The organism is Streptomyces sp. SP18BB07 (assembly GCF_036322545.1).
GTDB classification, from domain to species: Bacteria; Actinomycetota; Actinomycetes; order Streptomycetales; family Streptomycetaceae; genus Streptomyces; species Streptomyces deccanensis.
Genome location: NZ_JAQYWT010000340.1, coordinates 402750 through 460420, shown reverse-complemented (window position 1 = coordinate 460420; position 57671 = coordinate 402750). Strand labels below are relative to the sequence as shown.

At 69.8% G+C, this 57671-nt stretch carries 47 protein-coding genes and 2 pseudogenes (2 of these 49 cut by a window edge); 24 read left to right on the top strand and 25 right to left on the bottom strand.

The genetic code is table 11. The annotated features are described in order from the left end of the window. Together PUR53_RS30155 and PUR53_RS30150 are read left to right on the top strand one after the other, a co-directional pair. On the top strand, positions 1 to 925 hold the 3' portion of the coding sequence (locus PUR53_RS30155) for an FUSC family protein (protein ID WP_329910260.1). The gene continues 1043 nt to the left of window position 1, outside the view; only the last 925 of its 1968 coding nucleotides appear in the window; its start codon lies beyond the left edge, outside the window; its stop codon occupies positions 923 to 925. A gap of 141 nt (positions 926 to 1066) precedes the next feature. Beyond that, positions 1067 to 1285, top strand: a complete 219-nt coding sequence (locus tag PUR53_RS30150; RefSeq protein WP_045558598.1) for a hypothetical protein — start codon at positions 1067 to 1069, stop codon at positions 1283 to 1285. 98 nt (positions 1286 to 1383) lie between these two features. On the opposite strand, the gene PUR53_RS30145 is transcribed toward PUR53_RS30150, so the two are convergent. Then, positions 1384 to 3465, bottom strand: coding sequence for a PhoX family protein (locus tag PUR53_RS30145; protein WP_329901735.1), 2082 nt, complete (start codon positions 3463 to 3465; stop codon positions 1384 to 1386). 252 nt (positions 3466 to 3717) lie between these two features. Between PUR53_RS30145 and PUR53_RS30140 the strand changes: the two genes are divergently transcribed. The 3 genes from PUR53_RS30140 to PUR53_RS30130 all read left to right on the top strand — a co-directional run bounded on the left by PUR53_RS30140 (position 3718) and on the right by PUR53_RS30130 (position 8178). After that, positions 3718 to 5892 carry a VWA domain-containing protein gene (locus PUR53_RS30140; protein WP_329910259.1) on the top strand — a complete coding sequence of 725 codons (2175 nt, stop codon included), beginning with the start codon at positions 3718 to 3720 and terminating at the stop codon, positions 5890 to 5892. A gap of 131 nt (positions 5893 to 6023) precedes the next feature. Continuing rightward, positions 6024 to 7754 (top strand): methionine--tRNA ligase, encoded by a 1731-nt coding sequence (gene metG, locus PUR53_RS30135; protein ID WP_329901737.1) that lies wholly within the window; start codon positions 6024 to 6026, stop codon positions 7752 to 7754. A gap of 58 nt (positions 7755 to 7812) precedes the next feature. Next, on the top strand, positions 7813 to 8178 hold the full coding sequence (locus tag PUR53_RS30130; RefSeq protein WP_329910258.1) for a PH domain-containing protein: 366 nt from the start codon (positions 7813 to 7815) through the stop codon (positions 8176 to 8178). Positions 8179 to 8305: 127 nt separating this feature from the next. Here the strand turns inward: PUR53_RS30130 and PUR53_RS30125 are convergent, their stop codons facing one another. From PUR53_RS30125 to PUR53_RS30095, 7 genes are all read right to left on the bottom strand, one after another. Beyond that, the gene (locus PUR53_RS30125) at positions 8306 to 10627 is read right to left on the bottom strand and encodes a hypothetical protein (RefSeq protein WP_329910257.1); all 2322 of its coding nucleotides are present in this window, start codon (positions 10625 to 10627) and stop codon (positions 8306 to 8308) included. Next, positions 10624 to 11727, bottom strand: coding sequence for a hypothetical protein (locus PUR53_RS30120; protein ID WP_329910255.1), 1104 nt, complete (start codon positions 11725 to 11727; stop codon positions 10624 to 10626). Before PUR53_RS30120 ends, PUR53_RS30125 begins: the two co-directional genes overlap by 4 nt. Before the next feature lie 108 nt (positions 11728 to 11835). Further along, positions 11836 to 12498, bottom strand: coding sequence for a Crp/Fnr family transcriptional regulator (locus PUR53_RS30115; RefSeq protein ID WP_329901741.1), 663 nt, complete (start codon positions 12496 to 12498; stop codon positions 11836 to 11838). Between the two features lie 109 nt (positions 12499 to 12607). Continuing rightward, entirely contained in the window at positions 12608 to 13960 is a 1353-nt protein-coding gene (locus tag PUR53_RS30110) for a pectate lyase family protein (RefSeq protein ID WP_329901742.1), read from the bottom strand. 204 nt (positions 13961 to 14164) lie between these two features. Next, on the bottom strand, positions 14165 to 14899 hold the full coding sequence (locus tag PUR53_RS30105; RefSeq protein ID WP_329910254.1) for a hypothetical protein: 735 nt from the start codon (positions 14897 to 14899) through the stop codon (positions 14165 to 14167). A gap of 165 nt (positions 14900 to 15064) precedes the next feature. Next, complete coding sequence (locus tag PUR53_RS30100; RefSeq protein WP_329910253.1) at positions 15065 to 15418, bottom strand: hypothetical protein; 354 nt, start codon at positions 15416 to 15418, stop codon at positions 15065 to 15067. Positions 15419 to 15928: 510 nt separating this feature from the next. Continuing rightward, on the bottom strand, positions 15929 to 16414 hold the full coding sequence (locus tag PUR53_RS30095; protein ID WP_329901745.1) for a hypothetical protein: 486 nt from the start codon (positions 16412 to 16414) through the stop codon (positions 15929 to 15931). Between PUR53_RS30095 and PUR53_RS30090 the strand changes: the two genes are divergently transcribed. Then, the gene (locus tag PUR53_RS30090) at positions 16398 to 16757 is read left to right on the top strand and encodes a CAP domain-containing protein (RefSeq protein ID WP_329901746.1); all 360 of its coding nucleotides are present in this window, start codon (positions 16398 to 16400) and stop codon (positions 16755 to 16757) included. The genes PUR53_RS30095 and PUR53_RS30090 overlap by 17 nt on opposite strands. A 53-nt stretch (positions 16758 to 16810) precedes the next feature. Here PUR53_RS30090 and PUR53_RS30085 read toward each other — a convergent pair whose 3' ends face one another. From PUR53_RS30085 to PUR53_RS30075, 3 genes are read right to left on the bottom strand one after another with little or no spacing between them, the layout of a single operon-like run. Further along, positions 16811 to 18718, bottom strand: a complete 1908-nt coding sequence (locus PUR53_RS30085; protein ID WP_329910252.1) for a carbohydrate-binding domain-containing protein — start codon at positions 18716 to 18718, stop codon at positions 16811 to 16813. 32 nt (positions 18719 to 18750) lie between these two features. Then, positions 18751 to 19581 (bottom strand): VTC domain-containing protein, encoded by an 831-nt coding sequence (locus PUR53_RS30080; protein WP_329901748.1) that lies wholly within the window; start codon positions 19579 to 19581, stop codon positions 18751 to 18753. Beyond that, positions 19578 to 20186, bottom strand: coding sequence for a DUF4956 domain-containing protein (locus tag PUR53_RS30075; RefSeq protein ID WP_329901749.1), 609 nt, complete (start codon positions 20184 to 20186; stop codon positions 19578 to 19580). The genes PUR53_RS30080 and PUR53_RS30075 overlap by 4 nt, the downstream gene beginning before the upstream one ends. A 324-nt stretch (positions 20187 to 20510) precedes the next feature. Between PUR53_RS30075 and PUR53_RS30070 the strand changes: the two genes are divergently transcribed. From PUR53_RS30070 to PUR53_RS30060, 3 genes are all read left to right on the top strand, one after another. After that, positions 20511 to 21104 (top strand): pathogenesis-related family 1 protein, encoded by a 594-nt coding sequence (locus PUR53_RS30070; RefSeq protein ID WP_329901750.1) that lies wholly within the window; start codon positions 20511 to 20513, stop codon positions 21102 to 21104. An 89-nt stretch (positions 21105 to 21193) separates the two neighbouring features. After that, the gene (locus PUR53_RS30065) at positions 21194 to 21922 is read left to right on the top strand and encodes a hypothetical protein (protein ID WP_329910251.1); all 729 of its coding nucleotides are present in this window, start codon (positions 21194 to 21196) and stop codon (positions 21920 to 21922) included. Beyond that, the gene (locus PUR53_RS30060; RefSeq protein ID WP_329901752.1) at positions 21919 to 22107 is read left to right on the top strand and encodes a hypothetical protein; all 189 of its coding nucleotides are present in this window, start codon (positions 21919 to 21921) and stop codon (positions 22105 to 22107) included. Before PUR53_RS30065 ends, PUR53_RS30060 begins: the two co-directional genes overlap by 4 nt. Positions 22108 to 22179: 72 nt before the next feature. On the opposite strand, the gene PUR53_RS30055 is transcribed toward PUR53_RS30060, so the two are convergent. Further along, positions 22180 to 22851 (bottom strand): GOLPH3/VPS74 family protein, encoded by a 672-nt coding sequence (locus PUR53_RS30055; protein WP_329910250.1) that lies wholly within the window; start codon positions 22849 to 22851, stop codon positions 22180 to 22182. Between the two features lie 81 nt (positions 22852 to 22932). Between PUR53_RS30055 and PUR53_RS30050 the strand changes: the two genes are divergently transcribed. Then, positions 22933 to 23538, top strand: a complete 606-nt coding sequence (locus tag PUR53_RS30050; protein ID WP_329910249.1) for an O-methyltransferase — start codon at positions 22933 to 22935, stop codon at positions 23536 to 23538. Between the two features lie 705 nt (positions 23539 to 24243). Here the strand turns inward: PUR53_RS30050 and PUR53_RS30045 are convergent. The 3 genes from PUR53_RS30045 to aspS form a co-directional block, all read right to left on the bottom strand. After that, on the bottom strand, positions 24244 to 25233 hold the full coding sequence (locus PUR53_RS30045) for an intradiol ring-cleavage dioxygenase (RefSeq protein ID WP_329910248.1): 990 nt from the start codon (positions 25231 to 25233) through the stop codon (positions 24244 to 24246). A 156-nt stretch (positions 25234 to 25389) separates the two neighbouring features. Beyond that, entirely contained in the window at positions 25390 to 26304 is a 915-nt protein-coding gene (locus PUR53_RS30040) for an intradiol ring-cleavage dioxygenase (RefSeq protein ID WP_329910247.1), read from the bottom strand. A 134-nt stretch (positions 26305 to 26438) separates the two neighbouring features. Next, the gene (gene aspS / locus PUR53_RS30035; RefSeq protein ID WP_329901757.1) at positions 26439 to 28202 is read right to left on the bottom strand and encodes an aspartate--tRNA ligase; all 1764 of its coding nucleotides are present in this window, start codon (positions 28200 to 28202) and stop codon (positions 26439 to 26441) included. Between the two features lie 395 nt (positions 28203 to 28597). Here aspS and PUR53_RS30030 point away from each other — a divergent pair, with 395 nt between their 5' ends. Next, positions 28598 to 31261: a SpoIIE family protein phosphatase gene (locus PUR53_RS30030; protein ID WP_329910246.1), complete on the top strand. Its 2664-nt coding sequence runs from the start codon at positions 28598 to 28600 to the stop codon at positions 31259 to 31261. 66 nt (positions 31262 to 31327) lie between these two features. Here PUR53_RS30030 and PUR53_RS30025 read toward each other — a convergent pair whose 3' ends face one another. Then, positions 31328 to 32722: a glycosyltransferase family 39 protein gene (locus PUR53_RS30025; RefSeq protein ID WP_329910293.1), complete on the bottom strand. Its 1395-nt coding sequence runs from the start codon at positions 32720 to 32722 to the stop codon at positions 31328 to 31330. Positions 32723 to 33180: 458 nt separating this feature from the next. Next, a pseudogene (locus PUR53_RS30020) lies at positions 33181 to 33933 on the bottom strand (pirin family protein); the annotation flags it as partial. 42 nt (positions 33934 to 33975) lie between these two features. On the opposite strand from PUR53_RS30020, the gene PUR53_RS30015 reads away from it, so the two are divergent. The 5 genes from PUR53_RS30015 to PUR53_RS29995 all read left to right on the top strand — a co-directional run bounded on the left by PUR53_RS30015 (position 33976) and on the right by PUR53_RS29995 (position 41177). Next, positions 33976 to 35754: a recombinase family protein gene (locus PUR53_RS30015; protein ID WP_329910245.1), complete on the top strand. Its 1779-nt coding sequence runs from the start codon at positions 33976 to 33978 to the stop codon at positions 35752 to 35754. 155 nt (positions 35755 to 35909) lie between these two features. Beyond that, the gene (locus PUR53_RS30010; RefSeq protein ID WP_329910244.1) at positions 35910 to 36719 is read left to right on the top strand and encodes a recombination directionality factor; all 810 of its coding nucleotides are present in this window, start codon (positions 35910 to 35912) and stop codon (positions 36717 to 36719) included. Between the two features lie 662 nt (positions 36720 to 37381). After that, positions 37382 to 38569, top strand: coding sequence for a DUF3631 domain-containing protein (locus PUR53_RS30005; RefSeq protein WP_443080375.1), 1188 nt, complete (start codon positions 37382 to 37384; stop codon positions 38567 to 38569). Between the two features lie 318 nt (positions 38570 to 38887). Beyond that, entirely contained in the window at positions 38888 to 39493 is a 606-nt protein-coding gene (locus PUR53_RS30000) for a hypothetical protein (protein ID WP_329910291.1), read from the top strand. Continuing rightward, positions 39483 to 41177 carry a relaxase/mobilization nuclease domain-containing protein gene (locus tag PUR53_RS29995; protein ID WP_329910243.1) on the top strand — a complete coding sequence of 565 codons (1695 nt, stop codon included), beginning with the start codon at positions 39483 to 39485 and terminating at the stop codon, positions 41175 to 41177. The genes PUR53_RS30000 and PUR53_RS29995 overlap by 11 nt, the downstream gene beginning before the upstream one ends. Positions 41178 to 41242: 65 nt before the next feature. Here the strand turns inward: PUR53_RS29995 and PUR53_RS29990 are convergent, their stop codons facing one another. The 4 genes from PUR53_RS29990 to PUR53_RS29975 form a co-directional block, all read right to left on the bottom strand. Further along, positions 41243 to 41821 carry an HAD domain-containing protein gene (locus tag PUR53_RS29990; protein WP_329910242.1) on the bottom strand — a complete coding sequence of 193 codons (579 nt, stop codon included), beginning with the start codon at positions 41819 to 41821 and terminating at the stop codon, positions 41243 to 41245. Positions 41822 to 41851: 30 nt separating this feature from the next. Then, a complete protein-coding gene (locus tag PUR53_RS29985) occupies positions 41852 to 42547 on the bottom strand; it encodes a class I SAM-dependent methyltransferase (protein WP_329910241.1) in 696 nt (231 codons plus the stop codon). Beyond that, the gene (locus PUR53_RS29980; protein ID WP_329910240.1) at positions 42548 to 43459 is read right to left on the bottom strand and encodes a phosphotransferase family protein; all 912 of its coding nucleotides are present in this window, start codon (positions 43457 to 43459) and stop codon (positions 42548 to 42550) included. 77 nt (positions 43460 to 43536) lie between these two features. Continuing rightward, positions 43537 to 44286: a hypothetical protein gene (locus PUR53_RS29975; RefSeq protein WP_329910239.1), complete on the bottom strand. Its 750-nt coding sequence runs from the start codon at positions 44284 to 44286 to the stop codon at positions 43537 to 43539. A 225-nt stretch (positions 44287 to 44511) separates the two neighbouring features. Here PUR53_RS29975 and PUR53_RS29970 point away from each other — a divergent pair, with 225 nt between their 5' ends. The 5 genes from PUR53_RS29970 to PUR53_RS29950 are packed head-to-tail and all read left to right on the top strand — an operon-like array spanning position 44512 to position 51162. Beyond that, positions 44512 to 45870 carry a tetratricopeptide repeat protein gene (locus PUR53_RS29970; RefSeq protein WP_329910238.1) on the top strand — a complete coding sequence of 453 codons (1359 nt, stop codon included), beginning with the start codon at positions 44512 to 44514 and terminating at the stop codon, positions 45868 to 45870. Positions 45871 to 45906: 36 nt separating this feature from the next. Beyond that, complete coding sequence (locus PUR53_RS29965) at positions 45907 to 46407, top strand: NUDIX domain-containing protein (protein WP_329910237.1); 501 nt, start codon at positions 45907 to 45909, stop codon at positions 46405 to 46407. A 49-nt stretch (positions 46408 to 46456) separates the two neighbouring features. Further along, positions 46457 to 46963 carry a hypothetical protein gene (locus tag PUR53_RS29960; protein ID WP_329910235.1) on the top strand — a complete coding sequence of 169 codons (507 nt, stop codon included), beginning with the start codon at positions 46457 to 46459 and terminating at the stop codon, positions 46961 to 46963. Continuing rightward, positions 46960 to 47388 (top strand): hypothetical protein, encoded by a 429-nt coding sequence (locus PUR53_RS29955; RefSeq protein WP_329910233.1) that lies wholly within the window; start codon positions 46960 to 46962, stop codon positions 47386 to 47388. The genes PUR53_RS29960 and PUR53_RS29955 overlap by 4 nt, the downstream gene beginning before the upstream one ends. 6 nt (positions 47389 to 47394) lie before the next feature. Continuing rightward, positions 47395 to 51162 (top strand): tetratricopeptide repeat protein, encoded by a 3768-nt coding sequence (locus PUR53_RS29950; protein ID WP_329910231.1) that lies wholly within the window; start codon positions 47395 to 47397, stop codon positions 51160 to 51162. Between the two features lie 291 nt (positions 51163 to 51453). Here the strand turns inward: PUR53_RS29950 and PUR53_RS29945 are convergent, their stop codons facing one another. The 3 genes and pseudogenes from PUR53_RS29945 to PUR53_RS29935 all read right to left on the bottom strand — a co-directional run bounded on the left by PUR53_RS29945 (position 51454) and on the right by PUR53_RS29935 (position 53530). Further along, positions 51454 to 52425, bottom strand: coding sequence for a pirin family protein (locus tag PUR53_RS29945; protein WP_329910229.1), 972 nt, complete (start codon positions 52423 to 52425; stop codon positions 51454 to 51456). Positions 52426 to 52488: 63 nt separating this feature from the next. Further along, positions 52489 to 52728 (bottom strand): annotated as a pseudogene (locus PUR53_RS29940) (pirin family protein); the annotation flags it as partial. A gap of 307 nt (positions 52729 to 53035) precedes the next feature. Next, complete coding sequence (locus PUR53_RS29935) at positions 53036 to 53530, bottom strand: SseB family protein (protein WP_060886089.1); 495 nt, start codon at positions 53528 to 53530, stop codon at positions 53036 to 53038. A 149-nt stretch (positions 53531 to 53679) separates the two neighbouring features. Between PUR53_RS29935 and PUR53_RS29930 the strand changes: the two genes are divergently transcribed. From PUR53_RS29930 to PUR53_RS29920, 3 genes are all read left to right on the top strand, one after another. Further along, a complete protein-coding gene (locus PUR53_RS29930) occupies positions 53680 to 55506 on the top strand; it encodes an acyl-CoA dehydrogenase (RefSeq protein WP_329910228.1) in 1827 nt (608 codons plus the stop codon). A gap of 143 nt (positions 55507 to 55649) precedes the next feature. Beyond that, positions 55650 to 56948, top strand: a complete 1299-nt coding sequence (locus PUR53_RS29925; RefSeq protein ID WP_329910227.1) for a M18 family aminopeptidase — start codon at positions 55650 to 55652, stop codon at positions 56946 to 56948. A 154-nt stretch (positions 56949 to 57102) separates the two neighbouring features. Continuing rightward, on the top strand, positions 57103 to 57339 hold the full coding sequence (locus PUR53_RS29920) for a DUF6458 family protein (RefSeq protein WP_060886086.1): 237 nt from the start codon (positions 57103 to 57105) through the stop codon (positions 57337 to 57339). Positions 57340 to 57498: 159 nt separating this feature from the next. Here the strand turns inward: PUR53_RS29920 and PUR53_RS29915 are convergent, their stop codons facing one another. After that, on the bottom strand, positions 57499 to 57671 hold the final stretch of the coding sequence (locus tag PUR53_RS29915; RefSeq protein ID WP_329901762.1) for a cupin domain-containing protein. The gene runs 223 nt beyond the window's last position; 173 of the gene's 396 nt are visible here — the last part of the coding sequence; the start codon falls outside the window, past its right edge — the gene reads right to left on this strand; the stop codon is at positions 57499 to 57501.

Genomic DNA, 57671 nt, shown 5'->3' with positions numbered 1-57671 from the left:
GAACGTCGCCCTCTCCGGCACCTCCTGGCGCTACGGTCTGCGCCTCGCGCTGTGCGTCGGCATCGCCCAGGCCCTGGTGTCGCTCGTGCCGGTGCCGCGCTCGTACTGGGTGGCGCTGACCATCACCTTCGTCCTGAAGCCGGACTTCGGGTCGGTGTTCTCCCGGGCGCTGCTGCGGGCGCTCGGCACGGTCGTGGGGCTGGTGGTCGCGGCCGCGATCCTCACGGAGGTGCCGCGCGGCTGGTGGGACGTGCCGGTGCTGCTGCTCCTCGCCCCGCTCATCCCCGTCTTCACGCCCCGGGGCTACGGCTATCAGACGGCCGCCATCACCCCGGTGATCCTGCTCCTCTCGGACACCCTCAACCACCAGGGCGCCGATCTACTCGTCCCCCGTCTCGTCGACTCCCTCATGGGCTGTGCGATCGCCCTGGTCGCGGGCTATCTGCTCTGGCCGGAGAGCTGGCATGCCCGGGTCGGCGACCGGCTCGCGGACGCCGTCGCCGACACGGCCACGTACGTCGAACGCGCCTTCGGGCCGAGCCCGGCGGACCCCGCCGACCGGGCCCGGACCCGCCGCCGCCTCTACCGCGACCTCTCCACCATCCGTACGGAGTTCCAGCGGGCCCTGACCGAACCGCCCCCCGTCGGCCGCCGCGCCGCCGCCTGGTGGCCCCTGGTCGTGGCGGTCGAGCGGATCGTGGACGCGACGACGGCCGCCCGGGTCCGGATCAAGCAGGGCGCGGAACCGCCGTCCGCCGCCGAGGTCGACCACGTCACCCTGCAACTGCGGGAGTTGGCGGACGGGCTACGCAAGACCGAGACCCTCTACGAGGTCCGCACCGACCTCAGCGGCCCGCCGGGCAGCGTGCTGGAGCCGCTCCGCCAGGAGGTGGCGGCGGCCCGGACGATCACCTCGCCCCACTGAGCCACGAGTTCCTCAGGTCAACCCGGCGCAGGGCGCCGAATCGTTACGTCATCCCCGCACGGGTGACTGAGGGCGAATTCGCAGCCGAAAAGCAGACATGATCAATCCTGTTCAACCGCCCTACCTATAAGGGGATTTTTCATGCGTCGCACCGCGACCGTCCTGCTCGGAACCCTCGCCCTCGCCGGCGCCATGGCACCGGCCGCCCACGCGATCCCGGACCCGGTCGGGACCGTCACGTGTCTCGCCGAGACGCCCGCCGCCGTGACGGAGCTGGCAGCCGACCCGACCGCCCTCGTCGACCCCGCCGCGCTGCTCGACCCGGCCGGCGCCCCGGCCGTGAGCTGCCTCGCCCCCTGAGTCACGCCCCGGCGCGGAAACGTGCGGGCCGCCCTCCCCGACAGGAGGGCGGCCCGCATTTTTGTGTCTGTCTGTCTCCGCGTGTCTTCCCGTGTCGGTCAGACGCCGATGTCGCAACCGTCCGCGCGCCACACGGCGACGACCGCCGGGCGGACGTACGTGCCCGGTCCGTCGGGCCAGGTGCTCTTCGGGTTCTCGACGGTCGCTCCGTCGAGCTCGCCCGGGTGCTGGACGGCGACCAGGACACGGCGGTCCTGGATGATCGGGCCGCAGGTCTCGGCGCCGCTCGGGACGGTGAGGAACTGCTTCAGCTCACCACGGCGCTCCCCCTTGGTCGCCACGCCGAACAGTCCGTCGTGCGAGCCGAGCTGGGCGCCGTCGGTGGAGATCCACAGGTTGCCGTACCGGTCGAAGGCGACGTTGTCCGGGCAGGAGATCGGGGAGACGTCGTCCTTCGGGAAGCCGGCGAAGTAGGTCGCCGGGTCGTTCGGGTCGCCCGCGACGAGGAAGAGCAGCCAGGCGAACTTGGTGCTGTCGGGCCGGTTCCAGCGCTCGGTGAGCTCCAGCACCTGGCCGTGCTTGTTGGCGTTGCGCGGGTTGGCCTCGTCCGCCTTGGGGTTGGAGCCGACGCCGCGGTTGGAGTTGTTGGTGAGGGCGACGTAGACCTTGCCGGTGACCGGGTTGGGCTCGATGTCCTCGGGCCGGTCCATCTTGGTGGCGCCGACCTTGTCTCCGGCGAGCCGGGTGAAGACGAAGACCTCGTCGGCGGTCATGCCGTCCACGTGGGAGACGGCGCCCTTGGCGGTGGCGGTGGCCAGCGGGATCCACTCGCCGCTGCCGTCGAACTCACCGTCGGCCGGCAGCTTGCCCGTGCCGTCGATCTCGATGGCGGGGGAGTCACCCGTGAGCTTGGCGACGTACAGCGTGCCCTCGTCGAGGAGCGAGAGGTTGTGCTCGCGGACGGCGCGGCTCGACCCCTTCTTCATCCGCTTGCTGCTGACGAACTTGTAGAAGTAGTCGAAGCGCTCGTCGTCACCGGAGTAGACGACGGGACGGCCGTCGGCGGTGAGCCGGATGGTCGCGGCCTCGTGCTTGAAGCGGCCGAGGGCGGTGTGCTTGCGCGGGGTGGAGGTCGGGTCGTACGGGTCGAACTCCACGACGTACCCGAAGCGGTGCGGCTCGTTCGGCTCCTGGGCCACGTCGAACCGCTTGTCGAACCGCTCCCACTTGCGCTCGGTGGCGCCGGTGCCGATGCCGTACCGCTTGTCGGTCGGACGGCTGCTGTTGGCGAAGTACTGGTTGAAGTTCTCCTCGCCGTGCAGCGTGGTGCCCCAGGGGGTGGTGCCGCCGGAGCAGTTGTTCAGGGTGCCGAGGACCTTGCGGCCGGTCGGGTCGGCGGAGGTCTTGAGCAGGTCGGAACCGGCGGCGGGGCCGGTGAGCCGGAACTCGGTCGTCGCCGTGACCCGGCGGTTGAGGTGGTGGCGGGGCACGGCGGTGAGCTTGCCGGTGCGCCGGTCCTCCTCGACCACGACGGCGGACAGCCCGTGGGCGGCCCAGGCGACCTCGACCTGGTTGCGGGTCGGGTTGGCGGCGTCGTAGCCGCGGAACATCAGCACCTCGTCGGTGTACTCGTGGTTCGCGACGAGGAGCTGGCGGCCACGCTCGCCCGGCAGCGGGAGCAGCGCGAGGAAGTCGTTGTTGTAGCCGAACTGACCGGCCTGGGCCTTGGCCGTCTGGTTCTCCGGGTCGAAGGCGGGGGCGCCGCGCAGGATGGGCTCGCCCCAGCGGATGACGACGTTCTGCTTGTACCCGTCGGGGACGGTCACGGCGTCGGCGGTGTTCGGCGCGACGGAGGTGTAGCGCAGACCGCGGGCGGCCTTGGGCCGGGTCTTGGACCCGGCGGCCCCGGCCGACCCTGCGGCGTCCGCCGACGTGGCCGCGGCGGCGGGCCGGGCGGTGCCGAGCGAGACGGCCGTACCGGCCGCGCCCGCCACGGAGACGACGGCGGCGGCCCGCATCACCGAGCGACGGCTGAGCGCGCTCGCGATCACGTCGCCCACGTACTCGTTGGTGCTGGTGTTCGGCACCTCGTGGAAGCAGGCGTCGCCACAGCGGAAGCGACAGGTCAGGGCGGAACGGCCGCCGGGATGCGAGCCGATCATGGGCAGCAGCTTGCGCACAGCGCGCTCCTCGATGCTCTTATGTGCCTTTTGGTGTGAGTGCGACGCTAGGGGGGCGTGTGTTCGAGAACGGGGACGTGAGGTGAACAGGGGGTGAACCTGCGGCAGTTGAGGCGGTGTTGACAGCGCGGGGTGGCGGGGATAGTGAAAGGCCCCTGCCCCACCCCAAGATCGCCACGCCCGGCCGCTAACCTTACGTGTCCGTCCTGGCCAGGGATTGACGGGCTACAACTCACCCGAAGGGTTGCGCACATGGGCATTCTCTCTCTCCTGCGGAATGCGTTCAGCCGCTCACGCAAGGGGCGCGACACGGTTCCTTCGCAGGAGGCGGAGCGGGATTCCGCACCGGAGGACACCTCCGCGGCGGCGGCCGAGGGGGCCGCGCCGCAGCAGGCCGCCGCCGAGCCGAGGGTCCCGGCCCCGGCGACCGAGCCCGCGGCCTCCTCCGTGGCCGACGAGCTCGTCTCGGCAGCCTTCGACAACGTGACAGTCCCGAAACCGCGCACCAACGAGACGCCCGAGAGAACGCCGGAGCCGGCGACCGAGCCGAAGGCTGAGGCTGGGGCTGGGGCTGGGGCTGGGGCTGGGGGCACGCCGAAGGAGGAGCCTCCGGCGGTGGAGCCGACAGCGGCTGCCGAGGAGAAGACCGAGGCCAGGGCTGAGCCGTCGGTCGCCGAGACCGAGGCGAAGGCCGAGACGCCGGTCGCCGAGACTGAGGCTGAGACGCCCGTGTCCGAGGACGAGGCTAAGTCGCCCGTCGCCGAGGCCGAGCCGAAGCCGGTCGCCGAGACCGAGGCGCCCGCCGAGGCCGAGGTGGAGACCAAGGCGGAGACGCCCGTGGTCGAGGCCGAGCCGGTCGCCGAGACCGCGGTGCCCGCCGAGGCCGAGGCTGAGGCCGCCGACAAGGCCGAGCCGACGGCGGCCGTCGAGGCTGCCGATGCGGTGGAGGCTGCTGCGCCGGTGGCCGAGGCGGAGCCGGAGACAGTCGTCGAGCCCGCGTCGGCCGCCGGCCCTGAGCCGACCGCTGCCGCTGAGGCCGAGGCGGAGCCCTCCGCTGCCGCCGAGGCCGAGGTGCCGGCCGAGGCCGACGTGAAGGCCCCCGCCGACGAGGAGCCCGCCACGCCGGTCGCCGAAGCCGCACCGGAGCCGGTGATCGAGGCCGAGCCTGAGGCGGCGGCCCCGGAGGCGGACGCCGAGCCCGTGGCTGCGGCCACCGAGCCGAAGCCCGACGCCGCTGCGGACACCGAGCCGGTGGCGGCGAAGGACGCCGAGCCGGAGCCCGAGGCCGCGCCCGAGGACGAGGCGTCGGCCGAGCCGGAGCCGAAGGCTGCCGCTGAGGCCACGCCGGAGCCCGAGGCGTCTCCGGAACCGGAGGTCACCCCGGCCCCGGAGGCTGTCACCGAGCCGGAAACCACCCCGGAACCGGGCGTCGCCGCCGAACCGGAAGCCACTTCTGAGCCGGCCGCGACCCCTGAGCCCGCAGCCGCCCCGGAGCCCGAAGCCACCCCGGAGCCGCAGGCCACCACCGAACCGGTCGCGGCCGAACCTGCTACCACCCCCGAACCGGTCGCGGCCGAACCTGCTACCACCCCCGAACCGGTCGCCGACGAACCCTCCGAGGCCCCGGACCTGGTCGTCGTGGCCGATGAAGCCACTCCCGAAGCCGCAGTCGCCGACGGTGGCGGTGCCCCACAGGTGGCACCCGCGGCCGACGACGAAAGCGGCACGGGTGGTGCGGGTGGGAAGACGGGCGGGGCCGACGGCGCAGCCGAGGCCGTGTCGTCCGACACCCTCCCCGGAGGGCTCCGCACCGCCTACACCGCCGCCCACGCCGTACTGGCCAAGCAGAACCTCACCCCCGCCCGGGCCAAGGTGTACCTCGTCCTCGACAGGTCCGCCTCGATGCGCGGCTACTACAAGGACGGCTCCGCCCAGGCCCTCGGCGAGCAGACCCTCGCCCTCGCCGCCCACCTCGACCCCGAGCAGCCCCCCACCGTCCCCGTCGTCTTCTTCTCCACGGAACTGGACGGCACCGGCGAGCTCACCCTCGACGCGTTCGAGAACAAGATCGACGACCTGCACGCCGGCCTCGGCCGCATGGGCCGTACCAGCTACCACGTGGCCGTCGAGGAGGTCCTCGCCCAGCACCAGAAGGCGGCCCCCGGCACCCCCGCCCTCGTCGTCTTCCAGACCGACGGCGCCCCGGACGCCAAGACCCCGGCGAACCAGGCGCTCGCGGACGCCGCGAAGAACCACCCGGACGTCCACTTCGCGTTCGTCGCGTTCGGCGACCCGGAGAACAAGGCCTTCGACTACCTCCGCAAGCTGAAGACGGACAACACGTCCCACTTCCTGGCGGGCGAGACCCCGCGCGAGCTGACGGACGCCGAGGTCTACGAGGGCATCCTGGCCACCTGGCGCCCGTAGCCACCCGTACCGCCACCCCACCCCACCCCGTGCCGCCCGCGTCCCACCCGTAAAACGGGAGGCGGGCGGCACACCCATGTCGGCTAGGATTTCAAGACTCACGAAAACGACCGACCTGGGAGCATCCCCCGATGGCTCGACACCTCATCACCAGCGCCCTTCCGTACATCAACGGGATCAAGCACCTGGGCAACATGGTGGGGTCCATGCTCCCGGCGGACGTGTACTCCCGCTACCTCCGCCAGCGCGGTCACGACGTCCTCTACATCTGCGCGACGGACGAGCACGGCACCCCGGCCGAGCTGGCCGCGAAGGAGCAGGGCCTCCCGGTGGACGCGTTCTGCGCCCAGGCGCACGACGCTCAGAAGGCGGTCTACGACGGCTTCGCCCTGGCCTTCGACTACTTCGGCCGCAGTTCCTCCCCGCAGAACGTCGAGATCACCCAGCACTTCGCGCGCCGGCTCAAGGAGAACGGCTTCATCGAGGAGCGGGCGATCCGCCAGGTGTACTCCCCGACCGACGGCCGCTTCCTCCCGGACCGCTACGTCGAGGGCACCTGCCCGCACTGCGGCTACGACAAGGCCCGCGGCGACCAGTGCGAGAACTGCACCCGCGTCCTGGACCCGACCGACCTGATCGACCCGCGCAGCGCCATCTCCGGCTCCACCGACCTGGAGGTCCGCGAGACCAAGCACCTCTTCCTCCTGCAGTCCAAGCTGCAGCACGAGGTCGAGGCCTGGGTCGCGGCGCACGAGGAGGAGTGGCCGCACCTGTCGTCCTCCATCGCCCGCAAGTGGCTGAACGAGGGCCTGCACGACCGCGCCATCACCCGTGACCTGGACTGGGGCGTCCCGGTCCCCGCCGACACCTGGCCCGAGCTGGCGGCCGAGGGCAAGGTCTTCTACGTCTGGTTCGACGCCCCGATCGAGTACATCGGCGCGACGAAGGAGTGGTCGGACGCCGCCCCGGACGGCGACACCCGGGACTGGAAGTCCTGGTGGTACGACGCCGACTCCGGCGACGCCCCCGTGCGCTACACGCAGTTCATGGCCAAGGACAACGTCCCGTTCCACACCGTGATGTTCCCGGCGACCGAGCTGGGCATCCGTGAGCCGTGGAAGAAGGTCGACTACGTCAAGTCCTTCAACTGGCTGACGTACTACGGCGGGAAGTTCTCCACGAGCCAGAAGCGCGGGGTCTTCACGGACCAGGCGCTGGAGATCCTGCCGGCCGACTACTGGCGGTACTTCCTCATCGCCAACGCCCCCGAGTCGGACGACTCGTCGTTCACCTGGGAGCACTTCACCGCCACGGTCAACAAGGACCTCGCCGACACCCTCGGCAACTTCGTCAACCGCGTGCTGTCCTTCTCGAAGAAGCGGTTCGGCGAGGAGGTCCCGGCGGGCAGCGCCCCCGGCGAGGCGGAGGCGAAGCTGGGCGAGGAGATCGCCCGCCTCCTCGCCGAGTACGAGGCGCAGATGGAGGCACTCCAGTTCCGCAAGGCGGCCGCGGCGCTGCGCGCGCTGTGGTCGGCGGGCAACTCCTACCTGGAGGAGAAGGCCCCCTGGCTGGAGATCAAGACCGACCAGGACGGCGCGGCCCTCACCCTGCGCACCGCGATGAACCTCATCCACCTCTACTCGGTGGTCTCCGAGCCCTTCATCCCGGCGTCCTCGGCCGCGATGCGCGCCGCGTTCACCCTCCAGGACGACACGGCGACCTGGGTGTCGCAGGCCGAGGCCAAGTCCCTCGACTCCGTCCCCGCCGGCACCCCCTTCACGGTCCCCCCGGTCCTCTTCGCCAAGCTGACGGACGACGACCTGGAGGCGTACAAGGAGCGCTTCGGCGGCGAACCGGCGTAACTCGCAAGCTCCCTCGCGCGGAAGCAACCCGTATGTCCGGGTGTGCGTCTGTGTGTGCATGGCACTGTTCGGAAACGCGCACACCGTCGATCCCGGCAAGGCCCAGCAGGACTACGGACGTCTGCTGGGTCACGGGGAGCAGGTTCAGGCCGCGTTCCTGCTGATCCGCGACACCATCCTGTTCACCGACCGCCGGCTGATCCTCATCGACAAGCAGGGGCTCACCGGCAAGAAGGTCGAGTACCACTCCGTCCCGTACCGCAGCATCACGCACTTCTCGGTCGAGACGGCCGGTCACTTCGACCTCGACGCCGAACTGAAGATCTGGCTGTCGGGCACCCCTGCACCGATCGAGAAGACGTTCACCAAGGGCGTGGACATCTACGAGGTGCAGGCGATCCTCACGCAGTTCGTGGCCCGATGACGCGATGACCGCCGCCCCCTCACCCGGGTTGTCGCCCATGTACCGAGCATGACGCTTCCCTGAGGAGGGAGGGTCGGCCTGTCCCCCGGGCAGGCCGACCCTCCCTCCGGTCGGGGAGGCTGTCCGACTACTCGGACAGCACCAGGGCGGGGGGCAGGGGAGGCATGGACGGCGGGCGGCCGTCGCCGTCCCGGACCGCACCGTCCGGCTGGTCCGGCTGGCCCGGCGCCGTGAACGCCTGGTACGACCGCTGGCGGCGCTGTTCGAACCAACGGCGGCCCTCGGTGGCCATGGCGGTCAGGATGCGGAAGCCGACCGAGATGCCCGACGACTCCAGCGCCAGGCGGCGGAGCTGGGCCCGGTCCTCGTGGTCGGAGTCGTACAGGTGCTCGTAGTTCTCCAGCAGCGCGGTGAGCCGTTGGCCGTTGTGCAGGACCAGGCGCATCGCCTCGTGCATGACCAGGTCGTCCTCGTCGGCGACATCACGCAGGGAGCCGTTCTCGGAGACGGAGACGATCTCCCGCAGCGAGTCACCGAAGCGGACGCCGACCGATTCCACGGTCACGGAACTGATGGCGTCGTAGCGGAAGACGGTGTCCTGGCGACCGTCGTGCTCGCCGGTGGCGAAGTCCACGTTCCAGGAGCTGACCCATACGCCGCTCGAGGTCAGGACGTACAGGGTCTGCCGGTACTCCGAGTAGCGCGGGGGGCCGTTCTTGACCTTGGCGCGGACACAGCCCGGAACGCCCTCCACGAGGGAGAAGCTGAAGAGGATGTCGCGGTGCTCCATACGGTGTTCCGCCAGGACCTCGCGGCGCAGATACCGCTGGTCGAGGTCGTACCAGCGGGCCATCTGGTCGTCGTCCGGGCGGCTTCCCCCGAGGTCGTCCAGCCACTGCCGCCGCGCCCGCATGTCGTTCTCGTACTGCTCCCGGGCGCGCTGGTGCGCGGTGCGCTTGGCGAAGTCCACGGCGGCGAGCCACACAAGGACCCCGGCGCCCGTCAGGGAGAAGCAGGCCATGATGCCCTGTCCGCTGTCCTCGTCGTTGGGGATGACCTGCACGACGGCGGTGGCGAGCAGGATGACCCCGAGGAGCGTGCTGAGGAGACCCAGACGGCTCAGTGCCCGTTCGAGCCTCATCTGCGGAGGGTCGACGTGCTGTCCCCCGATCTCCTTGGCGCGCAGTTGGATCAGCCAGTCGAGGGCACCGGGGGCGACGGTGCGCCAGTGGCGGTGGGTGAGGTCGTCGATCAGCTCGCCACGGCGACGCTCGGTGTACTTCCGCCACATCTTCGCCGCGTCGGAGCCCTTCGGTTCGTAGTCCAGGAAGCGGTCCTGCACCAGGGCCTCGACGGTCCGGCGGAAGGCCGCCTTCTTGGTCTTCTGCTGCTCCTTGGCCCGGCGTTCGCGGTCCTCGTGCCACTGCTTCGGGCTGGTCAGCAGTACCGCCAGCCGCGATTTCGACCGGCGGAAGGGGTTCCGCTCCTGCTCGGTCAGACCTTTGCCGTCGGGGTCGGCCCGCCACTCGGCGTGCAGGCTGTACCGGGCGATCGACCTCACCCGACCGGGCATACCGAACGCCAGCGCCACGACCGCCACCACGAGCAGGGTCCAGGCCCTGTTCCGGTCACTGTCGGGGAGATCGTCCGGTATCTGGTCGACGAGCAGCATGACTCCCAGGACGGCGAGACACACGGCGACGATGACGCGAACCGTCGGATCGAGCATCGGCTCCTTGGGTGGTCTCGGCAGGTGCAGCTCGGGATCCGGGGTGAAGAAGAGTGGTGCCCTCTCCGCCCGCCTCTTGGCGAGCCGTTCGCCGAGCTCGCCCTCCTCCTCGGCGTCCAGTGCGTCCCGTTCGATCCCGCGGAGGACGTACCGGAGATGGTCCATGAGTTCGGTGCGGACCTCGTCGTCCAGGAGGCCGTCGAGAAGCAGGGCGGCGTCGACGGTGCCGCTCTGTGTGCCGGACGGGGCGTCGGCTTGGTCGCTCCGCGCGCCGGAGCGGGCGGCGGGACGGAGGGAGGCATACATCAGGTCGCGCAGGACCCGCCCCGCCGTCCCGTACTCCGCCGCCGACTCACCGGGCAGGGCCTCGAGCCGGTCGAGGGTGTGGCGCAGCTTGTGCCAGTCCTCGTCGGTGAGGTTCTCCGGGGAGCGGCGGCTGACGATGGACAGGGCCAGGTAGTACAGCGCCTGCGGTGCGGGGGTGTCGCTGAGCCCGACCACGTCATCGATCATCTGTTCGGCGCGGTCGCGCATGCCCGCCCGGAGGGTGCGGATGCCCTGCTGGAGGCGTTCCTCGGGGGAGGCTCCCTCGCGGACGACGTACTGGTTGACCTGTCCGTGGTTGACGCCGACGCCGTGGACGCTGACGTCGAAGGCCTGGATGCCCTGGTTGTTCTGGTTGTTCTGGTTGTTCTGGTTGTTCTGGTTGCCGGGTGTCATGCCTGGCCTTTCACGTGCTGGATGAGCTGGGTGACGGTCGCGATGAGACCGGCGAGGGCGGCGGCGTTCGGAATGAGCCGCTCGATCTTCATCAGCGCGTGCAGAAGGCGACCGCGGCCCTCCTCGTCCTGGGCCCGGGCATGCTGCTCGGCCGTCTCCAATTCCTCGCCGGTGGCCCGGAAGGTGAAGTCGTCGATCGCCTCCCGCTGCCGGGCTTGCGTCAACTCGGCTCGCAGCCGCGTCAGTTCGGCGGGGATGTCGGCGGTGCCGGCGGCTGGGCCCGTGGCGATCGGGCCGGTCCAGGACTGGGTGACGGTGCCGTGGTTGACGCCCACGCCGGTGACGGACACCTCGGCGGCACTGATGCCGTAGTTGGCGGGGGCGAGGGGTGCGGGCGGCGCCGGGCGCACGGTGACGGACGGGCCAGGGGTGCGCGGGCCGGGGGCGCGCAGGCCGGGGGGCCACGGATGGCCGGGAACGCGGATCCACACCGTCTCGTCGCGGATCTCCTTGGCGGACAGCACCGCTGGGGCGAACTCGGCGGCCTCCAGGCCCGGATGCCCGTGCCGTACGACACCCTGGTGCAGGACATGGGACACGGCGAGGGAGAGGACCGCGCCGGGCGCCCCGGCCAGGGCCCGCCGCAGCGGCTCCATGTCGGCCATGCGGAAGGCGGTGTTGAGGTCCGCGCCGACCCAGCCGGCGCCGTGGCGGGCGACCTCACCCGCGTGGACGGCGACCCGCAGCCGCATCTCGCGGTCACCGGTGTGGTTCCGGGCGTGCTCGCGCAACTCGCGGACGAGAGCGCGGACGAAGCCGCCGAGGAGATCGGTCTTGGGCACGGTGCCGGGGACGAGCAGGACGAGCGCGTCGCCCCGGTCCTCCGACGCGGGCTCCGGGATACCGGCGGTTTCGATCGCGCGGGCCACCACGGCCCGCAACCGGTCACGGAGCCATACCTGGTCCGGATCGGTGCGTCGGCCGAAGCCCTCGATGTCCAGGATGACGATCAGGACGTACTGGGCGGGGTCGTACTGTGCCGGGTCGTACTGTGCGGGGTCGTGCTGCGCGCGGGATCGCGGCGCTGTGGAACTCACCATGGCGCACAGAGATATCGCACAACTGACCTACGTACAGTGTCAGTTGACACTCTCGTGATACTTCTGCGGCGGCTGTTCGCGGCTGCGCCGTACCGCCTTCACAGGCCGTCAGTCGCCGGTCCAGCGCCGCAGTGCCCCCGGGTCCGGTACGACGGTGGCCCCCCGGGCGGTGCTGACGAGTCCCGCGGCCTGCAGCTGACGCATCGTGCGCGCCACGGACTCGCGGGAGGTGCCGGCGGCGCCCGCGAGCTCCTGTTGGTTGATGAGCACGACCACGGCGTTCGACAGCGGATCGGACACGGGCTCGCCGTGGCACAGCGCGAGGTCGGCGAGGACACGGGCGATCCGGGCCGCGGCCGGGTAGGCACCGTGTTCGGCTCGTAGCCGGTCCGACTGCCGCAGCCGCCCGCTGACGCCGCGCAGGACCGCGAGGGCCAACGGCCCGTGATCCGCCAGGAGTCGACGGAAGCGTTCGGCCCCTACCGTCACGCCCCGGCCGGCGCGGATCGCGGTGACGGTCCCCGAGCGGACGCCACCGTCGACGCAGGCCAGCTCGCCCAGCAGTTCACCCGGGCCCCGCACCGCGAGCACGCTGGAGTAGCCGTTGGCGGTGTCCGCGGTGACCTTCACCAGGCCGGTCTCGACGAGAAGGACGTCCTCGGCTCCGGAACCCTCCCGCATCAACCGTTCCCCGCGTTCCCAGTCGCGCCGCCCGCCCGCGCCCCGGATGAGATTCAGCTCGTCCTCGGTGAAGGGACTGCGATCCGTCACGCCCACCTCCGTAGCCGTTGGTGGCTCCGGACCCTAGCGACGGTGACGCCGTCCGGCCACCGGAGAAGGGTGGCCGGACGGCGTCACGTTCGGTGCGGAGCGGGGGCCGCTAGGAGAGCGTGCCCGCGCCCGTCGTGCCGGTCAGGTCGGTGAGGAGGTTGGTGACCGTGGTCTGGAGACCGGCGGTGAGGGCCGGGGTCCAGTTGACGGTCGTCTTCAGCTTCTTGGAGCTCGCGGCGTTGTACGCGGCGACGATGTCGGTGGCCTTGCCGTTGACGATGTTGCCGGTGCCGGCGAGCGAGCCCGTGCCGTCGCCGCTCAGCAGCTTGGCGACCTTCGCGTCGGCGGGGATCTTCCAGACGTTGCGCTCGGCGACGACCTGGGCCTTGGCGCGGGAGTCGATGCTGTACTTGGGGGCGTAGCCGTTGACCGTGGTGGTGTCGTAGACGTTGTTGTAGAGGTGGATCTGGCCGATGCGGGCCAGGGGAGCCCGCTGCACGATCCCCTTCCACAGGTTGTGGTGGATCGTCACGCGCAGCTTGCCCGTGCTGTCGGTGTCGCTGGAGCCGATCAGCATCGTCTTGTCGTGGTTGAGGAACTGGTTGCGCTCGACGGTCACCAGGTCGGAGCCGTTGGTGATGTCCAACGCGCCGTCGTGGACCTGGTACTTGCGGCCGAAGTGGGTCGCCTCGGTCTTGTCGAAGGTCGGCGCGTCGGTGAACGTGTTGTGGTCCGCCCAGACGTTGGTCGCGCCGCGCAGCGTGACGGAGTCGTAGTTGGAGTTCCACTCGCCGGCCGAGCCGTCGGTCGGGTCCCACTGCGGGAAGCAGTCCTGGGTGTCCGCGAAGGTCAGGTTGCGGATGATGACGTTCTTGACGTTCTGGACCAGGACGCTGCCGCCGAGGATGCCGGCCTTGGTGCCGGGGACGCCCACGATGGTGGTGTTGGAGGGGACCCTGAGGACGATGTTCTTCTTCTGCTTGTCCTGAGCCGCCTTGCGGGCGGTCTCCTGGGTGCCCGACGGGACCTTCTTGCCGTACTTCGCGGGGTCGAACGCCTTCAGGTACGCGGAGAGCGAGTAGCCGGTGCCGGCGGCGTAGTCCGCGCAGGTCAGCTTCTTGCCGGAGTCGTTGGTGTTGGCGTCGATCGTGCCCTTGACCTTGATGATGCGGGGCGTGGTGTCGGTGGCGGAGCCCAGCGCCTTCACCAGTTCCGCGCGGGTCGACACCGTGAAGGTGTGCGCCGCGTCGGCCTTCGCGCCGCCGGTCGTACCGGAACCGGACGCCGCCCAGCCGTCCTTGGCGGGCAGCACCTGGTGGTACAGGTCGGTGGGGCTGGCGCTGGCGTTCATCACGAGGACGCCGGCGCCGACCGCGGCGGCCACGGCTGCGGCGGAGACCACGAGGGTCCGCCGCTTGCGGAGGGACCGGCGGTGGGACGGGCGCGGGGAGGCAGAGGCCACGGATGAGTCCTTACGTAACGTACGTGGTTCGGGAGAACACGTGGTTCGTGTGGAGCCCCCGTGAAGGGGGTTCCGACTCATGTGTGGTCGCAGGTTTCTGAAAGGTTGCCGCCCCGATTCCAGGAATTTTGAAAGGAGTTGGCGGCCGCCCTGTGCAAGCGACGGCCGCCGTTCAAGGACGGGGTCCCTGGGGTGCCGGAGGCTTTACGGGTTCGGCGGGAGCGGCAGCGCTGCTTCCAACGGGGTCCAGCCCTCGTCCCACACGAAGTTGTTGCCACTCGTGTCGCCGTGCGTCTCCCAGATGGCGCCTGCCGTGGTCACCACCTTGACCCAGGTGTCGCGGCCCTGGGACGAGATGGAGATGGCGCAGGCGGTCGCGGGGAAATTGACGGCCACACCGGGGGGCAGGTCGTTGTCCGTGAGGTCTTCCCACACGTAGGCACCCGGCGGCAACGGGTTGACCGACCGCTGCCCCACATACGCCCGCCCGCCGGTGAGCACGGCGGTGAACTCCTCCGAGCCCGCGGGGAGGTAGCTGTCGATGTCGGAGCACGGCCCGGGGTCACCCTGAGGACCCTGCTCACCAGGGTCGCCCTTCGGTCCGGGCGGTCCGGGCGGTCCGGGCGGTCCGGGGGGCCCGGGCGGACCCGTCGGGCCGACCTTGCACTTGTCGAGGTGGACGGCGCTGCCCGTCTCAGCCCCGGCCTCGGCCTTGGGGTGCGGCTTCGGCTTGCGGCAGGGGTCACCCGCCGGCGCACCCGCGAGCGAGGCGGTGCCCGCCTCCGTGCCGGCGGCACGCGGCGTCGCGGCAGCGGGGTTCGCGGCACCTCCGACGAGGAGGGCGAAGGCGGCGAGGGCGAGGGTGCTGCCGACAAACCGGGCACCACGCACCGGGAACGGGCCCCCCAGTGCGGCCCGCCTTCTGGGTTTAGAGCTCATGCACTGCTCCTTGATCGATCAGTTCGACGATGTCGGGAAGCGGTCGAAGCTTCCCTGGACGGCATCGGATCAGGAAGGCAGCGTCTTGAGGCCCCAGCGGCATGATTAACGGATCAGCCCAACACCGTTACGCCGATGGCCGCGTACACACGGGCGAATCGTGGGCTACTTGATGTGGTCCATCACCTCCTGGAACTCCTTCGTCGGGGAGAACTCGACGAGCTCGACGTCCTCCAGGGCTTCGGGTGCGTGGCCGGGGGACCAGTAGTAGGCCTGACCCGCCTCGTAGTAGTCCTCGCCTTCCTTGGTGCGCATCCTCAGTCGGCCGCTGACGACCTGGCCCCAGTGGGGGCACTGGCACAGGTCGTCGGGGAGGCCCTTGAGCGCCGGGGACATGTCGGTGCCCTGGGGGAGCTTGATGAAGGCGACGGACATACCGCCGCCGATCTCCTGGATGCGTACCTCAAGACCGTCGCCCTCGATCACCACGGGGGCTCCCGTCCGCGTGACTGCCGTCATGATTCCTCCACGACCGGATCACCGCGGGGTCTGTGCGATCTCCGCTTCTCCATCCAGTCTGCGCCCCTCACGCACACACCTCGAATCGGGGTGACATGCGTCACGACCGAATTGCACCCGATGGAACCGATCAATCCGTTTCAGCAAAGCGACAAATGGCGCCCCTCGAAGCCTCATCCGGCATTTGTCGCACAGGCGGCGAATCCAACTGATCGTCCGGAGCGACGACTCCTGTTCCGACGCCGTCGGAGCAACGGCTTTCTGCCTGGTCCCAGGGCGGGTTCGGGCACTCGGGGGCACGCGGCGGCCCGCCGGACGCGTACGCCCCGGCTCCCTCGGCAGGCCTCGTCGACGCGTCCCGGGGGCAGCACACGTGTTCGTTGCCCGGTGCGGCGAGGGGTCCCCATAATGACCGGGCTCACCAGGGCCACGGCCTGCCAAGGGGTCGATTGCGTCGAAGTCGGACCATTCAGTGAGGCCACGTATGACACGCACGAGACGAACGAACAGTCACCGCCGTAGGACGAAACGGTCGGCGGCGCGGCAGCCCAGGACGACACGCCGGAAGATAGCCGTCGCCACCGCCTTCGTGGTGGCCGTGGGCGCCGTGGGCATCCCCACGGCCGCGTGGGCCGGCGGGGTCGGGCTGGGCGACTGGAGCAACGTGGCCTCCTCCTGGTGGGGAGGGGAGAAGCGGGAGCCGGCTCCGGCCACGCCGTCGCGCACACCCTCCGCGTCCGCGACGCCCTCCACCGAGAGCGCCCCGGAGACTCCGGAGAGCTCTCCGAGCCCGTCGCGTTCCAAGGCCAAGGCGAGCGCGTCCCCCTCCAAGTCCGCCGAGCCGAAGCCCAAGCCCACCCCCGAGGCCGCCGACACCCCGGCCAGGACCACGCCGCCGCCGAGCGCCCCGAAGGCCACCCAGGCGGAACGCGCCCCCGCGACCTCCGCCGGCAGCGCGGCCTCCGGTCCCACGGCCCAGGTGCTGAGCCTGGTCAACGCCGAACGCGAGAAGGCCGGTTGCTCGCCGGTGACCGTGGACGCCAAGCTGACCAAGGCCGCCCAGGACCACAGCCAGGACATGGCCGACCACCGGAACATGTCCCACACCGGCTCCGACGGCTCGGACATGAGTGAGCGGCTCTCCCGTGTCGGGTACGCCTTCCGTTCGGCGGGCGAGAACGTCGCCGCCGGGTACGGCACCGCCGAGAGCGTCATGGACGGCTGGATGAACAGCCCCGGCCACAAGGCGAACATCCTCAACTGCGGTTTCAAGGAGATCGGCATCGGCCTGGCCCAGCCGGGCAACTACTGGACCCAGAACTTCGGGACACCCGCGTAGTCACCGAGGCAGGAGCGGCACCGTCCCGGCAACCGGGTCACCCGACGGTGCCGCTACCGGCCCCGGTCGCCGCCCCCGCCCGGACCGCCCCCGAAGCCGCCCTCCGGGGCCTCGCCCGCCGTGGCCGTGGCGATCTTCTCCGCCGAGCCGAGCGTGCCGGAGCCGGCCAGGCCGCCGGTGTCCGAGCCGGAGGTGGAGCCGCCGGAGTACACGCTGTACTCCTCGCCGCTCTTGATCCCGGCGCCCGCGTACACGACGTTCTGGATGGTCTTCGAGGTGACGTACGACGCCACGACCTCACCGTCCGCGTCGACGATGTGCAGGGTGGTGCCCGCCTCGACCGACGCGTCCAGGGTCGCCGACAGCCAGCCCTGTTCCGACTCCTCGTCCGGTGCGACGACCATGCCCGCGCTGCCGGCCGCGAGCAGTGTGCCGCCGCTGACGGTGAAGCTGCCGTTGACGTCGAGCGCCCCGTTGCCGCCCGTCTCGGGGCCGTTGACGACGATCGTGCCGCCCGTGATCTCGGCGGTTCCGTTGGAGTCGAAGCCGTCGCCCTGGGAGTTGAGGACGAGCGTGCCGCCGGTGACCTTGGCGGTGTAGTCGCCGACCTCCATGCCACCGCCCCCGCCACCGGGACCACCGCCCCGGCCGCCCTGCGCGTTCGCGTCCTCCTCGGACGTCGCCTCGCTGCCCGACGCGTTGACCCCGTCGTCGTTGGACGTGACGTTCGACGTACCACCCCTGACCAGGATGTCCTTGCCCTCCAGGCCCTCGTTGGAGCCGGTGATGTCCAGGGTGCCCCCGCTGATGACCAGGTCGCCCTCGGCGTGGATGCCGTCGTCGCCGGCCGCGAGGGTGACCTCGGCGCCGTTGAGGTGGACGGCCGCGTCGCCGTGCAGCGCGTCGGCGGAGGCGTCCACGTCGACCGTGCCGCCCTCCAGCACGGTGATCACTCCCGACTTCAGACCGTGCGCCGAGGTGTCGTCGGAGGCCTCGGCCTTCACCGTCAGCTCACCGCCGGTGACGACGAGGTCGGTCGCGGCGTCCACGGCGTCACCGTGCGCGGTGACGGAGACCGTGCCGCCGTCGACGACGATGTAACCGGCGTCCGCCTCGTCCGCGTTGTCGGACTTCAGCCCGTCGCCCTTCGCCGTCACGGTGACCGTGCCGCCGTTCACGACCAGGTAGTCCTTGCCCCGGATGCCGTCGTCGGCGGCCTCGACGGTGATGTTCCCGCCCTCGACGACCAGACCGTCCTTGCCGGCGATGGCGTCGTTGCCGTTCCCCCGCACGGTCAGCGCGCCGTCGCCGCCGATCGTCAGGTCGCCCGCGCTGTACAGGGCGGCGTTCGCCTCGGCGTCCTCGGCGTAGGAGTCGGTGTCGCTCAGCTTGTTCTCGCTGCCGTCCGCGAGGACGACGACCAGCCGTTCGGCCTCGGTCGCGGCGATGGCCGCCCCGGAGGAGCTGGAGATGTCGACGCCGTCGAGGACCAGCTTCACGGTCGCCTCGGGGGCGGTGACGACGATCTGCCCGTCGTCGAGGGACCCGCTCAGCACATAGGTCCCGGCGGCGGTGATGGTGACGGTGGACCCGTCGACATCCACGCCCTTGCCGTCGGCGGAGGCCGAGTCGCCCTTCAGTTCGATGGCGACAGCCGCCGACTCCTCGGCCTTCCCGTACTCGGTGTCGCCGTCCTCGGCGTGCGTCTCCTCGTTGTCGGCGAGGACGGCCGCCGCGTTCCGCGTGCCGTCCACGGCGGCCGCCGCACTCGCGCTCGCGCTCGTCGAGGAGTCGGACGACGCCGAGCCGGAGTCGCTCCCGGCGGAGCACCCGGCCAGCGCGGCGGTCGCAAGGACGAGGGAGGCGAGGGCGCCCGCGGTCTTCGTACGCAGCCCGCGTGCCCTTCTGCGCCACGCGGTCCACGAGTTCCTCGCATTGCTCGAGTTCCTCCCGTTGCTCATGTTCCTTGCGTTCCATGAGTGCCTACGGATGTTCATGCGGGGCTCCCGTTCAGTGCCGGTGCGGTGGGGAAGTGGCGCCGCAGAACGGGCAGCCAGCGGTTGGCGGGCAGGTCGGGCCGCAGCGCGGCGAGCCCGGTGCCGTACTTGGAGACCGGACAGGGCCGGTGCCTGAGCGACCACAGCAGCCGGTCCGCGCTCGATCCGGCGCGGCCCGCCTTGGTCTCGACGATGGTCCGCTCGGGGGTGCGCAGTGCGGTCCCGTCGGGCAACGCCCAGGTCAGGTCGGTGTCGAGGGTGACCCGGCTGCCGCTGCCCGGCAGGAAGAGGGTGGTGCGGAGGTAGCGGGTGGTCAGCGCCGGCACCAGGCGGAAGCCGTGGGAGTCGATGCCCGCCGCGCGGAGCACGTCGTCGACGTACGCCCGCGCCTCGGGGCCCAGCCGCCCCGGCTCCCCGTCGTACGGGACCCGCTGCTTGACGGTGGTGCCGCGCGGACCGCGCGTCTTGACCTCCAGGAAGTGCTGCCCGGAGGCGAGGTAGGTCCGTATCCGCAGCTTGAAGCGGCGTCGGCGGCGGTGGGCGGCGGCCAGATAGCCGGCCATGTCCGGGGTGTCGAAGTACACGGACCGGTACGCGAACCGCCGCTCACCGTCGACCTCCAGGACCTGCACTCCCCCGGTCTCGACTTCGCTCGACCGGGAGGGGCCCCCACCGTCCAGTCCGCCGACCACGAGGGGCAGGTCGGTGAGGGGCAGCATGTACTTGCGGTCCAGCCGGGTCAGCAGTTCGGCGCGGTCGACGAGTTCGTCGAGGCCGATGGGGCGCAGCGCCCCGACCACGGGGGCGACGGAGTCCAGGGCCGTCATGCCCGGACCCCCTCTGCCCGCTCGACCCGGCCGCCGGCCTCTCGCGGTGCGCGCGAGCCCCCACCGGTGACGACGTACCGGACGTCGACCAGCGTCATGTCGTTGACCAGGTCGACGCTCTGCACGGAGAGGTTCACCACCCGCCCGCCGAGCAGTACTTCGAGGTGGGCGCGCAGGGCGTCCTCGTCGGTGTAGGCGGCGTCGAGGCGGAGACTGCGCTGCCGGTAGCGGCCGAACAGCCGGGGGTGGTCGCCGACGTACATCGTGGCGACGATCAGTGCCATGAGCAGCATCGACAGGACGTTGACCTGCTCGGGCAGCCCGGCCAGCAGACCGAGGGCGAGCGCGGAGAAGTAGTACGCGATCTCGTGCTGGGCGATCTCGTTGGACCGCAGCCGGATGATCGACAGGACGCCGAACAGCCCCATGCCGAGGCCGATGCCGACCGACGACGAGCTGAGCGTCATCGCCACCGCGAGCACGCCGACGTTGACGCCGAGGAAGGCGGCGATGAGGTCCCGGCGGTGGTGGCGCGGGAAGTAGACCGCGAAGGTCAGCACGGAGATGGCGGCCAGATCGGCGACCACGAGAAGGGTCTGGTCCATGTCAAAAGACAATCGGGGGTCGACCTTTGAGGACCCTTTGCCTTCCCTTAACTGAACTTGAGAAGTTCCACCGGCCAACGGAGGGTGAACCCGGCACCCGGCGGTGTGCCCCACGCTCGCCCCCTCCGAACAGTCCCTCTCGACGGGCGCCCACCTGCACGTCACGGTGCAATGGCTGCCGAAACCCGGACGCGCTCCGAATCCCCCGATGGGGTGGCAGAAGATCCCCTGACCCCCGGCCGGTCCTCGCCCTGTCCTACAAGTAGCTGCGCCGGTAAGGCAGTTGGAGCGGTTGGAGATTCGGAGCAGAAGGAGGCACGAGTGGTGCGACGGGACAGGGCGCGGACGATGGCCGCGGCGACCGCGGCGGCGACGCTGGCGCTCGCTCCGGGGGCGGCTCAGGCAGCCGGCCCCCGGCCCACGGTCGTGGAGACGGTCACGGCGACGGCGGCGGCCACGGCGACGGGGGTGACCGGTGCCGGGTCGGTGTCGGCCGCATCGAAACCGGAGGTCAGAGGCTTCCTGACGGTCGTCAACCAGGCACGGGCGGAGGTCGGCGTCCCCCCGCTGGTCTGGGACGAGTCCGTCGCCGCGCAGGCCCGCTCCTGGACGAGGCTGCGGGTCGCCGACTGCGAGCTCGTCCACTCGAACAGCCGGTACGGCGAGAACCTGGCCAAGGGGTCCAGCCCCCGCTACTCGCTGGCGGACGCGGCCCGCCTGTGGCTCGACGAGAAGTCCGACTACGACCGCCCCTCCAACTCCTGCGTCAACGACCGGGAATGCCTCCACTACACCCAGCTGGTCTGGCGCGGCTCGACACGGGTCGGCGCGGCCAAGGCGAGGTGCGGGAACGGCTGGACCTACGTGGTGGCCAACTTCGACCCGCCGGGGAACTGGGTGGGCCGACGGCCGTACTGACCGGGGAATGACCGCCGGGGCCGTGATAATCCCCTCATGGCCCCACCCCCCAGCCCACCCCCGCCCCCACCTCTGCACGAGGCCCGCGCGTGAGTGATCCCCCCGAGCAGCTTCGCGACCTTCCCGAGCAGCTGCGCCATCTCCTCGACGACGTGCTGGCCGTCGGCGCCCCCTACGGCCTCGCTCTCACCGGTGATCACGCGGCGCAGGCGCACGGTCTGGTCGAGGCGCGGCCGCCCGGCCGGGACCTGGAGACGGCGACGGAACACGCGGCGCCGATGGAGCGGATCGCGGCCACGGCCCGGGCGGGTCTGGCGGAACGCGGCTGGCTGGTGCGCGCGGTGGAGACGACCCCGCTCTCCGCCCGTCTCATCGTCACCGACCCCACCACGGCCGAGGAACGCACCCTGGACCTCCTGAAGGAGACCCTCTGGCACCCGCCGGTGGAGACGCCTCTCGGCCTCACCCTCTCCCTGGAGGACGTGGTCGGCACGAAGGTCCGGGCGGTGGCCGACCGGGGCACGGCCCGCGACCTGATCGCCGTGCACGCGGCCACCGCCCACTGGACCGCCGTCGAGTTGGAGGAGCTGGCCCGACGCCACACCTCCGCCACGTCCACCGCCTTCGACCTCGCCGACCTCCAGTCCCGGCTGGAGGGCACCGAGTGGCTCGACGACCGGGAATTCGCTCGCCACGGCCTGGACGGGGACGCCATTCTGGGACTGCGTCGCTGGGCCCAGACCTGGGCCGACGACATCGCGGAACGCCTCCTGGAGGAGGAGGCGTTGGCGTCCCCACCGGAGGAGGAACCCGAGTGAGCAGGAGACGGTACGTCGCCCGGGGCGTCCCCGGCGGCTACCGCATCTACGACAACCGCCGCCGCGGCTGGTGGGGCGACCTCTACGAACACTGCCCGGACGACCTCCTCACCGAACTGAACGGCAAGAAGGACCCGGGCCGCCTGGGCCTCCTCCAAAAACGCTACCGAACCCTGAAACGCTAGCTCCGACTTCGGCCCGGCCCTGAACCCGGCTTCGGCCCTGCCCGCCACCTCGGCCCCGGCCCCGGCCCGGCCTCAGGTCACCGCCGTGATCACCACGACCGTCGTCACCATCGTCGCCGCCGTGAGGGCCGCCGCCGTGGCCGCCGCGGTCTCGGCCATCCGGCGGAGTGCGGGGTCGGCCCAGTGGCGGTCGGCGATCTCCGCCATGCGCCGCCGGGCCGGGGAATCCTCGCAGTCGGCGTCAGAGAAGACGAGGGTCTGCAGGTCACCGTGGTGCAGGAGGCTGATCAGGGCGGCGGTGCGCGGGTCGGGATCGGCACCTTCCAGCACCACCTCCGTCAGGCGCCCCCGCAGGGCGGACTCCACCGTGCCGTCGGCCTCCGGATAACGCGTGGTGCGGAAGACGAGCAGGACCCGGCGCTTCTCCTTCCGGATCAGCCCCTTGTCCAGGACGCCCCGCAGAGCGGCCTCGTACTCCGCCGTGCTGTGCGCGTGGATCCACTTCCCGATGTCGTCCGGCAGAGCCACCTCACCCGAACCACCGGCTCCCTCGGCCCTGTCGGCCCCGTCGCCCGCCCCGGACAGCGCCCGCTCCAGCAGGGCCGCCGCCGCGATCGCGTAGGGCGTCCGCAAGGGCAGCCGGGCCTCACCCGTGGTGTCGTCGAGCGAGAGGAGGAGGATCTCCTCCCCGAGTGTCGTGGGGACAGGCGCCGAGGCGGGAGTGGAGTCGATCGACATGCTCATGATCGATACGACGCTCACGCCAGCCCGGGAGTTCCAACAATCGGGTTGAGGTCGACGCCCCCGCCCGCCCAGAATCCCCTCATGGACGACTTCCCCAGGCTCAGCCAACTCCCCTCCGCCCTGCCCGAGTTGCAGGAGGCGGCCCGTTCCGCCGGGTTCACCATGTCGTGCGAACCCCGCACCGGCAGCCTGCTCGCCACGCTCGCCGCCACCCGCCCCGGCGGCCGGATCCTCGAACTCGGAACAGGTGTGGGCGAGGGCACCGCATGGCTCCTCGGCGGAATGGACGAGACGGCGACGCTGGTCACCGTCGAACTCGATGACTCCGTGCAGGCCGTCGCCCGTGACCGGTTCGGCGCGGACGGAAGGATCAGCTTCGTCACGGAGGACGGTGGTCCCTGGCTGGAGCGGTACGACGGCGCCCCCTTCGATCTCGTCTTCGCGGACACCTGGCCCGGCAAGTTCACCCACCTCGACGCCGCGCTGGCGCTGGTGGCGCCCGGCGGCGCGTACGTCGTCGACGATCTGACGCCCGTGCCCGGTTGGCCGGAGGGTCACGGGGCGGCGGTGACCGACCTGCTCGCGGCTCTGGAGGGCCGCTCGGACTTCCGCACGACCCGGCTGACCTGGTCGAGCGGCATACTGATCGCCGTACGGATCGACGCCGCGACCGGCACCTCACCCTGACCGCCGCCGTCCGGCGCACCCGGCCCCGCGCTCGAGCCCGCGCCCCCGGCCGGCCCCGCACCCGTGCCCGCGCTCGTGCCCGTGTCCGTCCCCAACGCCGCACGGGCCTCCCGCACATGGCGCAGCCCCTCGACCGCCGTCCGCGTGACCCGCGCGTACTCGTCCGGTGTGCGGGCCCCGGTCAGCTGGGCGCGGGCGGTGCGGAGGCGTTCGGTGGCCTCGGTCAGGGACTCGGCCGCGCGGCCGCCCGCCCGGGCCTGCGCCCGTACGTCGATCCCGGCCAGGCTGCCGCCCAGCCGTACGACCCAGCGGTTGGCCTCGGCCTCCGCGTCCAGGTCGGACGGCGGACGCGGGTCCTCCACGGACCGCCGCCGCGCGACGGTCGCGACCACCGCCCCGACGATCAGCAACACTGCCACCAGCACGGCCAGCTTCATGGCCTCCTCCAGCATTCGACGTTCCGTCCCGTACAGGGCGTACATCCCGTACGGGTTCCTCATCCCGTACGTCCCATCACATCCCCTCCCCCTGTGATCGCCCATCGAGAAACCTGTGCGCCTCCTGATGACTTCCCCAGCGCGTACCCGTCCCCGGATCGCGCACACGGCGAAGGCCCGGAACCCAGGGGGAGGGGGTTCCGGGCCTGCGCCGTGCGCCGGGTCGTACGCCCGTCGGCCGCTCAGGGACGGTGTACGCGGGTCGGGGTCAGCTCGCCGAGGCGGACTCCGACGTCGTCTCCGACGCGCCCGGCTGGACGGAGTCGTCCGTGCCGGTGTTCGTGGCCTCCGGATCGACACCGAGCGTGAGAGAGCCGACGACACCCTTGGCGATGTCGCCCTTCTTGTACTTCAGCTTGAGCAGACCTCCCTGGGTGCCGCTGCCGTCGTAGATGGTGTCGTCGTCGAGGGTGGTGCGCTCCGTCGTGGAGGTCGAGTACGGCTCGACCTCGGCGGACGCGAGGACGGACTCCTCGTCGAAGAAGAACTGCCCGGTGTGGCAGGTGTTCCCGCCCTCGTAACCGGCGTCCGTCCACTCACCGTTGACGTGCACCTTGGTGTGGATGTGCACACACCGGCCCCGGTACCAGCCCGGGAAGATCGTCGTGAAGGTGACGAGGCCCTGCTTGTCGGTCTTCCAGGTGCCGCGCAGATAGCGGGTGTCACTGGTCGGCTCCTCGTGCCCGCCGCCCCCACCGCCGGCCGGAGGCTCACCGGTCGGCGGCTCACCCGTCGGCTCGCCCGAGGGCGCGCCGGTGGGGGCGGTGCCGCCGCCCTCGGAGAAGCTCTCGTAGCCCGAGTAGAGCCCGAGCGCGTCGCAGTGCCAGATGTCGACGGCCGCGTCGCGGATCGGCTCGCAGGTCCCGGAGTCGATCACCTTGAGGCGCAGGGTGAGGGGGATGCCCTCCTTGTCCTCGGTGATGTCCCGGCGGAGCTTGTCCGCGTCGATGTAGTAGGGACCCTCGGTGGTCTCCGAGGTGAGCTGGTAGCACTCCTCCCCGGCGCTCGCGCTCGTGGAGGCGAGGGGCTTGGCGCTGCCCTTCGTGGTGGTGCCCGCGCTCGCGGTCGCGACGACCGCTCCGCCCACGCCCACGGCGGCCACGGCGCCCGCGCCCGCCACGACGACCTTGCGGCGCGTCAGGTCCCGCTTGTGCTTCGGCCCCTGGGCCTTCTCGTTTCCGGTCTGGTTTCCCGTCATGGCCAGGAAATTAGGGAGCCCGACTGTCAGAGCGATAAGAAGGGGCTGTGGTTTGTCCCGCATTCCCGAGCGAAGGGAAAAGGGGCTCGAAATCGCCGTCCCTTTCGAGCCCCTTCCCGGCAGAAAATCTGGATATACCTTGCTCTACCTCACGCGCTACCCCTCGTTGGTAGCCTCCGGGTCCACGCCCACCGTGAGCGAGGCCCGCACGCCCTTCGCGATGTCCCCGCGGTCGTAGCGGAGTCTCAGCAGTCCGCCCCGGGCGCCGTTGCCGTCGTAGATGAAGTCCTCGTCGAGCGTCGTGCGCTCCGCCGTGTTCGACGCGTACGGCTCGACCTCGGCGGACGCGAGGACGGACTCCTCGTCGAAGTAGAGCTGCCCGGTGTGGCAGGTGTTCCCGCCCCCGTAACCCGCGTCCGTCCACTCACCGTTGACGTGCACCTTGAGGTGGATGTGCACGCACCGGCCCCGGTACCAGCCCGGGAAGACGGTCCTGAACGTGACGAAGCCCTGCCGGTCCGTCCGCCAGGTGCCGCGCAGATAGCGGGTGTCGTCCGTCGGCTCCTGGTGGCCGCCGCCCGGGGGCGGACCGGAGGGATCACCGCTCGGCGGCGGGGCGGTGGGGGCCGGGCCGCCTCCGTCACCGTCACCGTTGCCCATGTCCTCGTAGCCGGAGTAGACACCCACCGCGTCGCAGTGCCAGATGTCCACGGCCGCGTCGCGGACCGGCCGGCACGTCTCGGAGTCGATCACCTTGAGGCGCAGGGTGAGGGGGATGCCCTCCTTGTCCTCGGTGACGTCCTGGCGGATCTTGTCCGCGTCGATGTAGTACGGGCCCTCCATGGCCTCGGAGGTCAGCCGGTAGCACTCCTCCGAGGGACGGGGTAAGGGCGCGGAGCCCTCGCCCGCGCTCCCTCTCCGCTCTCCCGCGAAGGCGTTCGCCGCCATGGCGCCGCCGAGTCCCACCACCGCGACGGCCCCCGCCCCGGCCACGACGACCTTGCGACGCGTCACATCCCTCTGATCCGGCTGATCGGGCTGATCCGGCTGATTCTGTTGATTGGCTGCCATGCGCCGGGAAGTTAGATAAGAAACCTGTCAACGAGCTGAGAAAAGGTCCTCTTTTCCCCGGCCACACGAAAGGGACCTGAAATCGACGGACGATTTCAGGTCCCTTCCCGGAAAAACTCTTATAAAGGCTTGCCTTACTTCGGCTGCGGCTTGCGCACCGAAAGGTGCAGCTCACGCAGCCGCGCCTCCTCCAGCTCCGTCGGCGCGCCCATCATCAGGTCCTGGGCGTTGCCGTTGAGCGGGAAGGCGATGGTCTCGCGGATGTTGGGCTCGTCCGCGAGGAGCATGACGATACGGTCGACACCCGGCGCGATGCCGCCGTGCGGCGGGGCGCCGAAGCGGAACGCGCGCAGCATGCCGGCGAACTGCTCCTCGACGGTGTCACGGTCGTAGCCCGCGATCTCGAAGGCCTTGAGCATGATGTCGGGCTCGTGGTTCCGGATCGCGCCGGAGGACAGCTCGACGCCGTTGCACACGATGTCGTACTGCCAGCCGAGGATGTCCAGCGGGTCCTGGGTCTCCAGGGCCTCAAGACCGCCCTGCGGCATCGAGAAGGGGTTGTGCGAGAAGTCGATCTTGCCGGTCTCCTCGTCCTTCTCGTACATCGGGAAGTCGACGATCCAGCAGAACCGGAAGACGCCCTCCTCGAAGTGCCCGGCACGCTTGGCGGCCTCGACCCGCACCGCGCCCATGATCTTCGAGACCTCGTCGAACTCGCCCGCACCGAAGAAGACCGCGTGACCGGCGGCCAGCGACAGACGCTTGGTCAGCTCGGCGACGTTGTCCTCGGTGAGGAACTTGGCGATCGGGCCGGACAGCGAACCGTCCTCGGCGACCCGCACCCAGGCCAGCCCCTTGGCGCCCTGCTCGATCGCGTACTCGCCGAGCTGGTCGAAGAACTTGCGCGGCTGGGCCGAGACGTCCGGCACGGCGAGCGCGCGCACGTGCTTGCCGGCGAAGGCCTTGAACTCCGAGCCCTCGAAGACATCGGTGATGTCGACCAGCTCCAGCTGGGCACGCAGGTCCGGCTTGTCGGAGCCGTACTTGAGCATCGCCTCGCGGAACGGGATGCGCGGGAACGGCGAGGTGACGTGCCGGCCGCCGCCGAACTCCTCGAAGAGCTCGGTCATGAGCTTCTCGATGGGCTGGAAGACGTCCTCCTGCTCGACGAAGGACATCTCCACGTCGAGCTGGTAGAACTCGCCCGGCGAACGGTCCGCGCGCGCGTCCTCGTCACGGAAGCAGGGCGCGATCTGGAAGTACCGGTCGAAGCCCGAGATCATCAGCAGCTGCTTGAACTGCTGCGGGGCCTGGGGGAGGGCGTAGAACTTGCCCGGGTTCAGGCGCGACGGCACGACGAAGTCGCGGGCGCCCTCGGGGGAGGTGGCGGACAGGATCGGCGTCGCCATCTCGTTGAAGCCGAGCGCCGTCATCTTGTGACGGATGGCGCTGATCACGGCCGTACGCAGCATGATGTTGCGGTGCATGCGCTCGCGGCGCAGGTCCAGGAAGCGGTACTCCAGGCGCCGCTCCTCGTTGACCCCGTCCTCGGTGTTGATGGTGAAGGGGAGCGGGGCGGCCGCGCCGAGCAGCTCGACCTCGCCGACCTCGACCTCGATCTCGCCGGAGGGCAGGTCCGGGTTGATGTTCTCGGTGCCGCGCGAGACGACCTTGCCGTCGACGCGGACCGTCGACTCCTTGGAGATCTTGTCCAGCGCCTCGTAGGCCGGGGTGCCCGGGCGGGCCACCAGCTGCGTGATGCCGTAGTGATCGCGGAGATCGATGAAGAGGATGCCGCCCAGGTCGCGCCGATTGTGCAGCCAGCCGCTCAGCCGGACGTCGGTGCCGACGTCAGAGGCGCGGAGCTCGCCGCAGGTGTGGGACCTGTACCGATGCATCGTCGTTCATCCAGCCTTCGCTGATCGGGGATCTGGGTGGTGCCTCACGGCCGGTGTCTCACAGCCGATGTTTCACGTGAAACAAGCCCAAGGGTACCGGGCACCCCGAGATCACCTCCCCACCATTTAAGAGCGGCGGGCACCGTGGAGCGGCTCCCGGTCTCCGCGACGGGCACCGTGGAGCAGGCTCCCCGTCTCCGCGACGGCCGCCCCGCTGACCGGATACGCACGGTCATAGCCATGGGCAGGACCGTAAGCGGTTACTGTCGCTAGCGTCGATTGCCGTCACCTCCGTCGCCGCCGGTCGTGGTCGCTTGCCGTGCGCCCCCGGTCCCGATCGGAGCCCGGCGCAGCGCCGGTGGCACGGTCCGATCAGCTGTTCTTAGAGTGGGTCAATGCGCACTGGTGAGCCCCCGCCCACCGTGGGGGACGTCCTGTCCGCCCTCGCGACGGGACTGTGGACCTGGGACAGCGCTGCCGGAACCGTCACGTTGGACGCCGAGGCCGCCCGGCTCATGGGGCTGCCCGCCGAGCCGACGACCCTCACCCAGGCCGGGGCGCGCTCACGTCTGCACCCCGTCGACTGGAACGAGATCGTCTCGGTCGTGCAGCTCGCCGTCGTCGAGGACACCCTCGCCGAGGTGCGGATCCGGGTCATGGACGAGCGGGGTCGGGTGCTCCGTACGATCCGCAGCCGTTCCAAGCCGACCTTCGACCCGGTGCGCAAGTCCTTCGAGCTGATCGGCACCATCCAGGAGGTCACCGAGCCCTCCCCGGCGACCGCCGTCCGGGCCCCGTCCGTCACCGGCGACTGGCGGCGTTCACGCGAGGCGTTCCTGCTGGACGCGGGCCGGGCGCTGGCCGAGGCGCGGTCCACGGCCGAGGTGCTGCGGGTCGCGGCAGGCCTGGCGATGCCCGGCTTCTCGCCGGACGGACTCGCGGTCTTCGGCGTGGAGGCCGACCGCCTCACCGTCATCGGCCACCACGGGCACAACGAGGGCGACGAAGGACCCTTCACCCACATGCCGCTGGAGACGGACTACCCGGCCGCCGAGGTGGTCCGCACCGGCCGCGCGGTCTATCTCTCCTCCCCCGAGGACTACAAGGCGCGCTACCCCACGGCCTGGCCGCTCGCCGCACAGTTCGGCCGCCAGTCCTGGGCGTTCCTGCCGCTGACCGTCGCCGGCCGCACGATGGGCGCGTGGATGGCGGGCTTCACCCACCCCGTCACCTTCACCCCCGACGAGCGCTCGGTCCTGACCACCGTCGCGCGCATGCTCGCCCAGGCCCTCTCCCGCGCCGGCGCGGCCGAGACGGAGCGCGAACTGACCGACGGTCTGCAGCGCACTATGCTGCCCACGCTGGGCCCCGAGATACCCGGCATGAGCGTCGCCGCGCGGTACGTCCCCACCGGGGGCGGACTCCAGGTCGGCGGCGACTGGTACGACATGATCGCCCTGCCGAGCGGACGGTTCGCCCTGGTCATCGGCGATGTCCAGGGTCATGACGTACGCGCCGCCGGTCTCATGGGCCAGCTCCGCATAGCCCTGCGCGCCTACGCCTCCGAGGGCCACCGCCCCGACGCCGTCCTCTCCCGCGCCTCGCGCTTCCTGCACGGCATCACCGACTCCGCCGCCGACACGTACGCCGACCTGCGCTTCGCGACCTGCCTCTACGTCGAGGTCGACCCGGCGTCCGGCTGTCTCGACATCGCCCGTGCGGGGCACCCTGACCCGGTGGTCCGCATGGCCGACGGAACGGTCCTCGTCCGGCCCACCCCGGGCGGCCTCCCCCTCGGCATCGACCCCGACGCCGACTACCCCACCACCCGGCTGGTGCTGGAGCCGGGCGAGACGATGCTCCTGTGCACCGACGGCCTCATCGAAACCGGCGGCCACGACCTCGACACGGGCTGGCGCCGCATCCGCACGATTTTGGAGTCCTTCGACAGAAAGCCGGAGGAGGCCGAGGGGGGATTGGGGACCGAGGGGTCCTTCGAGGCCGAGGCTGCCGGGGAGCGGGCGGCACAAGAGCGGGGGGCGTCCTCGCCCGGGGCGCAAGACCGGGGGGCGCCCTCTCCCGGGACGGATCAGCTCGGGCCTTACCGCCCGGAGGACGAGGAACGGACAGTCGCCGCGCTGAGACCGGGCGGGCCGGAGGCGGACGGCGGTCCGGCACGGAACCAGTCGCCCGACCACGTCGAACCACCTCGCATGCCGGCACCCACGCGCACGGCGACCACCCGGGACCAGGACTCCCGAGCGCCTGGCGCGCCGAACACCGGCGAGCCCTCACCAGACCGCACCCAGCCCCCCGGCCGCACACCGGACCGCACCCAACCCGTCGGCCTCACCAGTCCTGTGGAAGCGAGCCCCCAGCCGGGCCCCCTCACCCCAGCCGCCCCCGCCGCCCTCGTCCCCGACCGGCCGGAGGCGATCGGGCTGGCGCCGGGGCGGCTGGAGGCGTTGGCCGACGCGCTGGTGCAAGGGGTGCACGGTCCCTCCTCGCACCACACGCCCGGCCCGCTCGCCGACCGGCGCGAGGACGACATAGCGATGCTGCTGCTGTGCCGGAAGAGCCAGGGCCGAGGCCGGGGCGACACCACCGCCGTACCGGCTCCCACCCGCCGCACCGCCCTGACCATCGCCCAGGCGGAGCCGGAACGCATCGCCGGCGCCCGCCAGCAGGTACGCGAACTCCTCCACGACTGGACCTGTGCCGACCAGGTCGACTCCGCCGTGCTCCTCGTCTCCGAGATGCTCACCAACGTCCTCGTCCACACCGACGCCGACGCCCTCCTCGTCGCCGAGATGACCGGCGACGGCGGCAAGCGCCGTATGCGCGTCGAGGTCACCGACGCCAGCGACGACCTGCCCCACAAGCGCCACCCCGGCGAACTCGCCTCCTCCGGACGCGGCCTCGTCCTCATGGACATGCTCGCCGACGCCTGGGGCGTGGACCCACGCGGCGACGGCAAGAGCATCTGGTTCGAGCTGTACGAGACGGCCCCACCGGAAGGCCCGCATCGCGCAGCCCCGAACCCCCTCACCCACCCATGACCGGCGGCACCACCCTCCCGTGACGGAGACGCAGCACCCGCCCCTGAACACCGAGCCGCCGACCGATCAGCGCCGCTCGTACACGATCACCCGCCGCCCCCGCGCCGCCTCGTCCGCGACCACGGTGAAGTGCTCCGCCAGCACGGCCGCCTTCGTCCGGTCCCGTCCCCCCGACAGCGGCCGGGCCGCCCCGGGCGCGTCGGTGACCAGCAGGATCCGTCGCTGCGCGAGCATCGCGGTCCGTATCCGGGCCGGGTCCGCCTCCACCCCCTTGAGCGTCCCGGACGCCGCGGGGCTCCGGGTCAGCGCGATGTCCCGCAGTCCCGCGAAGTCGCCGGGGGAGACGAGCGCGGTGTCGCGCCGCGCGGACGGGGCGAAGAGCACCGCGTCCCCTGGCTGCTTCAGGTGCCGTACGTTCACGGCCGTCGCCAGGACGTCGTCGACCCGGCTGGCGGGGGACCGCTTGGCCAGCGAATGCGGCAGCAGTGCCACCATCGCGACGGCGACCAGCACCGGGACGAGCCACGACGCCGATCTGGGGAACCCCGGCCGGACGGCCCGTACCGCCGCGCTCAGGGCCGCCCCGATCAGCAGCGCCAGGCCCAGCATGCTGAACAGGACATAGCGGTCCAGGAACAGGGGACGGATCAGGCACAGGCCGAGCAGTCCCACCTGCGGCACCGCCAGTAGCGGCAGCGCGACCGCCGCCAGCGACAGCCGCCCCACCCGCGGCCGGTCCAGCAGCGCACCCAGACCGCCGATCGTCAGCAGGACCGCGGGGCCGATCAGCATGTGCCAGGTCAGCGGCGGTATCCAGGACACCTGCTCGGCCTGGCGCCTGCTGTAAAGGATCAGCGGCAGGACCCCCACCACGGCGACCGCCGAGGCCGTCGCCCAGCGCGCCCAGGTCACGCGCGGCGCCCGCGTCCACGCCAGGGTCGCCGCATGCGCGGGCACGATCAGCAAGGAGAGCCAGTTCAGCAGCCCGCACGCCAGGATCACGCCCCCGTACGCCACCCAGCACGCCCCCGTGCCGGCCCGCCCCCGCTGGAGCGCGGTCACCAGCAGCAACGTCGAGAGGCCCGCCCCGGCCGCTATCAGCGCGTACGGGCGGCCCTCCTGGAGGTGGAACTGCACGGCCGGCAGTAACCCGAACACCAGTCCGCCACCGAGGCCTGCCCAGGGCCCGGCCAGCCGACGGCCGATGACCGTGACACAGGCCGCCGCCCCCGCCATGGCCAGCACCGAAGGCAGCCGCAGGGTCGTCGTGCCGGGTCCGAAGCAGTTGAAGAGGGCGTGCATCAGCAGGTAGTAGGCCCCGTGCACGACGTCGACCTGCCCCAGCATGTGCCAGATCTCGGCGGTCGACCGCCGCGCCACCTGCCAGGTCGCGGCCTCGTCCCGCCACACGCTGTGCTGCCGGGACAGCCCCCACAGACCGAGCGCGAGCGTCCACAGCACCGGAGCCGACCAGACCGGCAGCCGCCGTAACGCCGTCGCGGCCGCCGAACGAGCCGCCGTGACGGTCGCGCACCCCCTCAGGAACGACAGCGCGGGCGCGCTCAAGCGAGCGGAGAAGGGCCGGACGGACGTCGGGATCCTCGGGATCCATCGTCGTGGAACAGCCTGCGCATGGTGTCTCTCCCCGTTCCCCTGCGTATGCGGCGGGGGAACGGGCAGAACTGAGCCCGCCCCGGCCGATGGCCGGGGCGGAACCGCGTGGTGCTCTCTCCCCCATGAGAGCCACCCGCTCCGGAGGTCAGCCGAAGGGGTGGACATGCCAGAACCTACGCGGTGGAGACAGTGCTCATCCAGGCGTCGACCGGGTGTGCATGATCACCCGGCGCAGAGTGAACCCGGACGACGCCGGTGGCCCGATTGGCGAGGACGAGCCGCTTTTGCCCTGCGATGAGCCCTTGCTACAGCCCCTCGGGGGTCATCCCGTGAACCGCCGGGATCGTCCCCAGCCGGCCCTTCTGGAAGTCCTCGAACGCCTGCTGGAGTTCCTCGCGGGTGTTCATGACGAACGGGCCGTAGTGGGCCATCGGCTCACGGATCGGCTGTCCGCCGAGGAGCACGATCTCCAGGTCGGGCGCGTGGGAGTCCTGCTGCTCGTCCGCGCGGAAGGTGATCGAGGAGCCCGCGCCGAAGACGGCCGTCTGACCGATGTGGATCGGCCGCCGGTCCGCACCGACGCTGCCACGCCCGGCGAGGACGTAGGCGAGCGCGTTGAAGTCCTCGCGCCACGGCAGGGTGATCTCCGCACCCGGCGCGACGGTCGCGTGGAGCAGGGTGATCGGGGTGTGGGTGATGCCCGGCCCCTGGTGGCCGTCCAGCTCACCGGCGATGACGCGGAGGAGCGCGCCGCCGTCGGGGGTGGTGAGCAGCTGCACCTGGCCACCGCGGATGTCCTGGTACTTGGGGGACATCATCTTGTCCCGGGCCGGGAGGTTCACCCACAGCTGGATGCCGTGGAACAGGCCGCCGGACATGACGAGGGACTCCGGCGGCGCCTCGATGTGGAGGAGGCCGGAGCCGGCCGTCATCCACTGGGTGTCGCCGTTGGTGATGGTGCCGCCACCGCCGTGGCTGTCCTGGTGGTCGAAGATCCCGTCGATGATGTAGGTGACGGTCTCGAAGCCGCGGTGGAGGTGCCAGGGGGTGCCCTTGGGTGAAACCAGTTGGGGGGTCAAAAAATCGGCTAGAGTCCCCCCATGATCAGACCAGGGGTGGTGACCGGCATGGACATCCATGCAGGTGTCTATGGGCGTCAGTCCGTGGGGCGCGCCAACAAGTCCGAGGTCAGCACGGTCACGCAGCGCGCGGCGGGTGTGGCCGAGGCAAAGCGTCGCGGGGCCGTCAGCATCACCGAGTACGAGGACCTCGGCATATCCGCGTTCACGGGCGACGGCCGCCCGGACTTCGACCGGTTGATCAAGGACTGCCAGGACGGCCGGATCAACCTGATCATCGTCTACTACATCAGCCGCCTGTCGCGGATGGATCCGCTCGACGCCATCCCCATCGTCACGGAACTGCTCAACCTCGGCGTGACGATCGTGAGCCTCACCGAGGGCGAGTTCCGCAAGGGCAACCTGATGGACCTGATCCATCTGATCCTGCGGCTCGACGCGGCTCACAGCGAGAGCAAGAACAAGAGCGACGCGGTGCGGGGCGCGAAGAAGACGGCTCGCGAACTCGGTGGCTATGTGGGCGGCAAGCCTCCGTACGGCTTCCGCATGGTGCCCGCAACGCGAACGACGCCCGACGGCAGGCCCGTCGTGGTCCATGTCCTGGAGCACGATCCCGACGAGGTGCCCGTGATCCAGGACATGTGGGCGCGGATCAAGGAGCACAAGGACATGCCCTACCAACCGGGAGGTGGGCGCCGACACCCGGGCTCTCTCACGGGCATCTGCGCCCAGATGACCGCCGACGGAGTCCCGACGAAGGGGCAGCGGGTCGGCAAGAAGACGAAGGACAGCGTCTGGGATCCGAAGACGGCTATGCGCATCCTGCGCGACCCTCGCATCGCGGGCTATGCGGCGACCCCGGTGTACAAGCGCCGGGAGGACGGCAAGCTGACGAGCACCATCGAGAGCTACCGCATCGAGCGCGACCCCGAGGCCATGAAGCCGGTCCAGGCGTACCCGCCGATCATTTCGCCGGACGATTGGCATGAGCTGCAGAAGTGGCTCGATGGCAGAGGCCAGGGCAAGGGCCTGTCGCGCGGCCACGCCGTCCTCTCCGCCATGGACGTCCTGTTCTGCGACTGCGGCGCGGTGATGACATCGCACCGGGCCACCACCCCCAACAAGGCTGCGTACCGCTGCCGCCGACGGAGGGCGCTGCCGGGCCAGCACGAGGGCGAGTGCACCATCAGCATGCAGACCCTGGACCTGTACGTGGCACGGCGCATCTTCGCCCTCATCCAGACCGCCGAGGACGACCCCGAGACGGCGGTCATTCTCGCCGAGGCTGCCCGTCGGTACACGGCCCAGACAGAGCAGCCCGAGATCGTGGGCGAACGCCGCAGTCTCGTCACCGAACGCGCTGATGCCAAGCACGCGCTGGAAGAGCTATACGACCGGGAAGAGGCTGGCGACTACGACGACCCCGTCGGACGGCGCCGTTTCCGGGAGCGCAGGGAACGGCTCCTCGGTCGCATGGAGAGGGCGGAGGCCCGTCTCGCCGAGTTGGAGGAGGCGGCGACGCCGACGCTCCCGATCCACCTGTGGCTGCCCTTGGGCGCGGGAGACGTCGATCCGGTGGGCGAGGGGTCGTGGTGGGAGGCCGCGACGACCCAGGAGCGCCGGGACTTCGTCAAGTTGTTCGTGCGCCGGGTCACGGTCACCAAGGCGTCCGGTGCGGGAAGGTCGACGCCTGTCGAGAAGCGAGCAACGGTCGAGTTCGTACGGCCGGAACAGGCCGAGGGCGATGGTGCAGAGGCCAACGAATCGCGGCAGAGGGAGGCGTTGGCAGAAGCGGTCTGACCTGCTGCTGACCCGAGACGAGCGGGGGAGAGTACACCCACATCGCCGGTTAGGAAAACCGGCGATTCTCCGGAGCATTGACGGTGTCCTCGGGGGCGCCGGGCAGCCGCGTCGCTGCTCCGGCGCTCCTGCCCCCATCCATCAGGAGCCGTCTCTTGCACAACCCCTCGCCCAGCCCTTCCGCCACTTCGCCGACCGACGGTGATTGTTCCGGCCAGGGTCGCCGGCACCGCAAAACCGCGACAAGTGAGTGCATCCACCCGCGCACCGCTCGCCGCCAGCGACTCGACACCCCTCGTACGTGCTCGCTGGCCAGGGCTTCCGAGCCCGTCGTCGGCGACTGCGACTTCGGCCGCGTCGTCGACGGCAAGCTGCTCGCCCAGCCGGTCTGGCGCCTGCTCACGGTGTCACCCCAGGCGGCGGAAAGCATCGCAAGCGTGCTCGGAGCCGAGCCGCAGCGGCGATTGGCCAACAGCTCCGAGCAGTTCGAAGTCATAGCCGAAAAGGCCAGTCTCCGAGTCGTCATCGAGAATCCAGGCAGGCTTACGGCGCAGATGAAGCTGTGGGACTCCCGCGGCCTGGCGCACCACTGCGACGGGCGTGTGTTCCTGGCCCCAGAAGCTGGTGCAGGTCACCCCTGCGGGTGCCCGCCCGACATGGCTGAGCGCAGGGCACGGGCCAGGCACGGCCAGGGGCCGCAGCCGGTCACGACTCTTCTGTTCCGCCTGGCCGGATGTCCTGGCCTCGGCTCGTTCCGCTTCAGGTCCTCCTCCTGGCGCTTCGCCGAAACGGTGGAAGGAATACGCACTCAACTGACCGCGGTAGGTAACCCTGTACTTTGCGAACTCGCGATCCGAACAGTCGAGTTCACCACCCAAAACGGCCGCCGCGTCTGCTACCACAAGCCCGTCGTGAAAGTGCTCGGCCCCTGGGTGTCCAGCACTGCGGTGGGCCTCGCCGCCTGAGTCGCGTATCCGGACGAATCCAACCCTCGTAGCGGGCCCCTGCCTGTGCGCAACCCAGGAGCGCTATGGAAGAGATCTTCCCCAACCTGCAGAACACCACGAAGGCCACTTGGCCGCCGGTCGCCATTCCCGGCCAGACGACGCTGTCGCTCGGATCGAACCCAGACGGAGACCCCGCCGGTCCCCAGGGCGGGGACGGCGCTGCTGGACCTGCCGGTCCCCACGACTCCGGTCCCGGGGACCGGGCCACCACGGTTGATCCGCTGCCTAGCTCAGCGAGCCATGGCGGTCCCCTATCCGGCCTGGGGACCGCACGCGGCCCCGAAACAACGGACGCCAGGGACCGGTACCCGGAACAGACGGGGACCGCACCCTCGACGATCACCCCCGCCCGGGCTGAGGATCTGCAGGTCAGCGCCCTGCTGAACGGTCCCGGCAGCGCAGACCCAGCTGGTACGGACGGACCGGAAGTCGGGGACCGGGCGGAGACTTTCGGTCAGCCGAGCCCCAGATCCGGTCCCCGAGTTCCGGTCGCGCGAACCACGAATGGGGATCACCGTGGGGACGGTCCCCACGGCACTTCGGGGACCGAGATCCGCGACGACGGGTCGGGTAGCGGGGACCGCGCCTGTGCCAGCGGTGAGGCAGGCGACGAAGGCGCCGTGCTCCTGGACGAGTTGCGGGCGGCGATCGGCAAGTACGTGGTGCTGCCCAGCGAGGAGGCGCTGACCGCGGCCACCCTGTGGGTGGCGGCCACGCACACTCAGACGGCTCTGCAGCATGCGCCGCGTCTGGCGGTGGTGAGCCCGACGAAGGGCTGCGGCAAGTCCCGGGTTCTGGACGTGCTCCACGAGACCGTGCACCAGCCGATGATGACGGTGAACACCTCCCCGGCGGTCATCTTCCGGGTCATCGGCAAGAACCCTCCCACCCTGCTGGTGGACGAGGCGGACACCATATTCGGCCCCAAGGCGAGCGGTGACAGTGAGATCCTGCGCGGCCTGCTGAATGCCGGGCACCAGCGCAACCGGCCCGCCTGGCGGATCTCCGGTCCGGACCACAAACCGACCCCGTTCCCCACCTTCGCCATGGCTGCCATCGCAGGGATCGGCGACCTGCCGGACACGGTCATGGACCGGGCGGTCGTGCTGCGGATGCAGAAGCGCAAGCCGGGCGAGAAGGTCGCCCCTTTTCGCTCCCGGTATTCGGTGCCCAAACTCAACGCGCTGCGTGACCGGCTGGCCGCCTGGCTGGTTCCGCTGCGCGGGCAGGCCGCCCGCATGGTGCCGCAGATGCCGGTGGAGGATCGGGCGGCGGACACCTGGGAGCCGCTGGTCATCATCGCCGACCTGGCTGGCGGCCAGTGGCCCGCCCAGGCTCGGGCTGCCTGCCTGGCCATGACCCGCCACGAGGCGGTCCAGGACGAGCAGAGCAGTCTGAAGACGCGGCTGCTGCGCGACATCCACCGCATCTTCGCGCAGGCGGACAACCCCGAGGCTCTGGCCACCCAGGATCTGGTCGCCGCACTTCTCCAGGACGCCGAGGCCCCGTGGGCGGAGCACGGCACCAAAGGACTGAACGCCTACCACCTGAGCAACCTGCTGCGGGACTTCAACATCAGCCCGGCCAACTACCGGTTCGGCAAGGGGAGGCAGGCCAAGGCGTACATGCGCAACCGGTTCCTGGACGCCTGGGCCCGCAACTGCCCGGACCTCGTCGAGGCGGCACCCGAGCCCGAACGCGGCGCCTCCCCTGCCCGCGTAGCCCAGGGCAGGCTGCCCGCCGCCCCGGCGGGGACGCTGCCTGTCGGCCCGCCCGGTGGCCCCGCCGGGCCGAAGCGCGCTCTCTGATCCCACGGGGGTCTGTATCACTTCGTCGCATCCGTCCCCGCGCAGGTCAGCGCGGGGACGGACTCCGTCGCCGGGACGGAGTTCTCCGTACCTGCCCGCGTGTCCGTACCTGTGCTGACCAGGCATGCGACGGATGCGACGGACGTGACACAGCCCCATCCCCCTCTCCTTCGGAGCACCACCATGCACACCGAGAACGACACGAACCCCATTTCTTCCCGCCGCTGGGGTTGGTTCGGGCGGGACCGACGAACAGCAGCAAGCTGGAGCGAACGAGCCCCTAAAGAGGCTTCGTCCGCGCTTGCCCCCGCCCATGGGGTGGCGGAGGGAGAGGGGGCCGGGCGCCAGCGGGCGCCAGAGCCTGAGGAGGGGGTGAACGACCCCCGCACCGCGTCTCCCGCCGACAGCGCCGAGCAGCCCGTCACCGACTCCAACACCCCACTCGCCGAGCCGTCTGCCCGTCAACCGCCCGCCACCGTTGAGCAGCCCTCGTGGCGTGAGCCCGACGCCCCCACACTGCCTGCACGAATGAACCGCAAACGCACCACCGAGAAACGCGACCAGGAGAAGAAGATCCGCTTCACGCCGACCGCAGTCCGCCTCATCGACGCCGAGGCCAAGCGGCGCCACCAGAAGTTCGCAGGCTTTGTCGGCGACGCCGCCCTCGCCGTCGCGCTCGGCAAGGCGGGCATGGTCGGCAGCCCAGAGGACGACCCCATCCGCCCGCTTGTGGAAGCCATCGAAGCGCACACCAAGGCGCTGAACCGGATCGGCACCAACCTCAACCAGGTCACGACAGCCATCCACTCCGGCGCGATACCCGAGCGCGCCGAGGCCGTCCTCGACCGCATCGAGCAGGCCGCCCAGGCCAGTTACGCACTCATGGACCGGCTCCTGGCGGAAGGAGCCGGTCATGGTGCCTGACGTCTCCACCGGCTCCAGCACCCTCGGCCTGATCAACTACCTCTTCGGAAAGGGGCGGCGCGACGAGCACACCGACCCCCACATCGTGGCCGCCTGGGACATGGCCGGCGCCCCCGACCCCGGCCGCGACCCCGAGGTCACCTACACCCAGCTCGCCCGGCGCCTGGACCACCACGTCGACCTCCGCACCCGGGAGCTCGGCGGAAAGCAGCCGCCGCAGCATGTGTGGCACTGTCCAGTGCGCACCGCGCCCGGCGACCGCTACCTCACCGACGCCGAGTGGGCCGAAGTCGCCCGCCGCGTCGTCGCCGCAACGGGCATCGCCCCCGAGGGCGACGAGAAGGCGTGCCGGTGGATCGCGGTCCGGCACGCCGACGACCACATCCACATCATGGCCACCACCATCCGCGCCGACGGCCGCCGCCCCCGTACGAACCGGGACGGCTGGCGGGCACAGCGCGAATGCCGCAAGATCGAGGCTGAGTTCGGGCTGCGCCGCCTGAAGTCCGGCGACCTCACCGCCCCGCGCACGCCCACCGGCGCCGAGCGCGCGAAGGCCGAGCGCCAGGGCCAGGACGAGACCGCACGGGAGTGGCTGCGTGAGCAGGCGTACGCGGTCGCCGCCGCCGTACGCAATATCGACGAGTACTTCACCGTGCTGCGCTCCCTCGGCATCCAGGTCAGGCCGCGTATCGGCCCCGAGACCGGCGAGGTGACCGGCTACAGCCTGGCCGCGCCCGGCGATACCGCCCAGGGCGAGCCGGTCTGGTACGGCGGCTCAAAGCTCGCCCCCGACCTGTCCTACAACCGCCTCTGCGAACGGCTCCCCACCCAGGACCTGACCGACCGCCCTCAGCAAGTGGTGGACCCGGCCGAACCGTGGCACCGCGCCGAAACCGCCATCCGTGACGCCCGCGCCGTCCTCGACTCAGGCGACGACGCCGTGGCCCAGGGCCACCTGAATGCCTTCGGCGACACCCTCCACAACCTCGCCCTCGCCACCAACGGCGAGCACCGGGCCGAACTGCAAGCCGCCGCAAGGGCGTTCAACCGCGCCCGCCGCTCGGCGATCCGGGCCGACCACCAGGCCGCCACCGCCCTGCGGGAAGCCGCCAGGGAACTCGCCTACGCCACACACGATCCGGGCGGACTCGCCATCGCCCTGATCTTCGCCGCGCTCCACGTGGCGCGCGCCGCCGCCAAGTGGCATGAGCAGCGCGGCCACGAGCAGCAGGCCGCAGCGGCCGAAGAAGCATTCCGGCACCTGCAGGCCAGTTACCAGCAGGCCGCCCAGCCAGTCTTGGCGGACCTCGCCCGTCGCGCACCGCGCACCACAACCGCCAGCCGCTTCGAGCAGGATCTGCGCGCAGTCCTCCCCGACCACGCCGACCGCGTCCTAGCCGATCCCGCATGGCCGGCCCTGACCACGACACTCGCCCGCGCCGAGACCGCCGGCCACAACCCCCGGCGCCTCCTGTCCGAGGTCGGAGCCCTGCGGGAACTCGATAGTGCCGAGCATCCCGCCGAGGTCCTTACCTGGCGCATCACCGTTCAACCGAACAGGCGCGCTCAGGCAGCACGTAGGCAAAGCACCATCAGCGGCACGACGTCCATGTCCGCCGCCCCACGTCCTCCGGCCACACCCGTGAGCATGACGCCCGAAGAACGTGGTCGGCATCGCTGAACCCGGTCGGATGCCCTCGCCATACGGCGCGGCGGGGGCATCGACTGTTCTGCCACGGCTTCGCGTCAGGCTGCTTCGGTTCCGCTCGGAGCAGCGGGTGCACCAGTCCGCACGGCGAGCAGCTGCCCGGACCACGCGCGGGCTTCGGCCAGGTGTTCAGCCTGCAGCCCGGCACGGGGATCAGGCTGTACCAGCAGGGTCGCCGCGCCACGGGCGGTGCGCTCCGCGGCCCAGGAGTGGTCGAGATCAGTGAAGTCGTCGTCGATCCACACAGCGGGGGCGTCGGCCAGCCACGCGTCGACGTAGTCGCGCTTCCACAGGTAGCCATTGGGGTGGCTTGTTGTGATCTTGGGGCGCGGGAGATCAACGTGGGGCAGGGGTGGGAGACCGAGGAGCGGTCCGATCAGAGTGGCGGCGTCCCGGCGCCAGCTGGTGCACCAGACAGGCGTGACCATGCCGGTACGGATCACTTCCATGAGCAGGGGGCCATGGGCGGGATTGAGCCAGATGGTGACCGGGTCGTCGGCGCTGCGGCAAGCGGGGACGACGTCGTGGCGGGCGTGGGTGGCTGGGGTCGAGCCCTCCGCGTCGGGGAAGGGTATGAGGACGCCGTCGATGTCGAGGAGCAGGTAGGGCGGACGCATCGGATTCTCCCAGGGGAGCCGGAGTGAGGGTCAGAGTTTGCGCGCGGTGATCAGCAGAGTGGTGGGCCAACGGCCTCCGTGGCGGGCGTCGTGGAACTCCTGAGCCGAGGTAAGCCACAGGCCGGCGCGATCGAGGTGTTTCTCCCAGCGGTCGGCGTCGAAGTCCCAGCGGGCGATGGGTAGTCGGGTGCGGTCAGGGAGGGTGACGTAGTCGCGGCGCGGTCGGTCGTCGGTGGCCGGGCGGAGGCCGCCGCGTGCCGGGTGGGGTACGGAGAAGGCGAGAGTGCGCCCGGGTTTGAGGTGCTGGGCGATGGCCGGGAGCAGGACTTCGGGGGCGACGAGCCCGATGGCGCCGAAGACGGAGTAAACCGCGTCGAACTGCTCGTCTGAGGCTTGCAGGTAGTGAAGGGCATGGCCCGCCACGAAGGTGAGGCTGTTCAGCCGGCCGTAGTGCGAGCGGGCTCGGCGGACTTGGAGGCCGACGAGGTCGACGCCGGTGACCTGGGCACCGTAGCGGGTGGCGAGGTGGGCGGCGTTGTGGCCGGGGCCGCAACCAAGTTCCAGCACCCGCTTGCGGCGCAGATCCTGCCCGAGGATCTCGGCGCCGGGCCCGGTGCCCGGCCGGGTGGTCCACTCCATCCGCGCGGGGACCGAGAGTGGCTCGGCAGGATTTGCCGTGGTGCGTTGAAGGGCGTGGACGTACCAGGGGGAAGCGTGGGCGAGCACCTACACCTCCAGGAGGTGAAGGACGTCGGTGAGGTGGCGGCGTACGGCCTCGATGTAGGCGGGGTCGGTGTCCGGGTCGTTGATCCAGCGGATCGACTGCTCCATGAACCACTCCACGGCCCACATGCGATGCCAGCCCAACGCCCAGTTCTGGGCGGAGAGCCCGCCGCGCGGAGTGAGGGCGTCGGGGGTGCCGCCGACGGTGACGTATTGCTCCAGGAAGACGCGCAGGCGTACGGGGTCGGGGGTGTCGAGGGTGCCGTGCCAGCTGGCGAGGTCGAGCAGGCCGGGGCCGGTGAAGGCGCGGGCGAAGTCCAGCAGCCGCCAGCCGTGTCGGCTGATGTGGAGGCTGGTGGGGTGGAACTCGGAGTGCACCCAGCCGAACGGAGCCACCGTCGTACCAGCCGAGCGTGTCTCGGCGGCCTGGGCGATCCGATCGAGCGCGTCCTCAACGTCGTCCGCCTCGTGCCACCGGTCGGCCTTGCGGAGTCGGGCGAAGTGCTCCAGGGCCCGGCCCGGCAGCTTGCGGAGGCGGGCCTGGTCGAGGACGGGTAGGGCGGGTGCCGTGCGGGTGCCGTGCAGGACTACGGCCGCGGCGGTGCCGTCGAGGTCGTCGGCGTCGCGGACAGCGGGGTCGAGATCCTCCATGAGCATGCCGAGCCAGCCGTCCAGGACGGCGGAGGCACGGACCTGCGGGACGGGAACGCCGAGCGCGTGCGCCAGACGGAGGGCTTGATCCTCGCTGTCGAAGGGCCGCTTCGCGTACTTGAAGATCGCGGTGGTGGCGTCGGGGAAGGTCAGGCGCTCGACACCGGACATTGACCACACGCGCACCTCCTCGCGCACGGCGGTGGGGCGGCCGGCAATGGTTAGCAGGCTGTCGAGGAGTTCGGCGCTGGGGTTCGCGGTCACGTGGGGGCTCCAGAGAGGTCGGGGGCATCCGGGGCGGACGAGAGGTGCTGGCCCGCCCCGGAGCCTGGTGTGCGGTGTTACGCGGCTGGGCTCACGCGGTGGGCGTAGACCTGCTCGATCCATCCGGCCTTGAAGGCCGCGAGGTCGTCACGGAAGGCGGCCATCGACGCACCGTAGGGCGCGACGACGCCACCGGTCTGGTCCGGCACGGACTGGCAGCCGTGCACGAGCCGGCCGCCGAGGGCGGCGTGGGCCTTGATGGACTCGATGCGGCGGTGCTCGTTGAACCAGCCGCCGTGGTAGACCTCGTCGAGCATGCCGCCCATCTCGTCGTCCAGGTCGAAGACGACGGAGGTGGCGGCCGGGAAGAACCAGCACGGGCCGACGTTCGAGATGTGCCCGTCCAGCTCCACCTTGTTCAGCGCCATCAGCGTGGCTGCCTCGCGCAGCATCCGCAGGTGCTCGGCGGTGATCTGCGGCAGGCCAAGGCCGGCGAGGTGTTCGTCGCGGAAGAGGTAGGCGTACACCTCGTAGGCGGTGGACAGCACGCGAGCGGCGTCCGAGGTGGACTCGGCGTGAGCCTTGATGAAGTCCAGCGCGAGCTGCTCGACCGCGCTCTCGGTGGTCTCCTGCACCTCCAGGAGCTGGGATTTGACCAGCTCCCAGTCGGCGACAAGCCAACTGTTGGACTCGAAGCGGAAGAAGTACTCGGCCGGGTCGATGGTGACGCGCCGGCCGTCGACGTGGATGCCGGGCAGGCGGTTCCAGCGCTCGTCGAACGCCTCGGGCAGTACGACCGTGATGGCTGTGGTGTCGATGGTGGTCACCGTGTCTCCGTCTCTGATCGGCCAGGCACAGGCATAGGAATGCCCGAACCCGGTGTAGGCGTACGGAACTTCGGGTGCCGCCCGGCCGAAGGGGGGAGCCTGGTCGCGGTGTCGGACCGGGGCCGGGCGGCTGATGTTTAGTGAACCCTCCGTCACGCACAGTGGGTACGGTGAGAGGCAGTTGAAGCGGTATACGCGGTTTACAGCTCCTGAGCGGAGGCGATCGTGGCAGCAGCGCCGAGGGGTCCCAACTCCCGTCTGCGTGACGTCATCGAGGCGATCGGCTGCACGTACGAGGCGCTGGCGAAGGACATCCGGCGTATCGCGGCCGAGAACGGCGAGATCCTCCAGACCAACAAGTCGGCCGTCTCGCACTGGGCGAACGGCACACGTCGGCCGACCGGACGGACCGGCCAGTACCTTGCTGAGGCGCTGTCCCGACGAGCAGGCCGCACCATCACCTTGGCCGAGATCGGCCTTCATACACCGGAAGCAGCGGTGGCTGAGGAGCGCGATCCGGTTCTGGCCGCCACCGACCTGGGCCGTGCCGACGTCGAGCGCCGCCGTTTTCTTGCCGTGGCGGCCTTCACTACGGCCGGCGTGGCTATGCCGCTCTTCTACGATCACGAGGCCACCGCCCGCATGTTGCGGGCCCGCACCGGCAGCTCCCTGGTCGGGATGGAGGACGTGGAGGTCGTACGGCAGATCACCGCAGCCTTCAGTGCGGCTGACGAACGCCTCGGCGGCGGCCATGGCCTGACCACCGTCACCGCCTACCTCGCCGACACCGCTGCTCCCATGCTCCGCGGTCGATTCCCGAACGAAGCCCTACGGCAAGCGGCCTTCGGTGCGGTCGCTGAACTCGCCTACCTCGCTGGGTGGAAGCACCACGACCTGGGCCAGGAAGGCGCCGCCCAGCGCTACTACCAGGTCGGCTACCAGCTCGCCTGCGAAGCCGACCCGTGCGGTCACGCCGCCTGGATGATGCGCGCCCTCGCCCATCAGTCCCTCAGCCTCAAACAGCCCCACCACTGCGTCGACCTCGTCGAAGGTGCCCTCACCCGCGGCCTGGGCCACGTCGACGGCCAGACCGAAGCGCTGCTGCACATCACCCACGCCCGCGCCTACGCTGCGGTCGGCGAGAAGCCCGCAGCGACCCGCGCCCTGCTCGCCGCCGAAGACGCCCTGCTGCGCGACGACGGACCCCAGCCCAGCTACTCCCGCGTCAGCGGCCCGGCAGCTGGCACCGTCGCCAGCCACACCGCTCGTACCCTGACCGACCTCGCCGACCACGTCGGCACCGAACAACAACACCGAGACGCCCTGGTGCGCTGGGACCCCGAGAAGTACAAGCGCGTCCACGCCCTCACCTACGCCGACCTCGGCGACAGCCTCGCTGCCCAGGCCCGCGCCGACGAGGCCGTAGCCGCCTGGTCCCAGGCCCTGACCCTGATGGAGGGCATGACCTCCGACCGCACCCGCAAGGCCATCACCTCGCTCCGCTCCACCCTCTCCATCTACCAGCGCCGCAAAGTGCCCGGAGCCGCCGAACTCGCCCGCCGCGCACGCGAAGCGCTGGCCTAAGCTGCCCATCAACCGGCCGACGAAGGGACACAAGCCGTGGCTCAGCGGACAACCGACGACCAGCCCAAAGCCCTGCCGCCCGCGCTCGAATCCATGACCCTGCTGGTCGCCGCCGTCATCGTCCACGACAAAGCCACCGGCCGCGTCGTCCTCCTTCAACGCAGCCAGAACGCCAAGTTCGCACAGGGCATGTGGGACCTCCCTGTGGGCAAGAGCGAGCCCGGCGAGCCCATCACCGAAACCGCAGTGCGCGAGCTGTACGAGGAAACCGGGCTGACCGTGAAGCCGGAATCCCTGAAGATCGCCCACATCATCCACGGCGCCTGGGGCGTCGAAGCGCCCAACGGCTTCCTCACCGTCGTCTTCGCCGCCCACGAATGGACCGGCGAACCCGAAAACCGCGAACCTCGCAAACATGCCCAGGTCCGCTGGGTCGACACCGACGCAATCCCCAAGGAGTTCGTGGACACCACGGCCAGCGCCCTTCGTCGCTACCTAGCTAATGGGCAGCAAGTCACCCTTGACGGTTGGAGCTAGTCGTCATACATCCGCCGTACACCAGCCGTGGACTGTCCATAAACGGCGCATGCCCGCTGCAGCAGCGGTAGCCTCCAGGATCACGACGACCATCCAGCCAGGGGGAACCAAAGACATGCTCGATCCCGAACTTGTCTCGGTGGCAACCGGCGCAGCGGGAACGATCGTTGCGTCCATGCTCACAGGTGGAGCCATAGCTATCCGCCCAAGGATCGTGCAGCTCTTTCGCAGGGGCACACAGGACGAACAGGCCCTGGCCCTCAATGCCCACGACAACGACGCCCGGACGCTTGCAGAGTGGGTTCGCGCGGCAGCCTCCGATCCCTCGGCAGTAGGCGAACTGGCACGTGCCCGAGAGCAGCTCACACATGAGTGGGCTCAGCGTCTAGCCGAGTACGTAGACAGATATCAGGAAGCGCGCCCCGATCTTGATTCCATCGCCGAGGTCGGTGCCACCTCCAATACCGGGAGCCAGCACAACTCCGGGTCAGGTACTTTCGTCAACGGAACGGTTATCGGAGGAATTCACAACACCTACAGCGGTGGTTCTCAGTGACCGCGGCAACTGGAAGTTCGGCGTTCGATCCTCGCTCGCAGCAGAACACCGGACCAGGGACATTCGTGGGGCGTGACGTTCACGGCGGAGTCCACAACCACTTCGAGCAGCTCAGCGAAGAGACCAAGGAACACCTGAAGGTCATCGCCAAAACATCGCCCAAGCTGGCACAATTACTCGCTGGCACCGCGATCCACAGCGCACAGAATGCGCAGGCTGCCGAGTTGATCGCTATCACCGCGAATCGATTCGACATCGCCGACTCCGCGGAATTACTTGCGAGCGCTGCAGCAACCCTCCAACGAATCACTCTCCCTGACTCCGCACAATTACTCTCAACCGCAGCAAACAAACTTGAAAAGGTACTGCCGAGACTCCTCGACGCAGCAGACGCTTTGAACTCCAACCGCCAGGGGCGGATGTGATGAGCGTTGTCTGACGAGCAACCGCGTGAACAGCGCAACGAAGGTCAGGGAACCTTCGTAAGCGGCAGCCTCCATGGCGGCGTGTGGAATATCTTCGTCAACCACGTGTCTCAGAATGAGAGACAGCCCCCTTCTGCCCAAGAGATGCTCGCACTTGGCTCAGTAGAGGCTCCCTTCGGCAGGCTCCCGCACGCCGTGCTAGGCCGTGATGGCATCCTCACAGCCCTCACCCAGCGCATGGACGATCCGCGTATCCAAGTCCTTTCCGGGATGGGTGGAGTAGGAAAGACCACAGTCGCCCTGAGCTCGGCTGAGCGGGCCAAGCAGGCTGGAGCCGAAGTCTTCTGGATCCAGGCCGGATCCGCTGCCGCCGTGGCCGACGGGATGCGGCGCGCAGCCCTCCTCGCGGGCGCCCCGGCCGAGCACGTAGCCCACGCCTGGGAAAAGGGCGGACGACCGGCGGCCGACCTGGTCTGGCGCCACCTGGCGAACATGGATCGCCCGTGGCTGCTCGTCTTCGACGATGCCGACGATCTCGACGTTGTCTCTTGCCCAGGTGCCGCTTTGGCCGACGCTACGGGCTGGGTCAGGCCCCCTGTCGGTAAGTCGTACGGCGTTCTGGTCACCACGCGTGACGGTAACAAGCGGTCTTGGGGCGACAGAATTGCACGATTCCACCAACTTGATGTCTTGGAGACCAAATTCGCAGGCCAGGTCCTCCAGGAACTCGCTCCTGAAGCGGGGGGTACGGACTCCGCTCGGTCTCTGGCTGACCGGCTGGGCTCCCTACCGCTCGCACTGCATCTGGCCGGCACATACTTAGCGATGGCTCACGGCGATCCATTGGCCGAAGCCCAGACCTTCACCCAGTATCTCCGTGTCCTCGACGACTCCCCGCTGTTCCTCGACGACGCGGCAGAGGGCATGCACGGGGATCTACGCAGTGAAGAGGAACGAGCTCGCCGGACCATTGCCGGTACCTGGGAGCTATCCCTCGCCCTCCTGGAACGGCAAGGCACTGAGCATGCCCGTGGCCTGCTTCAGCTGCTGTCTTGTTTCGCCCCAGCTGCCTCCCTACCCGCTTCCCTGCTCAGCCCGTCCACGATTGCTGAACTGGGGATGTGGCCAAAGGACCTGGCACCGCGCGCAATCAGAACGGCCCTGGGTGGCCTGCGTAGGTTCGGGCTCATCGGGGTCGACACGCTGTCGGAAGAACCCGTTTACCAGATCCATCGACTTGTGGCGGAGGTGTCGGTCGCCCCACTCCTCGCTGAGCCATCGGAATACCGAGCGGTATGGGACTCAGCAGCCGATCTGCTCGTGGCGGCCACCCCATACCGTGAGAATCCGCGGGATCCAAGTTCGTGGCCAGCCTGGCAGGGCCTCATCCCGCACTGGACGGTCATGATGCGCCGCCTGCCGCGATGGAGCACACCTGCCGATGACCGTCTCAACGGCGTGTTGATCGGCGCCGGGGTCGCCGTGTCATACCTGCACTTCCGGAGCGACTACACCACGTCCTGCGCTCTGGCAGACGAAGCCCTGGAGCGTGCCGACTCCGCGGAGGCCGCCCCATGGATTGGGCTCAACATCCGCAGACATCGAGCCGTCGCAATCGAGATGATGGGCGATCTGAGGACGGCTGAGTCCGAGCTCGCTTACATCGTTGAGGAATGCGCCAAGCAGTTCGGCGCAGCCGACCCCACCACGCTGGCCGTGCGCTTCCAACAAGCGCGGGTGACGTGTCAGCGAGGAAAGCTCCAAGAGGCGGAATGCGAGTACGACGAGGTGATCCGCCATGAAACCCGGCTGTTCGGCGCGACAGCAGCCACGACGCTGCGTTCACGCCACGCCCGCGCGATCTGCATCAGAAGTATGGGGCGCCTGGATGAGGCAGCAGCTGAGGGAAGGCAGGTACTGGATGGGCTGCGCGAGGAGTTGGGAGAGAAGCACCCGGATGTTCTCGAGGCTCATCACGAATTCGCCATCTCGCTGCGCGATCAAGGGGAGAACGAGCGGGCCGAAGAGGTCTTCCGTCAGGTTCTTGAGCTGGAAGAAGAGATCCTCGGGATCGAACACCCATCCACATTAATCACTCGGGCAAACTTGGCCAGCACACTCATATTGCGGCAGGAGTTCACCGAGGCGGAAACCGAGATCCGGGCCGTGCTGGATGCGCGCACCCGAATCCTCGGACCCAATCACCCAGAGACGCTCGACGCACGCCATACCCTGGCCGTATTGCTCACGCAGCAAGGGGAACTCGATGCGAATAGCGCCGCGGCCGTCTTCGCCGAATTGACCGATGCGCAGAAGAGGCAACTCGTTGATGATCATCCCAACGTGCTGGCAGGTCGCAAGAGTCACGCCGCGGCACTGCGATCTCTAGGCGAGCTAGTTCATTCGGAATCGGAGTACAAGGCGATTCTTGACGCGGCAACAACATGCCATGGGGAGCATCACCCTGTCGCTCTGAATGCCCGCTTCGAATGGGCAAAGTCTCTGGGACATGTTGGGCGAACGGACGACGCCGTATTGGAGATGCGCAACGTCCTGGCTCTCCAAGAGGATGTGCTCGGCAAGTCACACCGAAACGTGGCCAGTGTCCGAGCGTCGCTCGGAGCTCTCCTATTGCAACAGGGAAGACTCGCCGAGGCTGAGGGGCAACTGCGGCAGGCACTGAACGCCCTGCCAGAGGACGACGGTACCCGCCTAGATGTCCGGCACGATCTCGTGGCGGTGCTGCACGCACGCGGCAGGCTGCGGGAGGCCATCCACCAGCTGCAGGAGATCGCTGATCAGGAGCGGCGGAGCTTGGGGCCTGCACACCCCAACACGATCAATGCCCACAACAGTCTCGGGGTCGCGCTGAAGGACTTCGGAAGGCTCGACGAGGCTGTTGCCATCTATCGCGAGGCACTCAGGGACGCGGCCTGCAAACACTCGGCCGATCAACCGTTGGTGCTGACATTACGCCACAACCTCGCCGTCGCTGTCCGCATCCAAGGAAATCTCGATGAAGCGGAGAAGGAACACTCGGCGATCCTGAAGATCCAGGAACGCAGGCATGGCCCTGAGCATTCCGAGACGCTTTCCGCTCGACTCTCTCTCGCTCGTATCCTGGAAGACAGAGGTGCCGTCGCAGAAGCCGAGTCTGCATATCGGGAAATCCTGTCAGCGTGCACCCGTCGCCTGGGACGCGATCACCGCCAGACCCTGTCCGTCTGGGGAAACCTAGCCTTCCTGCTAGCAGATCAGGAACGATTCATCGAATCGGAAACGGAGTACCGAGAAGCGCTGATTGCATGCCAGGAGGCGCTCGGGGACGACCACCCCAAAACTCTGACGATGAACCACAATTTAGCCATGGTGTTGGGGCACCAAGGGAATTTCACCGAGGCCGTTTCTCGACTCAGCGACGTCGTAGAGCGTCGGGAACGCACGCTGGGACGTGACCACCCAGAGACTCTGACAACACGTGAGAACCTCGGCGAAGGCTTGAGCCGGGTAGGAAGACCAGCAGCAAGCGCCGATCAGTTCAAGGAACTGGCAGAGGGATGGGCACGAATTCGCGGTGAGGACGACGACTCGGTCTGGGACGCACGCTATCGACGAGCGCAGCTGCTATGGGAAGCCGACCAACCACGAGCTGCACAGAACGAGCTGGAAGCCCTGCTGAACGAAGCCTTGGAAGCCAGAGCGGATGGAGATCCCCGTATCACCGCTCTTCAACGGGTGCTGATGGCCGTACGCGCCGACGACGGCAATTCCTAGCATCGCCTGCATACACAATCAACTTGGGTCATTCCACCTCAGCCAGCGAAGCACCGAGGGCCGTGATACCGAGAGGCGCGGCAGTCCGCACACAGTCCGCAAGACACCCGCTCAAGACCGTCGCACCCCATCGCCACCAATCGCCAAAAGGCCAGGTCAGCAACCCACAGGAAAGATCCCGGCAGGTCACCGACCTGGCCTATTACTAGGAGACCAAGAAGGCGGCAGCAACCGCGGAACGAGCCCTTCCCTGTCCGGGCTGGGCTCGTCCGCATATAGCTTCAGCAAGCCCTACAGTCCGCCCTCAGACATCCCGTGCACGGCCGGGATCGTCCCCAGCCGCCCCTTCTGGAAGTCCTCGAACGCCTGCTGAAGCTCCTCGCGGGTGTTCATCACGAAGGGGCCGTAGTGAGCCATCGGCTCGCGGATCGGCTGCCCACCGAGGAGGACGACCTCCAGGTCCGGCGTATGGGAGTCCTGCTTCTCGTCCGCGCGGACGGTCAGCGAACCGCCGGCGCCGAAGACCCCGGTCTGGCCGAGGTGGATCGGACGGCGCTCGGCACCGACCGAGCCCTTGCCCGCCAGCACGTACGCCAGACCGTTGAAGTCCTCACGCCACGGCAGCGTGACCTCCGCACCCGGCGCCACCGTCGCGTGGATCATCGTGATCGGCGTGTGCGTGATGCCGGGACCGGCGTGCCCGTCCAGCTCACCGGCGATCACGCGCAGCAGCGCGCCGCCGTCGGGCGTGGTCAGCAGCTGGACGTTGCCGCCGCGGATGTCCTGGTAGCGCGGAGGCATCATCTTGTCCTTGGCAGGCAGGTTCACCCACAGCTGGAGCCCGTGGAAGAGACCGCCGGACATGACCAGGTGCTCCGGCGGCGCCTCGATGTGCAGCAGGCCCGCGCCCGCCGTCATCCACTGGGTGTCACCGTTGGTGATGGTGCCGCCACCGCCGTTGGAGTCCTGGTGGTCGAAGATCCCGTCGATGATGTACGTGACGGTCTCGAAGCCGCGGTGGGGATGCCACGGGGTCCCTTTCGGCTCCCCCGGCTGATACTCAACCTCACCCATCTGATCCATCATGATGAACGGATCCAGGTGACGGTAGTTGATCCCCGCGAACGCCCGCCGGACGGGGAAACCCTCACCTTCAAAGCCACTCGGCGCGGTCGTCACAGCCAGCACGGGGCGAGCCACGGCATCCGCCGACGCGGCCACGCGCGGCAGGGTCAGGGGGTTCTCGACAGTTACAGCAGGCATGAGTCCGACTCTCCTCTGGGTGGAAGTTTCCGCAGGTCAGCGAGCATCCGTCGGGATACTCCCCCAACTGGTAGAGTCCTTCGGCTCTCCCGGCGCGTAATCCACCTCGCCCATCTGGTCCATCATGATGAACGGGTCGAGGTGCTGGTAGTTGATCCCGGCGAAGGCGCGGCGGACCGGGAAGCCCTCGCCCTCGAAACCACTGGGCGCGGTCGTCACGGCGAGCACCGGGCGGGCCACCGCGTCGGTCGGTGCGGCGACACGGGGCAGGATCAGCGGGTTCTCGACGGTCACTGCGGGCATGTCGGTACCTCCTTGTGCGCTCAGTTTAGTTGATTATTGAACTTCCTGCCAGACCCAACAGCGCACGGACCCCGTCGCATTCCCGCGCGACCCCGCACAGCAGAACGCCGTCGGCCCCAGCGGACCAACGGCGAGAAGACGATCCCGGTCACCGGCGAACAGTAGAGGAGCCGGAACCCCGGAAGAAACGATTCAGCGCGGCCCCGCAAGGGGCGCGGGGAACTGCGCGACCAACCCCCACAGCCCCGCACCCCGCAACGAAACGCACCCACCACCCCGAACCCGGCACCCGGCCCGCCCAGCGGAGCTACCCGTACATCCGCCGCATAGCGAACTCCACCATCTGCTCCACCGCCTTCGCGTCGAACACCATCCGGTGCTCCCCCTCCATGTCGAGGACGAAGCCGTACCCGGTCGGCAGCAGATCGATCACCTCCGCACCGGTGATCACGAAGTACTTGGACTCCTTGCCGGCGTACCGGCGAAGCTCCTTGAGCGAGGTGAACATCGGGATCACCGGCTGCTGGGTGTTGTGCAGCGCCAGGAACCCGGGGTTGTCGCCGCGCGGGCAGTACACCTTCGACGACGCGAAGACCTGCTGGAAGTCCTCCGCCGCCAGCTGCCCGGTGGTGAAGGCCCGCACCGCGTCCGCGAGGGAGGGCGGGGACGGCTCGGGGTACAGGGGTGGTTGCTGCCCGTAGCCGCCCCCCATCTGGCCGCCGGGCATCTGCCCGGGCATCTGCTGCTGCGGCGGCGGGGCGTACTGCTGCTGAGGGCCGGCGCTCTGGTCGTAGCCGTACATGCGGCAAAGCGTAACGAGTCACAGATGACCCGATCGGGGTTGCTTCTTATTACTGATGGGTAGCATCATCGACACACAAGCTACTAGTTGGTACGTGAACCAGCGCGAGGATCCAGTGCCTCGCCGATCTCTCTTACGGAGCCGTCGCCATGGGGCACTACAAGTCGAATCTCCGCGACATCGAGTTCAACCTCTTCGAGGTCCTCGGGCGCGACAAGCTGTACGGCACCGGCCCGTTCGCGGAGATGGACACGGACACCGCCAAGAGCATCCTGGAGGAGCTGACCCGCCTCGCCGAGAACGAGCTGGCGGAGTCCTTCACCGATGCCGACCGCAACCCCCCGGTCTTCGACCCGGAGACCAACACCGCCCCGGTACCGGCGTCCTTCAAGAAGAGCTACAAGGCCTTCATGGACTCCGAGTACTGGCGGCTCGGCCTCCCCGAGGAGATCGGCGGCACCACCGCCCCGCGCTCCCTGATCTGGTCCTACGCGGAGCTGCTGCTTGGCGCGAACCCGGCCGTGTGGATGTACTCCTCCGGCCCGGCGTTCGCCGGCATCCTCTACGACGAGGGCAACGACGTACAGAAGAAGATCGCCCAGATCGCGGTCGACCGGACCTGGGGCTCCACCATGGTGCTCACCGAGCCGGACGCGGGCTCGGACGTCGGCGCCGGCCGCACCAAGGCGGTCCAGCAGGAGGACGGCTCCTGGCACATCGAGGGCGTCAAGCGCTTCATCACCTCCGGTGAGCACGACATGGAGGAGAACATCCTCCACTACGTCCTCGCCCGCCCCGAGGGCCACGGCCCCGGCACCAAGGGCCTGTCCCTCTTCCTCGTCCCGAAGTACCTCTTCGACTTCGAGACCGGCGAGCTGGGCGAGCGCAACGGCGTCTACGCGACGAACGTCGAGCACAAGATGGGCCTCAAGGCCTCCAACACCTGCGAGATGACCTTCGGCGACCGCCACCCCGCCAAGGGCTGGCTGATCGGCGACAAGCACGACGGCATCCGCCAGATGTTCCGCATCATCGAGTTCGCCCGCATGATGGTCGGCACGAAGGCGATCTCCACGCTCTCCACGGGCTACCTGAACGCGCTGGAGTACGCCAAGGAGCGCGTCCAGGGCCCCGACCTGGCGAACTTCATGGACAAGACCGCGCCCAAGGTCACCATCACCCACCACCCCGACGTCCGCCGCTCGCTGATGACGCAGAAGGCGTACGCGGAGGGCATGCGCGCCCTCGTCCTCTACACGGCCTCCATCCAGGACGAGATCCAGGTCAAGGAGGCGGCCGGCGAGGACTTCTCCGCCCTGGAGGCCCTGAACGACCTGCTGCTGCCCATCGTCAAGGGCTACGGCTCCGAGAAGGGCTACGAGCAGCTCGCCCAGTCGCTGCAGACCTTCGGCGGCTCCGGGTTCCTCCAGGAGTACCCGATCGAGCAGTACATCCGCGACGCCAAGATCGACACTCTCTACGAGGGCACCACCGCGATCCAGGGCCAGGACTTCTTCTTCCGGAAGATCGTCCGCAACCAGGGCGCCGCGCTCAACTCCCTCGCCGAGGAGATCAAGAAGTTCCTGGCCCTCGGAGAGGGCGGCGAGCAGCTGGAGGGGGCCCGCGAGCACCTCGCCAAGGCCGCCGTCGAGCTGGAGGCCATCGTCGGCCTCCTGCTCACCGACCTCGCCGCCACCGAGCAGGACGTCAAGAACATCTACAAGGTGGGCCTCAACACCACCCGCCTGCTGATGGCCTCCGGTGACGTCGTCGTCGGCTACCTGCTCCTCAAGGGCGCCGCCGTCGCCGCCGAGAAGCTGGAGACGGCCTCCGCCAAGGACAAGCCCTTCTACACCGGCAAGATCGCGGCGGCGAAGTTCTTCGCGGCCAACGTCCTCCCGGGCGTCACCCTCGCCCGCAAGATCTCCGAGGGTGTCGACCTGGACCTGATGGAGCTGGACGAGGCGGCGTTCTAGACAGCCGCCCTTCGGCCGCACCCGGTCGTGGCGCCGGACGGACCCTGCCCGTCCGTCCGGCGCCCCCTCCTCCGCACGCTCACCACGAGGGCCCGCTCCCGTCCCCAGGGAGCGGGCCCTCGTACGTCGTTAAGGTGAACCCCATGCGCACACCCCCACGCTTCGATCGCGGCCACACCGACGACCTCATGACCTTCCTGGCGAGCAGCCCGACCCCGTACCACGCGGTGGCGAGCGCCGCGGAACGGCTGGAGAAGGCAGGCTTCCGACAGGTCTCGGAGACCGACGCGTGGGACGGCTCGCTGGGCGGCCGGTACGTGCTGCGCGGGGGCGCGATCATCGCCTGGTACGTCCCGAAGGGCGCCCACCCCCACACCCCCTTCCGCATCATCGGTGCCCATACCGACTCCCCCAATCTGCGGGTCAAACCGCGCCCCGACAGCGGCGCCCACGGCTGGCGCCAGGTCGCCGTCGAGATCTACGGCGGCCCGCTGATGAACTCCTGGCTCGACCGCGACCTCGGCATCGCCGGCCGGCTCTCCCTGCGCGACGGCACCAGCCGCCTCGTCAACGTCGACAGACCTCTCCTGCGCGTCCCCCAACTCGCCATCCACCTCGACCGGACGGTCACCTCGGAGGGCCTCAAGCTCGACAAGCAGCGTCACCTCCAGCCCGTCTGGGGCCTCGGCGACGACGTCCGCGACGGCGACCTGATCGCCTTCCTGGAGGAGGAGGCGGGTCTGCCCGCGGGCGAGGTCACCGGCTGGGACCTGATGACCCACTCCGTCGAACCGCCCGCCTACCTGGGCCGCGACAACGAACTGCTCGCCGGTCCCCGCATGGACAACCTCCTCTCCGTGCACGCCGGTACGGCCGCACTCGCCGCACTCGCCGGCGCGGGCGACGACCTCCCCTGCATCCCCGTCCTCGCCGCCTTCGACCACGAGGAGAACGGCTCCCAGTCCGACACCGGTGCCGACGGCCCGTTGCTCGGCGGGGTGCTGGAGCGCTCGGTCCTCGCCCGCGGCGGCTCCCTCGAGGACCGGGCACGGGCCTTCGCCGGCTCCGTCTGTCTCTCCTCCGACACCGGCCACGCCGTCCACCCCAACTACGCGGAGCGCCACGACCCGACGCACCACCCCCGCGCGGACGCCGGCCCGATCCTGAAGGTCAACGTCAACAACCGCTACGCCACCGACGGTTCGGGCCGCGCCGTCTTCGCCGCCGCCTGCGAGAAGGCCGGTGTGCCGTTCCAGACGTTCGTCTCCAACAACTCCATGCCCTGCGGCACCACGATCGGCCCCATCACCGCCGCCCGGCACGGCATCCGCACCGTCGACATCGGCGTCGCCATCCTCTCGATGCACAGCGTCCGCGAGCTGTGCGGCGCGAAGGACCCCTACCTCCTGGCGAACGCCCTGACAGCCTTCCTGGAGGGCTGACTCCTCGCCCCGGCACCCGCCCCGGCCCCGTCCCGGCCCCGTCCCGCCCCCAACGGCTGTTACTGAGCGGCCTGTCCGGGTACCCGATGTCAACCGGTAGGACCGAACGACCGGAACGACCGGCCGACCCAACCGGACACAGGGAGGAACACTCATGGGCCTGGGCGGGTGCATCATTCTGATCGCGGTGGGGGCCATCCTCACGTTCGCCACCGACTGGGACATGCAAGGGGTCAACCTCGACCTGGTCGGCGTCATCTTCATGATCGTCGGACTCATCGGGGTCGCGACGTTCAGCAGCATCGCCAAGCGGAGGCGCGTGGTGGTACCGCCCTCGACTCCGGTCATCGACGAAGGCCGGCACAGCCGCGACGGATACGGCGGCGTGTGACCTTCCCGGCGAGCAGCGGGGGCGGCGGCCCCGACGGACACTCCATCGCCGCCCTCGTCCATCCCCATCGGCACCAGCGGCAGCCGGTCCGCCCCACCCTCCGTGAGCCGGACCGGCACGCCCGAGTCCTGCTGGTGGGCGTCTCAGCCGGACGGACGGTCAGCTCAGCGCATGCCCCGTGGTCACATCCACATGGTCCGGGATCTCGTCGTGCCGGTCGCCGACGGTACTCGTACCGCTCGGTTCGATGACGAGGATGGAGGCGGGGGACGGGGCGTACGGCTTGTGCTCGACCCCTCGTGGGACGGTGAAGACCGAGCCCCGAGGCAGGA

Coding starts and splice junctions, on each gene's coding strand:
- PUR53_RS30040 (WP_329910247.1), bottom strand. CDS start 26,304: ATGGCAGCCAATCAACAGAATCAGCCGGATCAGCCCGATCAGCCGGAT.
- PUR53_RS29935 (WP_060886089.1), bottom strand. CDS start 53,530: ATGTACGGCTACGACCAGAGCGCCGGCCCTCAGCAGCAGTACGCCCCG.
- PUR53_RS30045 (WP_329910248.1), bottom strand. CDS start 25,233: ATGACGGGAAACCAGACCGGAAACGAGAAGGCCCAGGGGCCGAAGCAC.
- PUR53_RS30125 (WP_329910257.1), bottom strand. CDS start 10,627: ATGACACCCGGCAACCAGAACAACCAGAACAACCAGAACAACCAGAAC.
- aspS (WP_329901757.1), bottom strand. CDS start 28,202: ATGCATCGGTACAGGTCCCACACCTGCGGCGAGCTCCGCGCCTCTGAC.
- PUR53_RS29960 (WP_329910235.1), top strand. CDS start 46,457: ATGCCCGCTGCAGCAGCGGTAGCCTCCAGGATCACGACGACCATCCAG.
- PUR53_RS30075 (WP_329901749.1), bottom strand. CDS start 20,186: ATGGACCAGACCCTTCTCGTGGTCGCCGATCTGGCCGCCATCTCCGTG.
- PUR53_RS30150 (WP_045558598.1), top strand. CDS start 1,067: ATGCGTCGCACCGCGACCGTCCTGCTCGGAACCCTCGCCCTCGCCGGC.
- PUR53_RS30130 (WP_329910258.1), top strand. CDS start 7,813: ATGGCACTGTTCGGAAACGCGCACACCGTCGATCCCGGCAAGGCCCAG.
- PUR53_RS30100 (WP_329910253.1), bottom strand. CDS start 15,418: ATGACGGCAGTCACGCGGACGGGAGCCCCCGTGGTGATCGAGGGCGAC.
- PUR53_RS30030 (WP_329910246.1), top strand. CDS start 28,598: ATGCGCACTGGTGAGCCCCCGCCCACCGTGGGGGACGTCCTGTCCGCC.
- PUR53_RS30080 (WP_329901748.1), bottom strand. CDS start 19,581: ATGACGGCCCTGGACTCCGTCGCCCCCGTGGTCGGGGCGCTGCGCCCC.
- PUR53_RS30050 (WP_329910249.1), top strand. CDS start 22,933: ATGGACGACTTCCCCAGGCTCAGCCAACTCCCCTCCGCCCTGCCCGAG.
- metG (WP_329901737.1), top strand. CDS start 6,024: ATGGCTCGACACCTCATCACCAGCGCCCTTCCGTACATCAACGGGATC.
- PUR53_RS30120 (WP_329910255.1), bottom strand. CDS start 11,727: ATGGTGAGTTCCACAGCGCCGCGATCCCGCGCGCAGCACGACCCCGCA.
- PUR53_RS29990 (WP_329910242.1), bottom strand. CDS start 41,821: ATGCGTCCGCCCTACCTGCTCCTCGACATCGACGGCGTCCTCATACCC.
- PUR53_RS29920 (WP_060886086.1), top strand. CDS start 57,103: ATGGGCCTGGGCGGGTGCATCATTCTGATCGCGGTGGGGGCCATCCTC.
- PUR53_RS29930 (WP_329910228.1), top strand. CDS start 53,680: ATGGGGCACTACAAGTCGAATCTCCGCGACATCGAGTTCAACCTCTTC.
- PUR53_RS29925 (WP_329910227.1), top strand. CDS start 55,650: ATGCGCACACCCCCACGCTTCGATCGCGGCCACACCGACGACCTCATG.
- PUR53_RS30055 (WP_329910250.1), bottom strand. CDS start 22,851: ATGAGCATGTCGATCGACTCCACTCCCGCCTCGGCGCCTGTCCCCACG.
- PUR53_RS30015 (WP_329910245.1), top strand. CDS start 33,976: ATGATCAGACCAGGGGTGGTGACCGGCATGGACATCCATGCAGGTGTC.
- PUR53_RS30140 (WP_329910259.1), top strand. CDS start 3,718: ATGGGCATTCTCTCTCTCCTGCGGAATGCGTTCAGCCGCTCACGCAAG.
- PUR53_RS30105 (WP_329910254.1), bottom strand. CDS start 14,899: ATGAGCTCTAAACCCAGAAGGCGGGCCGCACTGGGGGGCCCGTTCCCG.
- PUR53_RS30085 (WP_329910252.1), bottom strand. CDS start 18,718: ATGAGCAACGGGAGGAACTCGAGCAATGCGAGGAACTCGTGGACCGCG.
- PUR53_RS29945 (WP_329910229.1), bottom strand. CDS start 52,425: ATGCCTGCTGTAACTGTCGAGAACCCCCTGACCCTGCCGCGCGTGGCC.
- PUR53_RS29995 (WP_329910243.1), top strand. CDS start 39,483: ATGGTGCCTGACGTCTCCACCGGCTCCAGCACCCTCGGCCTGATCAAC.